Source organism: Streptomyces sp. NPDC055815 (assembly GCF_053616475.1).
Genome location: NZ_JBSHDU010000001.1, coordinates 146,825 through 200,435, shown reverse-complemented (window position 1 = coordinate 200,435; position 53,611 = coordinate 146,825). Strand labels below are relative to the sequence as shown.

General features: G+C 72.1%; 59 protein-coding genes (2 of these 59 cut by a window edge). 31 read left to right on the top strand and 28 right to left on the bottom strand.

The annotated features are described in order from the left end of the window. On the bottom strand, window positions 1-264 hold the 5' portion of the coding sequence (locus ACWGN5_RS01070; protein WP_453510384.1) for an ArsR/SmtB family transcription factor. 81 nt of this gene lie to the left of the window's left edge; the window shows 264 of its 345 coding nt (coding positions 1-264); the start codon lies at window positions 262-264; its stop codon lies off the left edge, out of view. A 134-nt stretch (window positions 265-398) separates the two neighbouring features. Here ACWGN5_RS01070 and ACWGN5_RS01065 point away from each other — a divergent pair, with 134 nt between their 5' ends. Continuing rightward, window positions 399-1,376: a quinone oxidoreductase family protein gene (locus tag ACWGN5_RS01065; RefSeq protein WP_453510382.1), complete on the top strand. Its 978-nt coding sequence runs from the start codon at window positions 399-401 to the stop codon at window positions 1,374-1,376. 92 nt (window positions 1,377-1,468) lie between these two features. Here ACWGN5_RS01065 and ACWGN5_RS01060 read toward each other — a convergent pair whose 3' ends face one another. The 4 genes from ACWGN5_RS01060 to ACWGN5_RS01045 all read right to left on the bottom strand — a co-directional run bounded on the left by ACWGN5_RS01060 (window position 1,469) and on the right by ACWGN5_RS01045 (window position 4,870). Further along, complete coding sequence (locus tag ACWGN5_RS01060) at window positions 1,469-1,939, bottom strand: hypothetical protein (protein ID WP_453510380.1); 471 nt, start codon at window positions 1,937-1,939, stop codon at window positions 1,469-1,471. A 258-nt stretch (window positions 1,940-2,197) separates the two neighbouring features. Then, a complete protein-coding gene (locus ACWGN5_RS01055) occupies window positions 2,198-2,773 on the bottom strand; it encodes an N-acetyltransferase family protein (protein ID WP_453510379.1) in 576 nt (191 codons plus the stop codon). A gap of 10 nt (window positions 2,774-2,783) precedes the next feature. After that, a complete protein-coding gene (locus ACWGN5_RS01050; RefSeq protein WP_453510378.1) occupies window positions 2,784-3,281 on the bottom strand; it encodes a hypothetical protein in 498 nt (165 codons plus the stop codon). A gap of 95 nt (window positions 3,282-3,376) precedes the next feature. Further along, window positions 3,377-4,870: an IMP dehydrogenase gene (locus ACWGN5_RS01045; protein WP_453510376.1), complete on the bottom strand. Its 1,494-nt coding sequence runs from the start codon at window positions 4,868-4,870 to the stop codon at window positions 3,377-3,379. Between the two features lie 347 nt (window positions 4,871-5,217). On the opposite strand from ACWGN5_RS01045, the gene ACWGN5_RS01040 reads away from it, so the two are divergent. The 3 genes from ACWGN5_RS01040 to ACWGN5_RS01030 are packed head-to-tail and all read left to right on the top strand — an operon-like array spanning window position 5,218 to window position 6,329. After that, on the top strand, window positions 5,218-5,346 hold the full coding sequence (locus tag ACWGN5_RS01040) for a hypothetical protein (protein WP_453510375.1): 129 nt from the start codon (window positions 5,218-5,220) through the stop codon (window positions 5,344-5,346). 10 nt (window positions 5,347-5,356) lie between these two features. Beyond that, a complete protein-coding gene (locus tag ACWGN5_RS01035; RefSeq protein WP_453510374.1) occupies window positions 5,357-5,737 on the top strand; it encodes a VOC family protein in 381 nt (126 codons plus the stop codon). Window positions 5,738-5,762: 25 nt separating this feature from the next. After that, window positions 5,763-6,329: a GNAT family N-acetyltransferase gene (locus ACWGN5_RS01030; protein WP_453510372.1), complete on the top strand. Its 567-nt coding sequence runs from the start codon at window positions 5,763-5,765 to the stop codon at window positions 6,327-6,329. 198 nt (window positions 6,330-6,527) lie between these two features. Here the strand turns inward: ACWGN5_RS01030 and ACWGN5_RS01025 are convergent, their stop codons facing one another. Next, entirely contained in the window at window positions 6,528-7,640 is a 1,113-nt protein-coding gene (locus ACWGN5_RS01025; RefSeq protein ID WP_453510622.1) for an ABC transporter substrate-binding protein, read from the bottom strand. A gap of 41 nt (window positions 7,641-7,681) precedes the next feature. Further along, window positions 7,682-8,281 carry a TetR/AcrR family transcriptional regulator gene (locus tag ACWGN5_RS01020; protein WP_453510370.1) on the bottom strand — a complete coding sequence of 200 codons (600 nt, stop codon included), beginning with the start codon at window positions 8,279-8,281 and terminating at the stop codon, window positions 7,682-7,684. A 93-nt stretch (window positions 8,282-8,374) separates the two neighbouring features. Here ACWGN5_RS01020 and ACWGN5_RS01015 point away from each other — a divergent pair, with 93 nt between their 5' ends. The 4 genes from ACWGN5_RS01015 to ACWGN5_RS01000 all read left to right on the top strand — a co-directional run bounded on the left by ACWGN5_RS01015 (window position 8,375) and on the right by ACWGN5_RS01000 (window position 11,169). Further along, window positions 8,375-9,700 (top strand): NADH:flavin oxidoreductase/NADH oxidase family protein, encoded by a 1,326-nt coding sequence (locus ACWGN5_RS01015; protein WP_453510368.1) that lies wholly within the window; start codon window positions 8,375-8,377, stop codon window positions 9,698-9,700. A 105-nt stretch (window positions 9,701-9,805) separates the two neighbouring features. Further along, window positions 9,806-10,333 (top strand): hypothetical protein, encoded by a 528-nt coding sequence (locus ACWGN5_RS01010; RefSeq protein WP_453510366.1) that lies wholly within the window; start codon window positions 9,806-9,808, stop codon window positions 10,331-10,333. 169 nt (window positions 10,334-10,502) lie between these two features. Further along, window positions 10,503-10,670, top strand: a complete 168-nt coding sequence (locus tag ACWGN5_RS01005) for a hypothetical protein (RefSeq protein WP_453510364.1) — start codon at window positions 10,503-10,505, stop codon at window positions 10,668-10,670. Window positions 10,671-10,716: 46 nt separating this feature from the next. Further along, window positions 10,717-11,169 carry a DUF5709 domain-containing protein gene (locus ACWGN5_RS01000; protein ID WP_453510363.1) on the top strand — a complete coding sequence of 151 codons (453 nt, stop codon included), beginning with the start codon at window positions 10,717-10,719 and terminating at the stop codon, window positions 11,167-11,169. A gap of 1 nt (window position 11,170) precedes the next feature. Here the strand turns inward: ACWGN5_RS01000 and ACWGN5_RS00995 are convergent, their stop codons facing one another. Continuing rightward, window positions 11,171-12,337 carry a PucR family transcriptional regulator gene (locus ACWGN5_RS00995; RefSeq protein WP_453510361.1) on the bottom strand — a complete coding sequence of 389 codons (1,167 nt, stop codon included), beginning with the start codon at window positions 12,335-12,337 and terminating at the stop codon, window positions 11,171-11,173. Window positions 12,338-12,482: 145 nt separating this feature from the next. Here ACWGN5_RS00995 and ACWGN5_RS00990 point away from each other — a divergent pair, with 145 nt between their 5' ends. Further along, a complete protein-coding gene (locus ACWGN5_RS00990; RefSeq protein WP_453510359.1) occupies window positions 12,483-13,970 on the top strand; it encodes a long-chain-fatty-acid--CoA ligase in 1,488 nt (495 codons plus the stop codon). A 20-nt stretch (window positions 13,971-13,990) separates the two neighbouring features. Here the strand turns inward: ACWGN5_RS00990 and ACWGN5_RS00985 are convergent, their stop codons facing one another. After that, window positions 13,991-14,416: a tautomerase family protein gene (locus ACWGN5_RS00985; protein ID WP_453510357.1), complete on the bottom strand. Its 426-nt coding sequence runs from the start codon at window positions 14,414-14,416 to the stop codon at window positions 13,991-13,993. Between the two features lie 41 nt (window positions 14,417-14,457). Beyond that, window positions 14,458-15,168, bottom strand: coding sequence for an SDR family oxidoreductase (locus ACWGN5_RS00980; RefSeq protein WP_453510355.1), 711 nt, complete (start codon window positions 15,166-15,168; stop codon window positions 14,458-14,460). Between the two features lie 87 nt (window positions 15,169-15,255). Here ACWGN5_RS00980 and ACWGN5_RS00975 point away from each other — a divergent pair, with 87 nt between their 5' ends. Next, a complete protein-coding gene (locus ACWGN5_RS00975) occupies window positions 15,256-15,738 on the top strand; it encodes a winged helix-turn-helix transcriptional regulator (RefSeq protein ID WP_453510621.1) in 483 nt (160 codons plus the stop codon). A 31-nt stretch (window positions 15,739-15,769) separates the two neighbouring features. Here ACWGN5_RS00975 and ACWGN5_RS00970 read toward each other — a convergent pair whose 3' ends face one another. The 4 genes from ACWGN5_RS00970 to ACWGN5_RS00955 all read right to left on the bottom strand — a co-directional run bounded on the left by ACWGN5_RS00970 (window position 15,770) and on the right by ACWGN5_RS00955 (window position 20,574). After that, the gene (locus ACWGN5_RS00970; RefSeq protein ID WP_453510354.1) at window positions 15,770-16,981 is read right to left on the bottom strand and encodes a PucR family transcriptional regulator; all 1,212 of its coding nucleotides are present in this window, start codon (window positions 16,979-16,981) and stop codon (window positions 15,770-15,772) included. A gap of 216 nt (window positions 16,982-17,197) precedes the next feature. After that, entirely contained in the window at window positions 17,198-18,139 is a 942-nt protein-coding gene (locus tag ACWGN5_RS00965; protein WP_453510352.1) for a hypothetical protein, read from the bottom strand. Window positions 18,140-18,183: 44 nt separating this feature from the next. Continuing rightward, on the bottom strand, window positions 18,184-19,776 hold the full coding sequence (locus tag ACWGN5_RS00960; RefSeq protein WP_453510351.1) for a DUF6801 domain-containing protein: 1,593 nt from the start codon (window positions 19,774-19,776) through the stop codon (window positions 18,184-18,186). A 162-nt stretch (window positions 19,777-19,938) separates the two neighbouring features. After that, window positions 19,939-20,574 (bottom strand): hypothetical protein, encoded by a 636-nt coding sequence (locus tag ACWGN5_RS00955; RefSeq protein ID WP_453510349.1) that lies wholly within the window; start codon window positions 20,572-20,574, stop codon window positions 19,939-19,941. 572 nt (window positions 20,575-21,146) lie between these two features. On the opposite strand from ACWGN5_RS00955, the gene ACWGN5_RS00950 reads away from it, so the two are divergent. From ACWGN5_RS00950 to ACWGN5_RS00890, 13 genes are read left to right on the top strand one after another with little or no spacing between them, the layout of a single operon-like run. Next, window positions 21,147-22,157, top strand: coding sequence for an ABC transporter ATP-binding protein (locus ACWGN5_RS00950; RefSeq protein ID WP_453510347.1), 1,011 nt, complete (start codon window positions 21,147-21,149; stop codon window positions 22,155-22,157). Next, window positions 22,154-22,918: an MlaE family ABC transporter permease gene (locus tag ACWGN5_RS00945; RefSeq protein WP_453510346.1), complete on the top strand. Its 765-nt coding sequence runs from the start codon at window positions 22,154-22,156 to the stop codon at window positions 22,916-22,918. The genes ACWGN5_RS00950 and ACWGN5_RS00945 overlap by 4 nt, the downstream gene beginning before the upstream one ends. A 5-nt stretch (window positions 22,919-22,923) precedes the next feature. After that, complete coding sequence (locus tag ACWGN5_RS00940) at window positions 22,924-23,730, top strand: MlaE family ABC transporter permease (RefSeq protein ID WP_453510344.1); 807 nt, start codon at window positions 22,924-22,926, stop codon at window positions 23,728-23,730. Window position 23,731: 1 nt separating this feature from the next. Further along, a complete protein-coding gene (locus ACWGN5_RS00935) occupies window positions 23,732-24,985 on the top strand; it encodes an MCE family protein (RefSeq protein ID WP_453510343.1) in 1,254 nt (417 codons plus the stop codon). Next, entirely contained in the window at window positions 24,982-26,037 is a 1,056-nt protein-coding gene (locus ACWGN5_RS00930; protein ID WP_453510341.1) for an MCE family protein, read from the top strand. Before ACWGN5_RS00935 ends, ACWGN5_RS00930 begins: the two co-directional genes overlap by 4 nt. Then, window positions 26,034-27,083: an MCE family protein gene (locus ACWGN5_RS00925; protein ID WP_453510340.1), complete on the top strand. Its 1,050-nt coding sequence runs from the start codon at window positions 26,034-26,036 to the stop codon at window positions 27,081-27,083. The genes ACWGN5_RS00930 and ACWGN5_RS00925 overlap by 4 nt, the downstream gene beginning before the upstream one ends. Beyond that, on the top strand, window positions 27,080-28,105 hold the full coding sequence (locus tag ACWGN5_RS00920) for an MCE family protein (RefSeq protein ID WP_453510339.1): 1,026 nt from the start codon (window positions 27,080-27,082) through the stop codon (window positions 28,103-28,105). The genes ACWGN5_RS00925 and ACWGN5_RS00920 overlap by 4 nt, the downstream gene beginning before the upstream one ends. Further along, window positions 28,102-29,313, top strand: a complete 1,212-nt coding sequence (locus tag ACWGN5_RS00915; RefSeq protein WP_453510337.1) for an MCE family protein — start codon at window positions 28,102-28,104, stop codon at window positions 29,311-29,313. The genes ACWGN5_RS00920 and ACWGN5_RS00915 overlap by 4 nt, the downstream gene beginning before the upstream one ends. Next, window positions 29,310-30,584: an MCE family protein gene (locus ACWGN5_RS00910; protein ID WP_453510336.1), complete on the top strand. Its 1,275-nt coding sequence runs from the start codon at window positions 29,310-29,312 to the stop codon at window positions 30,582-30,584. Before ACWGN5_RS00915 ends, ACWGN5_RS00910 begins: the two co-directional genes overlap by 4 nt. Next, entirely contained in the window at window positions 30,581-31,093 is a 513-nt protein-coding gene (locus ACWGN5_RS00905; RefSeq protein ID WP_453510334.1) for a hypothetical protein, read from the top strand. Before ACWGN5_RS00910 ends, ACWGN5_RS00905 begins: the two co-directional genes overlap by 4 nt. Continuing rightward, complete coding sequence (locus ACWGN5_RS00900; protein WP_453510332.1) at window positions 31,090-31,731, top strand: hypothetical protein; 642 nt, start codon at window positions 31,090-31,092, stop codon at window positions 31,729-31,731. Before ACWGN5_RS00905 ends, ACWGN5_RS00900 begins: the two co-directional genes overlap by 4 nt. A 2-nt stretch (window positions 31,732-31,733) precedes the next feature. Beyond that, complete coding sequence (locus ACWGN5_RS00895) at window positions 31,734-32,276, top strand: nuclear transport factor 2 family protein (protein ID WP_453510330.1); 543 nt, start codon at window positions 31,734-31,736, stop codon at window positions 32,274-32,276. 50 nt (window positions 32,277-32,326) lie between these two features. Further along, on the top strand, window positions 32,327-33,040 hold the full coding sequence (locus ACWGN5_RS00890) for a hypothetical protein (RefSeq protein WP_453510329.1): 714 nt from the start codon (window positions 32,327-32,329) through the stop codon (window positions 33,038-33,040). 70 nt (window positions 33,041-33,110) lie between these two features. On the opposite strand, the gene ACWGN5_RS00885 is transcribed toward ACWGN5_RS00890, so the two are convergent. The 3 genes from ACWGN5_RS00885 to ACWGN5_RS00875 form a co-directional block, all read right to left on the bottom strand. Then, window positions 33,111-35,045, bottom strand: coding sequence for an ABC transporter permease (locus ACWGN5_RS00885; protein WP_453510327.1), 1,935 nt, complete (start codon window positions 35,043-35,045; stop codon window positions 33,111-33,113). Window positions 35,046-35,139: 94 nt separating this feature from the next. After that, on the bottom strand, window positions 35,140-35,955 hold the full coding sequence (gene modA / locus ACWGN5_RS00880) for a molybdate ABC transporter substrate-binding protein (protein ID WP_453510326.1): 816 nt from the start codon (window positions 35,953-35,955) through the stop codon (window positions 35,140-35,142). A 92-nt stretch (window positions 35,956-36,047) separates the two neighbouring features. Beyond that, entirely contained in the window at window positions 36,048-36,434 is a 387-nt protein-coding gene (locus ACWGN5_RS00875; protein ID WP_453510325.1) for a TOBE domain-containing protein, read from the bottom strand. Window positions 36,435-36,700: 266 nt separating this feature from the next. Here ACWGN5_RS00875 and ACWGN5_RS00870 point away from each other — a divergent pair, with 266 nt between their 5' ends. Next, window positions 36,701-38,233, top strand: coding sequence for a PucR family transcriptional regulator (locus ACWGN5_RS00870; protein ID WP_453510324.1), 1,533 nt, complete (start codon window positions 36,701-36,703; stop codon window positions 38,231-38,233). An 11-nt stretch (window positions 38,234-38,244) separates the two neighbouring features. Here ACWGN5_RS00870 and ACWGN5_RS00865 read toward each other — a convergent pair whose 3' ends face one another. Continuing rightward, entirely contained in the window at window positions 38,245-38,643 is a 399-nt protein-coding gene (locus ACWGN5_RS00865) for a TOBE domain-containing protein (RefSeq protein WP_453510322.1), read from the bottom strand. A gap of 49 nt (window positions 38,644-38,692) precedes the next feature. Next, the gene (locus ACWGN5_RS00860) at window positions 38,693-39,277 is read right to left on the bottom strand and encodes a hypothetical protein (RefSeq protein ID WP_453510321.1); all 585 of its coding nucleotides are present in this window, start codon (window positions 39,275-39,277) and stop codon (window positions 38,693-38,695) included. 203 nt (window positions 39,278-39,480) lie between these two features. Between ACWGN5_RS00860 and ACWGN5_RS00855 the strand changes: the two genes are divergently transcribed. Next, window positions 39,481-41,811: an LPXTG cell wall anchor domain-containing protein gene (locus ACWGN5_RS00855; protein WP_453510319.1), complete on the top strand. Its 2,331-nt coding sequence runs from the start codon at window positions 39,481-39,483 to the stop codon at window positions 41,809-41,811. Between the two features lie 46 nt (window positions 41,812-41,857). Here ACWGN5_RS00855 and ACWGN5_RS00850 read toward each other — a convergent pair whose 3' ends face one another. Next, on the bottom strand, window positions 41,858-42,577 hold the full coding sequence (locus ACWGN5_RS00850; protein ID WP_453510318.1) for a TetR/AcrR family transcriptional regulator: 720 nt from the start codon (window positions 42,575-42,577) through the stop codon (window positions 41,858-41,860). Window positions 42,578-42,704: 127 nt separating this feature from the next. On the opposite strand from ACWGN5_RS00850, the gene ACWGN5_RS00845 reads away from it, so the two are divergent. After that, a complete protein-coding gene (locus ACWGN5_RS00845) occupies window positions 42,705-43,934 on the top strand; it encodes a saccharopine dehydrogenase family protein (protein WP_453510316.1) in 1,230 nt (409 codons plus the stop codon). A gap of 22 nt (window positions 43,935-43,956) precedes the next feature. Here the strand turns inward: ACWGN5_RS00845 and ACWGN5_RS00840 are convergent, their stop codons facing one another. The 4 genes from ACWGN5_RS00840 to ACWGN5_RS00825 form a co-directional block, all read right to left on the bottom strand. Further along, window positions 43,957-45,849 carry an SMI1/KNR4 family protein gene (locus ACWGN5_RS00840; RefSeq protein WP_453510315.1) on the bottom strand — a complete coding sequence of 631 codons (1,893 nt, stop codon included), beginning with the start codon at window positions 45,847-45,849 and terminating at the stop codon, window positions 43,957-43,959. A 180-nt stretch (window positions 45,850-46,029) separates the two neighbouring features. Next, entirely contained in the window at window positions 46,030-46,290 is a 261-nt protein-coding gene (locus ACWGN5_RS00835) for a DUF1877 family protein (RefSeq protein WP_453510313.1), read from the bottom strand. Between the two features lie 16 nt (window positions 46,291-46,306). Next, entirely contained in the window at window positions 46,307-47,710 is a 1,404-nt protein-coding gene (locus ACWGN5_RS00830; protein ID WP_453510311.1) for a sulfatase family protein, read from the bottom strand. A 68-nt stretch (window positions 47,711-47,778) separates the two neighbouring features. Continuing rightward, entirely contained in the window at window positions 47,779-47,871 is a 93-nt protein-coding gene (locus tag ACWGN5_RS00825) for a putative leader peptide (protein ID WP_391916634.1), read from the bottom strand. A gap of 151 nt (window positions 47,872-48,022) precedes the next feature. Here ACWGN5_RS00825 and ACWGN5_RS00820 point away from each other — a divergent pair, with 151 nt between their 5' ends. Together ACWGN5_RS00820 and ACWGN5_RS00815 are read left to right on the top strand one after the other, a co-directional pair. After that, the gene (locus ACWGN5_RS00820; protein ID WP_376583977.1) at window positions 48,023-48,268 is read left to right on the top strand and encodes a helix-turn-helix transcriptional regulator; all 246 of its coding nucleotides are present in this window, start codon (window positions 48,023-48,025) and stop codon (window positions 48,266-48,268) included. Beyond that, window positions 48,268-48,783: a hypothetical protein gene (locus ACWGN5_RS00815; protein WP_453510309.1), complete on the top strand. Its 516-nt coding sequence runs from the start codon at window positions 48,268-48,270 to the stop codon at window positions 48,781-48,783. Before ACWGN5_RS00820 ends, ACWGN5_RS00815 begins: the two co-directional genes overlap by 1 nt. Window positions 48,784-48,803: 20 nt before the next feature. On the opposite strand, the gene ACWGN5_RS00810 is transcribed toward ACWGN5_RS00815, so the two are convergent. Both ACWGN5_RS00810 and ACWGN5_RS00805 read right to left on the bottom strand, forming a co-directional pair. Further along, window positions 48,804-49,418, bottom strand: a complete 615-nt coding sequence (locus tag ACWGN5_RS00810) for a phosphoribosylanthranilate isomerase (RefSeq protein WP_453510307.1) — start codon at window positions 49,416-49,418, stop codon at window positions 48,804-48,806. A 172-nt stretch (window positions 49,419-49,590) separates the two neighbouring features. After that, window positions 49,591-50,439 (bottom strand): helix-turn-helix transcriptional regulator, encoded by an 849-nt coding sequence (locus tag ACWGN5_RS00805; protein ID WP_453510306.1) that lies wholly within the window; start codon window positions 50,437-50,439, stop codon window positions 49,591-49,593. 140 nt (window positions 50,440-50,579) lie between these two features. Between ACWGN5_RS00805 and ACWGN5_RS00800 the strand changes: the two genes are divergently transcribed. Continuing rightward, window positions 50,580-51,359 carry an NAD(P)H-dependent oxidoreductase gene (locus tag ACWGN5_RS00800; RefSeq protein WP_453510304.1) on the top strand — a complete coding sequence of 260 codons (780 nt, stop codon included), beginning with the start codon at window positions 50,580-50,582 and terminating at the stop codon, window positions 51,357-51,359. 25 nt (window positions 51,360-51,384) lie between these two features. Here ACWGN5_RS00800 and ACWGN5_RS00795 read toward each other — a convergent pair whose 3' ends face one another. Next, complete coding sequence (locus ACWGN5_RS00795; RefSeq protein WP_453510302.1) at window positions 51,385-51,510, bottom strand: hypothetical protein; 126 nt, start codon at window positions 51,508-51,510, stop codon at window positions 51,385-51,387. On the opposite strand from ACWGN5_RS00795, the gene ACWGN5_RS00790 reads away from it, so the two are divergent. Together ACWGN5_RS00790 and ACWGN5_RS00785 are read left to right on the top strand one after the other, a co-directional pair. Next, window positions 51,509-51,973 (top strand): carboxymuconolactone decarboxylase family protein, encoded by a 465-nt coding sequence (locus ACWGN5_RS00790; protein WP_453510300.1) that lies wholly within the window; start codon window positions 51,509-51,511, stop codon window positions 51,971-51,973. The two genes, ACWGN5_RS00795 and ACWGN5_RS00790, sit on opposite strands and share 2 nt — an antisense overlap. 117 nt (window positions 51,974-52,090) lie before the next feature. Beyond that, window positions 52,091-53,218 (top strand): MerR family transcriptional regulator, encoded by a 1,128-nt coding sequence (locus ACWGN5_RS00785; protein WP_453510298.1) that lies wholly within the window; start codon window positions 52,091-52,093, stop codon window positions 53,216-53,218. 57 nt (window positions 53,219-53,275) lie between these two features. Here the strand turns inward: ACWGN5_RS00785 and ACWGN5_RS00780 are convergent, their stop codons facing one another. Then, window positions 53,276-53,611 carry the final stretch of a glycoside hydrolase family 15 protein gene (locus ACWGN5_RS00780; protein ID WP_453510297.1) on the bottom strand. The gene runs 1,482 nt beyond the window's last position, so only the last 336 of its 1,818 coding nucleotides appear in the window; its start codon lies beyond the right edge, outside the window — the gene reads right to left on this strand; the stop codon is at window positions 53,276-53,278.

Here is a 53,611-nt window from a genome sequence, read left to right as displayed (position 1 = left end):
GAGCCGCTTCGGGCCCTGGTCGCGCTGCTCGACGAGACCCGCGCCGCGCAGGACGGTGAAGTGGTGGCTCTTGGCGGCCCGGCCCACGGGGACGTCGAAGTTGCTGCAGCTGAGCGTCCAGTCGGGCTGGGCGGCCAGTTCGCGGATCAGCTGGAGGCGTACGGGGTCCGCGAGCGCGGACAGCGCGGTGAGGAGTTCGACGTCCTCGGGGTGCGTGTGCACGGGTGCCGCACGATGGCCCGCGCCTCCCTCTCGCTCCGGCATCCCGCCTCATCCCTTCGTCGCGACCGCTCGCTTGCCCAATGTTCGATGACCATCATACAGTGCGGGTGTTCGCTTCTCGTTGAACACTCCGTTCGAGCTCTCCGTCCGAGCTCTGCCTGAAGGGTGGTTCGTCCATGCGCGCGATCGAATTCCACGAGTACGGCGGTCCCGAGGTGCTGCGGCTCGTCGAGGCCACGACACCCCGGCCGGGCCCGGGGGAGGTGGCCATCGACGTCGCCTGGGCGGGGGTGAACTTCGCCGACGTCAAGGCGCGCGCCGAGGGATACCGCGTCGAGGAACTGCCCTACCGCCCCGGCCTGGAGGTATCCGGACACGTCCTCGCGGTCGGAGTGGGAGTCGAGGGCCTGGAGGTCGGCCAGGAGGTCGCCGCCCTCGTCGGCGGGGGCGGATACGCCGAAGTGGTCCTCGCCCGGGCCGAGTCCGTCTTCCCGCTCCCCGAGGGCCTCGACCTGAGGACCGCGGCGACGCTCCCCACGGTCCTGCCCACCGCGCACGCCCTGATCCACGAGGTGGGGCGGCTCCGCGCCGGGGAGAGCGTCCTGGTGCACGGCGCGGCGGGCGGCATTGGTACCGCCGTCGGCCAGCTGGCCCGGGCGGCGGGCGCGGGCGCCGTGTACGGCGTGGCGTCCACCGAGGCGAAGGCCGCGTACGCCCTGAAGTACGGCTACGACGAGGTCTTCGGGCCCGACACCTTCGCCGAGGACGTCCGGCGGGCCACCGGCGGCAGGGGAGTCGACCTCGTCCTCGACCCCGTCGGCGGGGACACCCTGCGCCGCGGCCTGAGCGCCCTGTCCCCCTTCGGACGCCTCGTCTCCTTCGGCAACGCCGGCGGCGGCGCGCCGTGGCAGGTCGGTCAGCCCGAGCTGTACGGCCAGGGGCACGCCGTCGCGGGCTTCTCGGTCCTGGCACTCGCGCAGACGGCACCCGCCGCCTCCCGCGCCCTCACCGAGCGAGCCCTGCGCGCGGTCTCGGAGGGGGCGGTGACCCTCCCCGTCACCGCCGAGTTCCCCCTGGCCGAAGCGGCCGAAGCCCATCGGCTCCTGGGCGGCCGCACCTCCACGGGCAAGCTGCTGCTCCGTGTGAAGCACTGAAGGCGCCCGATCGAACGGCGCCCGTTCCGGGCGCGGTTCGGGCCGGCACGTCCTGCTCCGCGCCGGAGGGCGGCAGGTGCGCGCCTGCGGATTCACAGCTGGTGGATCCAGGCGATGACCAGGAGGACGCCGGCAGCCGACGACACCAGGAGGGCGAACACGGGACCCGCCCCCACCCTGCGCCCCCACAGTTGGCCCGCCAGTCGCGAGCGCAGCCGGTCGAGGAGCCAGAGGGCGCCCAGGCCGGCGGCCGCGAACGGCAGGGCGACGAGGAAGTGCGTGATCCAGGCCCCCGCCATGGTCGGGCCGCCCCAGGAATGGTCGTACGGGCCCTGGTCGACGAGCCCGTACAGCACCCCGCGCAGCACGAACAGGACCTCGATGCCGACGGGGATGAGGGCGAGCAGCCCCAGCGGCACGCACACCAGCGCGTGCGCGAGCAGGCGCCCCGCGCCGGGCCGCCGGGACGCGGCGGGCAGTGCCGGATCCGGCGCGTCGACCCGGGCCCACCACGCGCGTGCCCAGTCCGACCGCCCGGCCACGACCGCCCCGACCGTCACCACCGAGGCAGGAAGCAGCGCCGCGGCATACCCCACCCGGCGCGCGAATCGCGCGGTGCGCGCGGGCGAAGCGGAGCCCGAGGACCGCGAGTTGCGAGCGCGCCGTGCGGCAAGGAATGACATGGCCTGTCCCCGTTCTCGTGATCGCCGGCCGCTGCCGACGCCCGGAGAGTAGGGGAAGCCTCCGTCGAGCACGTCACACCACGGTGCCAAGGCGCCGTCGTACCCGAGTAGGGGGTCGGGTGCCGCGGTCGACCCCGCTCAGTCCTGCCGGCGGAAGTCCAGCATGTAGAAGACCTTGTCGTAGCGGCGCTCGCCGACCGCGACGAAGTCGGGCAGCCGGCCGTACTCCGTGAAGCCCAGCGTCCGGTAGAGGTGCAGCGCGTTGGTGTTGTCGCCGCGGGCGTCCAGGGTGAGGACCTCGATCCCCGCCTCCCGGGCGTCGGCGATCAGCGCGACGGTCAGCGCCCGGCCGACGCCGAGGCCCTGGGCGGCGCTGTCCACCGCGAGCTTCTCGAGGTCGGCGTGCGGTCGATGCGTCGGCCGCGCGTAGCGGAGCCAGTATCCGAAACCGACGAGCCGACGGTCGACGTAGGTGGCCCGGAGGGCCCCGTCCCCGGCCCGTACGGCGGCGAGGACATGGTCCAAGAGCTCCGCCACCTCGTCCGGCGAGGGCGGTTCGACCCAGCCCAGCGCGGCCCCGCCACGGACCAGGTCCGCGAGGATCCGGTGGGCCGACTCGACGAACCGTTCCCGCAGACCAGGATCGGAGGTCAGCTCCACCGCGTCGAGGAGGGCGGGCCGGGGGGTCGCGTCGTGGGGCAGGGCGGGCTTCATGATCGACAGCCTAGCCATCCCGGAGGCCGGGCTGACGCCGGCGCTTGCGGTTCGGCCGGTGCGGGTGGACGAGGGTGTCGAGAGCGCCCACGGCAGCCCGGACGTGCGCGGGATCGTGCGGGGTGCGCCCGCCCGCACACCACCAGGACGGCTGCCCGTCCACCTCGTGCAGATGCATGCCGAGCCCGTGCTCTGCGCACAGCGGCCATGCCTGCCAGAGAAGCTCGGTGACGGTGTCCTGCGCGGCGTCGGCGACGGCCGCGAGCGCGTGCACGGGATCGTCCGCCGACTCCGGCTCCAGGAAGTTGCCGTGCCACTCGCCGTTGGCCATGGCCACGTGGACGTTCTCGGCCTCCCCGTACACGGGCGCTTCCAGCAGCCGCAGGGGCTCCTGGTCCGGCAAGGTCGCCGCGAGGTCCCGGTTGACGAGGGCGAGGGCCTCGTCCCAGAGCGGGTACCGGCCGAGCAGGACGGGACGGGGCGTGGACGAATCGAAGAAGGGGCTCACGGAGACCATCCTGCACGGCACGACGCCGACAACGCCCGGCCTTTTCGGCCCTCGTCCACACCGGCCGGGGCGGGTCGCCGCCCCGGCCGGTCGGATCACTCGCCGGAGTCGATGGTCGGCCGGCGCAACTGCACCTCGGCACCGGTCTGCTTGAAGGATTCGGCGGACACCGGAACCAGCACCGCGTCGCGGTGGAAGTCCCGCAGGTTCGTCGAACCGCAGCTGATCATCGTCGACGTGAGCTTCGCCCGGGTCCGCTCCACGTTGTCGTAGAGGCTGCCCGCGTACGGCACATAGCCGTCGACGCCCTCCTCGAAGACCATCTGGCCGCGCTGACCGTAACGAGCCGCGTTCTGCGCGCGCCGCGAGCCCTCGCCCCAGTACTCCTTGTACCACTGGCCGCCGATCTGCATCTTCCGCGACGGGCTCTCGTCGAGGCGGGCGAAGTAGCGGCCGAGCATGATGAAGTCGGCGCCCATCGCCAGGGCCATCGCCATGTGCGAGTCGTTGAGCAGACCGCCGTCGCAGCACAGCGGCACGTACACCCCGGTCTCCTGGGCGTAGGCGTCCCGCGCCTCGACCACGTCGAGCAGCGCGGAGGCCTGGCCGCGGCCGATGCCCTTCTGTGCCCGGGTGGTACAGATGGCACCGCCGCCGATCCCGACCTTCACGAACGCCGCGCCGGCGTCGGCCAGGTACCGGAAGGCCCGCCCGTCCACGACGTTCCCCGCACCCACATGGACGTCGTCGCCGTACGTCTCCCGGGCGAACTCGACGGTCTTCGCCTGGTAGACGGAGTAGCCGTCGGACGAGTCCAGGCACAGCACGTCCGCGCCGGCCTCCACCAGAGCGGGGATGCGGTCCTTGTAGTCACGGGAGTTGATGCCGGCGCCCACGCGCAGCCGCTTCTCGGCGTCCACGCTCGCCCGGTGGTACGTCTTGTGGGCCTGGTAGTCCCGCTTGAGGACGAGGGAGACGACCCGGCCGTCCTCCAGGACGGGCAGGACGTCCAGATGGTGCTGCCAGATCAGCTCGTTGGCCTCGGACAGGGAGACCGTGGCCGGCGCGGTGACCAGGCCGTCGCGGCCCCGCATCCGGTTGCCGGCGGTCTCGGACGCCCCGTGACGCTCCAGATGGAAGTCGTCGAGGCTGATGATCCCGAGGAACTCGCCGTCCACGTCACCGCCGTGCGTGACCACCGCCACGCCCTGCTCGGTGTCGGCCAGCCGCCGGGCGACCTCGCCGAGCGGCGTCGTCGGGGCCACGATGACCTCACAGGTCCGGAAGCCGGCCTTGTGCCGCTTCACCGCCCGCACGTCCGCGGCCTGCTCCTCGACCTGCTGGTTCTGATGGACGAACGACAGCCCGCCGACCTGCGCGAGCGCCACCGCGAGCGTCGGCGACGAGACCGCCTGCATGATGGCGCTCACCATGGGGGTGGCGATCCGGATTCCCGGCTCCTCACCGACCCGGTGACGCACCAGCGGCGCCCCGAGATCCACATTGTCCGGTGTGCAGTCTTCTGTGGTCAGGCCGGGGATGAGGAGGTACTCACTCAGGGTACGAGAGATCTCGGGAAGGATTTTCACATCGTCTCCAGCAAGGAGCCTGCACACCGTTCCACGACGGGACGGCGGGGCTCGTACGGGCAGTGCGGATCGATGCCGGCCGGTAGCGCACTGACGGAAGAAGGCGCTCCGGAATCCCGGAAGCGGGCGCGCCCGGCGAGGGCAGTGCCGACACGTGCGGCCGAATCGACGGCGGAGGCACGACAGACCCGAATCCCGCGGTGAGGCACAGGCGTTGACTTCCATGACGCCATACGTGATCTTAGCGCACCGCCCGTGTGCACCCGTCGGCGCAGGGCGACGAGCACGTCCGCGGACGCGGCGTCGTCGGGGGTGCAGATCTCCAGGCGGTGGCCGGGACTGTCGGTATGCGCGTGGCCGCCGCCGTGGCCGCCGTCCTGCACCTCGTACTCGGCCTGATCGCTCTGCGGTGGCTCCCGCGACCCACCGGGGCGGAGCCGGGCGCCGACGAGCGGGCCAAGACCGCCACGGCATAGGCTCGCACTCATGTTTTCGGTACTGCAGAACGTGGCGATCGACTGTGCGGATCCCTATGAGCTGGCGCGGTTCTGGAGTGCGGTGACGGGCCGTCCGCTGGACCCGGAGGACCGGCCCGGCGCCCGGGAGACGCGGGTGCTCCTCGCGGAGGGCCCGGTGCTGTACTTCAACCAGGTGCCCGAGCCGAAGGCGGTCAAGAACCGGCTCCATCTGTGCCTGCGTCCCTCGACCTCGCGCGATCAGGAGGTGGAGCGACTCCTCGGCCTCGGCGCCACGTTCGTCGGGGACCACCGGAATCCCGACGGCTCGGGCTGGGCGGTCCTCGCCGACCCCGAGGGCAACGAGTTCTGCGTCCTGCGCAGCGACTCCGACCGGGCCGGCACCGGGTGAAGAGGCCGCTGCATATGATCAGTTCATGAATGCCCCCGTCGTCCTTCACGCGGCCGCGACGCCGGCCGCTCCCGCACTCGTCCTCAGGCCCTGGCACCTGGAGGACGTCGCCGCACTCATCGAGGTGAGCCGGGATCCGGGACTGCACCTGTGGGCGAGTTCCGGCGTGGACGACGAAGCCCAGGCGGCACAGTGGGTGCAAACCCAGCGACGGGGCTGGGCGGCGGGCGACCGCCTGGGCTTCGCCGTCCTGGAGGAACCAGCGGGTTCGGTCCGCGGACACCTGGTGGGCAGCGTGGTCCTCAAGGAGGCCGCCCCCGGCAAGGCGGCGGCGGAGGTGGGCTACTGGACCGCGGCGCGCGCCCGTGGGCGCGGAGTGGCCCCCCGCGCCCTGGAGGCCCTCACCGCTTGGGCCTTCGACACCTTCGAAGCCGACGGGCTCGAGCGTCTCGAACTCCTGCACCAGGTGGACAACCCGGCGTCGTGCCGGGTCGCGCAGAAGACCAAGTACGACTTCGACAGCATCCTGCCCGCGTCGCCGCCCGCCTTCCCCCGCGACGGCCACCTGCACCTACGACGCGCGCACGCCTGAGGCCCTCCCGGCCTCCCTCGGCCTGTCACCACTGACAGTGCACGTGGGTGCCGTGGTCCTTGTCGCCGGGGCCGAGGACCAGCTCGGCGCCGAGCTCGCGGCAGGCGTTCATGAACCCGCGGTGGTCGGCTTTACGCTCCGGGGGGCACGGGGAAGCGGCCTGGCATCGCGCACCCGCCAAGCCGGCGAGCGGATTCCTCAGCCGGCGTGGAGGACCCGGAAGCGGTCGGGTTGGGCCGGGTCCCGGTCGACGACCTGGATCGGGGCCCACGTCCACTGCCACACGCCGATGCCCGGCGCGCGGGAGAAGCGGATCGGACCCCGTGTGCCCTCGGCGGTCACGTGCGGCCAGGACGCGGCGACGGCCGCCCGGTCCGTGCCGTGGGTGCGCAGCGCCTCGGCGAGGACGGTGATCGTGTCCCAGCCCTCGAAGGCGACGAAGGAGGGCGCCTCGCCCAAGCGCTCGGCGAGCTCCTTCCCGACGCGCTCGCCCAGCGGTCCGAACCGCTCGGGCAGATAGCGCAGGAACGGGATCCCGGCGCCGTCCTCGCCGAGCGCCGCGGACCATCCCGCGAACTCCGGCTGCCCGGCCGGAGCGCCGACCAGCAGCTCCGCGAGCCGCCGGTCGCCCCGTACGGCCCGGACGATCGGCACCGCGGGCTCCGGGCTGCCGACCAGCAGGAGGAGTGCCGTGGCGCCGTGTTCGACGAGCGCGTCGCACAGGGCCTCGGGGGTCAGCGCCGTGGCGTCGAGTTCGACGACGCTGCCGCCACGGGCCGCCAGGTGGTCCCGCAGGACGCGGGTGCCGGTCGCCCAGTAGACGCTCGGCTGCGTGGCCACGGCGATCCGGGACCGGCCCGAGGCGAGGAGGAAGTCCGCGTAGATCCGCCAGCCGCGCGACTGGGCCGGTGCCAGGCGGGCGACCCACTCCGTCGGCTCCTCGGTGAGCGCGTCGAGCACCGCCGACGAGCAGAGGAAGGGCACGCCGAGCGCGACGGCCCGGGCGGCGGCGGCGCGGGCGACGACGCTGTGGTACTCACCCACCACGGCGGCCACGCCGAGGTCCGCGAGTTCGTCCACGGCCGCGGCGGCCCGCTCGGGGTCGGCCGCGGTGTCCCGGACCACGAGCTCCAGGGGCCTGCCGTCGATCCCGCCCGCGTCGTCGATCTCGCGCACGGCCAGTTCCAGGCCCGCGAGCAGGTGCCGGCCCGCCTCGACCCAGCCGGGCCAGGTGAGCGGGACGAGCGCACCCAGGCGGAGGGGCGAGCCGTGCGTGTGCCGGGCTTCGGACGGAGATGATGGCGTGTTCATGGTGACCATGGGAACCATGTGCGCGGCTCCTGGGCAACCGGTTATCCCTCCGCCGCTCGCAGCGCAGGTGAGGCGGTGAACAGGGCGGACACCGCCGCCTTCACCTGTCCGGCGACCACCTCGGGGGAGGAGGCGTCCAGCTTGCCGTCGAGGTGCAGGAACGCCAGGCCGTGGACGAGCGCCCACACGGTCGTCGGGAGGGGGCCCGTCTCGTCCGCGCCGGGGAACGTGTCGCGGACGATGCCGCGGACGTACTCCGTGATGACGCCGGTCGCGGCGACCCGCTCCTCGCTGGTCGGATCGCAGGGCTCGGCGAACATCGCCCGGAACAGCGCGGGGTGGTCGAGGGCGAACCGTACGTAGACGACGGCGACGGCCGCCAGGTCGTCGGGCGTGGAGGGCGCGGGGTGAGCCGCGGCCAGGTGCTGGGCGAGCTCGCGGTATCCGTCCGCGGCGACCGCGGAGACGAGCGCGTCCCGGTCCGCGTAGTGACGGTAGGGGGCCGTGGCCGACACGCCCGCCCGCCGGGCGACCGCGCGCAGCGAAAGGCCCGCGCTGCCGTCCTCCTCCAGGAGTTCCCGTGCGGCGCGCAGGCAGGCGGCGCGCAGATCGCCGTGGTGATACGTACCGGTTTGCGACATAGGTCACACTCTTTTATGTTTGCGCTGCTTACATCGGGGCTTATGTTTGTGGTGCATACATCGTAGGCGGGGGAGAAGGAAGAGGGAACCGGGATGACCAGCGACCTGTTCGCGCCACTGCCCCTGCGCTCCGGGCAGACACTGAACAACCGCATCGCGAAGGCGGCCATGGAGGAGAACATGGCCGGCGACGGCCAGCTTCCCGACGGGCGGCTGCTGACCCTGTACCGCCGATGGGCCGCCGGCGGCACCGGGCTGCTGATCACCGGCAACGTGATGGTGCACGCCGAGGCGCTGACCGGTCCCGGCGGAGTCGTACTCGACGAGCACGCGCCCCTGGAGCCCTTCGCCCAGTGGGCCGAGGCGGGGAAGTCGGGCGGCGGCGCGATCTGGATGCAGATCAACCACCCCGGCCGCCAGGTCGCCTCCGACATGCCCGGCGTCGTGTGGGGCCCGTCCGACGTCGCCGTCGACCTGGGCAGGCACAGCGGCCGGTTCGGCCGGCCGACCGCCATGACCCCGCAGCAGATCGAGGACACCGTGGCCCGGTTCGCCGTCACGGCCCACCGCGCCGAGCAGGCGGGCTTCGACGGGGTCGAGATCCACGCCGCGCACGGCTACCTGCTGTCACAGTTCCTGTCGCCGCTCGTCAACAAGCGGACCGACCAGTGGGGCGGGTCCCTGGAGAACCGGGCCCGGATGCTCCTCGACGTCGTCCGCGCGGTGCGCGCGGTCGTCTCGCCGTCCTTCGCGGTCGCGGTGAAGCTCAACTCCGCCGACTTCCAGCGCGGCGGCTTCGAGGCCGACGACGCACGCCAGGTGATCGAGCTGCTCGAACCGCTCGGCGTGGACCTGGTCGAACTCTCCGGCGGCAGCTACGAAAGCCCGGCGATGGCCGGCCGACCGGCCGACAGTCAGGGGGAGACCGACCGCCCCGCCGAGAGTCCGGGGAGGACCGGCCGCCCCGCCGAGAGCAAGGGGAGGGCCGGCCGCCCCGCCGACGACCGCACCCGCGCCCGCGAGGCGTACTTCCTGGATCTGGCCGAGGACCTGGTGCGGACCAGTCCGCTTCCGTTGATGCTCACCGGCGGCATCACCCGGCGCGCCACGGCCGAGAAGGTCCTCGACAGCGGCGTGGCCGTCGTCGGGATGGGCACCGCCCTCGCCGTCACCCCGGACCTGCCCGACCGCTGGCGGAACGACCGCGAGGCCGAGCGCCGGCTCGCGCCGGTGACCTGGTCGGACAAGACCCTCGCCTCGGCCGCCGGGATGGCACAGGTCCGCCACCAGATGCGACGCCTCGCCCGCGGCAGCGAGCCCAGGCCGGGTACGCACCCGGCGATCGCTCTCGTCTCCGAGTACCGGAAGCAGCGGGTGGCCCTGCGCGGCTACCGCGCCTGGCTGGCCACCAGCCGATAGCAGGGGAACTTCCCGGCCTTCGCGCGCGTTCCGGAAGGCGACCTGATCGTTTTCTGATGTGCCACGCGGCGGCGGAGCGCTGCCGTCGGGGGAAGTGAGCAAGCCATGGCCATGGTGGGCCTGTTCTGGATCGCCGAGGGCGATGTGTACGTGGGCGCGAAGCCGTCCGGTCTGGCGCCCGGGGTACGCCTGACCCCCGACGGCGTGGTGGCCCTCGGCGAGGAGCAGTCCGGCCTCCACCTCTGGGAGGACGTACACGCCCTGACGGTGGCGGACGTCCCCGTGAAGTCCCTGAAGCGGCAGGTCGGCGTCGTCACGGACGTGGCCCTTGAGGTGGTGATGAACCTCGCCATGACCCTGGGCCCGGGCCTCGGGGGCGAGGTCCCGCCGATGATGACGCTGGGCCTGGAGTCGGAGGACGGCACGCGCGAGCTGAAGGCGTACGTGGCCGCGGCCGTCGGCTACACCCCGACCGAGGTCGAGCTCTCCCGCGCCCTGCTGTCCCGCCTCACGGAGGGCGCCGCGACGATGGCCACGACGCTGGCGGCGATGTCGGAGTGGGGCCGCGCCTGGGAGGGCGGGTCGCCCCGCGCGTCGCAGCGCGAGGAACTGCTGCGGCGGTGGGTGGACTAGGGCCTGTCTCTAGCCACCGCATCGGGTTGCGTTCGCACCCCAGGCGGGGACCATGGAAGGGAGAACAGGGATTCGACGCCCGTCGAATGCGCCCGGCCGGTCCCCGTCCTGACCGCCACGCGTCCGACACGGCAGCCGGTATCGACCGCACTCCCGCTCAGGAGGCGTCATGACCGAACCCGATGACCCACTCGGCCAGTGGACGGGTCGGTTGCTCCGGCTCGGCGTCGGCATCTCGCCCGAGGCCGCTCGGAGTTTCGTGCACGACCTGTACGCACAGGCCCAGTCCGACCTCGACGACGAGCGGGCGGAGGCCGACTTCCAACGGGAGGAGTGAAGCCGGGCGGGAGCCGTCGCGGACCTGGTGAGGAACGGAGTTCCACATGACCGACACGGAAACGTGGGGCGATGACGTCTACCAGCCCGACGGCAGCGAAGTCCAGGACGACGCGGGTGTCCTGGACTACGAGGACACCCTGGAAGGGCCGGCCGGCGACCCGCTCGACGCGGGGTACTCGCCACCGGAGCGTCCCCTCGGCGCCGAGCACGCGGGGGTGACCGCGGCCGAACGGCAGCGCGGCGAGACCCTCGACGAGCGCCTGGCGGAGGAGGAGCCGGAGGTCCCCCTCCTCGACGGCGACGGCCTCGGCGACACGACGGACACCGACGGCGAGCTCCTGGACGACCAGGTCGGCGGCCGGCGCGCGGGCCGCCTGATGACCGAGGACGAGGGGACGGGACCCGTCAGCCACGAACTGAACGCCCGGGACCTCGGCATAGACGGCGGCGCCGCGTCCGCCGAGGAAGCCGCGATGCACATCATCGACGGGGAATGACTCAACCGGTCTTCTGATCGCGGACCGCCAGGAGCGCCGCGCCGATGTCCGCGGCCGCCCGCGGGTCGGAGAGGGAGCGGCCCGTCAGCTCCTCCACGCGCCGCAGACGGTAGCGGACGGTGTTCGGGTGGACGAAGAGGCTCCGGGCCGCGTCGGCGGCCGAGCCGGCGGCGGCGAACCAGTGCTCCAGGGTGCGCAGCAGCCGGGACCGTTCCGCGGCCGGAAGATCGAGCACCGGCCGGAGCACCACCTCCATCAGGTGCGCGGCCTCGGCCGGAGCCGCGGCGACGACCATGGCCAGCGGATTGTCGTCGAAGCGGGCCACACCGGGGCCGCTGCCTTCGAGCCCGGCCAGGGCGAGACGGGCGAAGCGCAGGGCCTGCGGCGTGTCCCGCAGGGACTGGAAACGCGGACTGAACCCCACGCGGGCACGCGTCCGGCGCAGGACGCGCAGACACGTGGCCTCCGCCGCCGCCGTCGGCAGGGCGATCAGGGCGAGCTGCTGGTCCGGCAGGAGCCGCCAGGCGGACGGCAGGTTCGCCTGGCGCAGCGCGGCCTCGGCTCCGGTGAGCGGTTCCTCGCCGGGCGTGCCGGCCTTCGCCGCGGCGACCGCATAGGGCCCGTGCTCGGGAAGCCCCAGTTCCCGGGCGGTCTCCCACAGCGTGCGGTCCGTGACGATCCCGGTGAACAGCGCCTCCACCAGGGCGGACCGTCGTGCCTGGCCCTGGGAGGTGAGTTCCGCGGCCGCCTCCCGGTAGGCCACCGCCACCGACTCGGCGTACAGACCGGACAACGCCCAGAACTCCGTCGACTCCGACAGCAGGAGGCCGTCGGAGATCTCGGGGCGGGCGCGGGCCTCGGCCAGGATCTCCGTCCACAGCAGCTGCGAGCCGATCCGGTACGCGTGCAGCGTGTCCGCCAGCGGTACCCCCTGCTCGGCCCGGAGCCGGCCGGTGTCACGGGCCGAACTCGCGTCCGGGGTGCCGCCGAGGCGGAGGTGCGTGAGGATCAGCTCCGCGTTGGCGGTGCAGGAGCGGCGCAGGGACTCCAGCGGGATCAGTGACTCGTCCTCGTAGGCCTCGACCTCCGCGCGGATGCGCCGTGCCATGCGCTCGCCCAGTTCCGGAAGCCCTGCCTGAAGCGTCGCCGCCACACCCGAAAGGATCATTCGCGCAGCTTAGCGCCGCCGATTTGTGGCCGGGGACAATCAGGAAGGCCATCCGTTGTCGTACCGGCCATAGGCCCGGGCCGCACACGGCTGCAAGATGTCGGCGATGTAAACATTCGACGATTCCGTGTAACGGAGGCGGGTCATGGCCAATCTGGCAGGGTTCCTCGTGGAGACGGCTGCGCGGCAGCCCGAGCGTCCCGCGCTGCGCCTGGGGGAGCAGGTCATCACGTACGCGGAGCTGGACGAGCGCAGTGCCCGCGCCGCCGCCCTGCTCAGGTCCGAAGGGGTCAGGCCCGGAGACCGGGTGGCGCTGATGCTGCCCAACGTCCCCGAGTTCGTCGTGCTGTACTACGGCGTCCTCCGCGCCGGAGCGGTCGTCGTTCCGATGAACCCCCTCCTGAAGACCCGGGAGACGGAGTTCCACCTCGCCGACTCCGGCGCCGTGCGGCTCTTCGAGTGGTACCAGGCTCCGGGCGAAGGCGCGCAGGGGGCGGCCGCCGCGGGAGTGCGGCACACGGCCGTCGAACCCGCCGAGTTCGCCGCCACGCTGGCCCGGCACGAGCCGCTGCCCGAGGTCGCCGACGCCGGTGACGAGGACATGGCCGTCCTGCTGTACACCTCCGGCACCACCGGCCGCCCCAAGGGCGCCGTCCTCTCCCACGCCGGCCTCCGGCACAACACCGAGGTCAACACCGTCCACATCCAGGAGATGACGCCGGAGGACGTGGTGGTGGGCTGCCTGCCGCTGTTCCACATCTTCGGGCAGATCTGCACCATGAGCGCGGCCGTCCGCAGCGGCGCCTCCCTCGTCCTCATCCCGCGCTTCGACCCGGGGGCCGTCCTGGCGGCCGTCGCCCGCGAGCGGGCCACCGTCTTCGAGGGCGTGCCGACCATGTACGCGGCGCTGCTCCAGCACTCCTCGGACGCGGACGTCTCCACTCTGCGGATGTGCATCTCCGGTGGCGCCTCGCTGCCGGTGGAGATCCTGCACGGCTTCGAGCGGCGCTTCGGCTGTCCCGTCCTCGAAGGCTTCGGCATGTCCGAGACCAGCCCGGTGGTCACCTTCAACCACCCCGACCGGCCGCGCAAGGCCGGCTCCATCGGCACCCCCATCCGCGACGTCGAGGTACGGCTCCTCGACGACAAGGGCCAGGACGTGGCCCCAGGTGAGATCGGTGAACTCGCCGTCCGAGGTCCCAACCTGATGAAGGGGTACTGGAACCGCCCGGAGGAGACCGAGGCGGCCATCCCGGACGGCTGGCTCCGGACCGGCGACCTCGCCCGCGCCGACGAGGACGGCTACCTCTACATCGTCGACCGCAAGAAGGACATGATCATCCGCGGCGGCTACAACGTCTACCCGCGGGAGATCGAGGAGGTCCTCCACGAGCACCCGGCCGTCGCCCTCGCCGCCGTCGTGGGCGTCCCGCACGCCGAGCTGGGCGAGGAGGTCGCGGCCGCGGTCGTGCTGCGCCCCGGCGCGGAGGCGACGCCCGAGGACCTGCGGGAGTACGTCAAGGACCGTGTGGCGGCCTACAAGTACCCGCGCCGGGTGTGGCTCGTGGACGCGCTGCCGCTGGGACCGAGCGGCAAGATCCTGAAGCGGGAGATCACCGTTCCGGTCGGGTGATCAGTGGGCGGTCGCCCTGATCAGTAGGCGGTCGCCCTGTTCTCCTCCGCCCAGAGCCGTTCCGTCTCGGAACCGCCGGGCGGAGGGACGAGCCCGTTGATCATCCAGAGCTCCTCGCTGGTCTCGTCGACGTGGAACTCCCAGTGCAGCCCGGCGTGCCGTTCGAGGTGGGGGCGCACCATCTCCCTGATCCAGCGGGCCGTCCGGCGCCTGCTGTCCTCGTCGGGGTTGCGCCGGGCGATGTGGTCGATGGTGATGCGGACCCCGACCGGGGCGGGCTCACCTCCGACGTAGAAGTCCTCCGGCCGGGTCTCCTGGAACAGGGTGACCACGTAGAAGCGGGGCAGGCCGACCTTCTCGTAATGGTCCGCGACGGTCGAGGCGAGGCGGTGCTTCTCTTCGGCGGAGAAGATTCCCGGCGTGTGGTGAACGGTCCACAGGGGCATGGCGGTTCGTGGCTCCTCGGTCAGGGGGGAGGGGGCGGGGGTCAGCCGGCGGCCGTGAAGGTCAGGTGTTCCACGGGCCCGGACAGTGCGGACTTCACGGTGACGCTGACGTCGTCGGCGAGCACCTCGACGGCGCCGGCCTCCAGGCCGTCGACGATCCGTGCGGCCACGTCGGCGGGCTTCGCCTTGCTCCGGTCGAGGGCGGAGACCATGTCCGTGTCGATGAATCCGGCGTGCACACCGACGACCTGTGTGTGCTGCGGCGCCAGTTCGAGCCGGAGCGAGTTCGTGAGGGACCAGGCCGCGGCCTTGGAGGCCCCGTACGCTCCGCTGCCCGCCAGCCAGGACAGCACGGAGTGCATGTTCACCAGCGCTCCGCCGCCGTTCGCGGCGAGGACGGGCGCGAACGCCCGGGCCACCCGCAAGGGCCCGAAGACATTGACGTCGAAGGTCTCGGCCGTCTGCCCGAAGTCGCCCGTGAGCAGCGGCGAGGGCAGCAGGACCCCGGCGTTGTTGAACACGATCTCGGCGTCCGGGGCGAGCTCCGCGAGGGCGGCGACCGACTCGGCCGAACGGACGTCGAGCACGGTGGTCACCACCCGCGGGCGCTCGTCCACGTACGCCGAGCGGGCCGTGGAGTACACCTTGCTCGCCCCGCGCGCCAGCACCTCGTCCACGAGCGCGGCACCGAGCCCCCGCCGCCCGCCGGTCACCACGACCACCTTGCCCATCACCGCGACCACGGCACTCACTCCCCATCTGGATAACGATTGCGTTAGTCAGATGCAAGCACGCCAGGGCTGGGTAACGCAAGCATTAGCTACACTGGGATGGTGGCGATGAGGTTCGAGAAACGATTGAGCGACCGGGACGCCTGGTCGATCGGCGACGGGTGCTCGGCCGGGCGGGTGCTCGACCTGCTCAGCACCCGCACGGTCTTCATGGTCGTACGGGAGTGCTTCTACGGCACGACCCGGTTCGAGGACTTCGTGGCGAGGATCGGCACCTCCGCGCCCTCGGTCTCCCGCGCGCTCAAGCAGCTGGAATCGGCCGGGGTGGTGGCGCGCACCCCCTATCAGGAGCCGGGGAAGCGGGCCCGCGACGAGTACCGGCTCACCGAGGCGGGCGAGGACCTGCTGCCGGTCTTCCTGTCGCTGGTCCGCTGGGGTGACGCCCACCTGCAGGACGGCCGTCCACCGCTGGCCTTCGTCGAAGCCAGCAGCGGCCGCCCGCTCAACGTCCGCGTGACCGCCGACCCGGCGCCGGAGGCGTCGTCCGACGACATCGAGATCCGCCTGCACCCCGACTGGCGCCGCGACTGACGCTCCCGCGGTACGAGGAGGCGTACGAGGCTCAGTCCGCGCCCTTCCGGCCGTGGAGGTGCAGCGAGCGCAGGGCCGCTTCGAGGGCGAACCGGTGGTCGGGGTCGAGGAGCCGGTCGCCGAAGTGGTTGTCGAGGTTCCGCAGCCGGTAGCGGACCGTCTGGGCGTGCACGCCCAGCATCTCGCCGACCTGTTCGGCGGGGGCGCGCGTGGAGATGTGCACCCGCAGGGTCTCGATCAGCCGCTCGCGCCGGGTGCCCGAGAGCTCGTCGAGCGGGGCCAGTTCACGCGCCGCGAGATGTGCGGTGAGGGCCGGGTCGGACAGCAGCCACAACGTTGTCAGGTGCTCCTCGCAGTGCACGAGGGGCGCGTGCGCCACGATGCCGTCGTCGATGAGCTGCAGCACCCGCCGCGCCCAGCGGACGGAGTGCGCGGCCTGCACCGGAGGCACGGTCAGACCGACGACGGCGGGGGTGCCGGCCAGGGCGGATTCGAGCATCGCGAGGCGCTGCGGGGTGAGCGGCCCCGGGATGAGCAGATGCGGCTGGGGGAGGCTGAGGTCGGCCAGGACGTCCCGGTCGAGCCCCGCCTGGACGAGCTCGGCGACCGGAGGACGCAGGGCCACCAGGGTGCACTCGGAGGGGAGCTGCCAGGAGGCCTCCTGGCACAGCTCGGCGATCGTTGCCCGGGGCAGCGGCGGACCCGCGACGACGAGGTGGAGTAACTGTCGCCTCCGCGCCGCCACGTCGGACACGGCACGGGCCTGGGCCATGACGTAGCCCTCGCGGGACAGGGCTTCGAGCTCCTCGACGTACGCGAAGAGGGCGTCCGCGAAGGCCAGGATCAGGGTGGGGGAGAGGTTGTAGGTGCGGCCGATGATTTTGGCCCGGCGCAGCGCGATGCGCGCCCCGAGGCGGTAGGCGCCCTGCAGGCTGTCGAGGTCACGGCCCTCGTAGGCCTCCACGCGGCCGAACTTGCGCAGCAGCTCGTCCCGGAGGGCCGACTTCGTGCCGGGCGTGGCGACCCGTTCCACGAAGGCCGCCAGGGCCTGTTCCACGCCCTGACGGATGGCGTCCGAGTGCGGTCCGTTGAAGAGATGGGCGTACACGGGGTAGGTCCGCTGGACCTCCAGGCCGATCTCCTTGATGAGGCCCGGGATCTCCGGTCTCATCAGGTCGGCGAACTCCCTGGGGAGCGGGTCGAGCGGCTCGCCGATGTTCGGGGACTGTGCGGTTGCGGGCATGGAACCGATCCCTTGCTCTCCTGCGCGACCGGTGGGGAGCGGCGGTGCGGCGCCCTCCGTCGTGGGGTGGGCGCCGCCTCGGCCGTCAGGTGCGTACCAACGGGGACTGCTGAAGCTAAATCAACTGCTGTGTGCTGTACACAACTTGCGCAAGAGTTGGCGGTCCGGAGGCCCGTACGCCGCCTGACTAGACCGGGAATCGCCCCTGGGTGGCCGTTACCTGACGGCCGAGTGCCAGTTCTGGGAGAACACCTTGCCGGCGTCGGGGGCGAGGACGCCGGGCGCGTAGAGGCCGGTCAGGTAGGTCTGGGTGTTGTTCAGGGTGAGGCTGTTCCGGCCGGCCGCGGCGGGCAGCCCCGTCTTGAGGTTGACCGCACCGTTGACCAGGCCGAGCCCGAGACCGCAGCCGCTGGCGCCGGGGACGGCGAAGGTGGTGTCGACCTGGGTGGAGCCGAGGAGGTTGAGACGGCTCATGTCGCCCTCCTCGTTCGGGGTGCCGTCGCCGCTGTAGCGCTCGACGGAGAAGTCCGGCGCGGTCTTGTTGCTCGGGTGCAGGAGGATCGGGTTGGACTTCGTCCCGATGTAGCAGTTGCTGCCGAGGAACGGGTTCTCCAGGTGGATCCGGACCGGGACGGTCACGATCGGCATGTCGGTGAGGACGCCCGCGATCTGGTCGAAGTCCGAGGGCGTGCCGACCGATTCCATGGTGGCGGTGATCTTGTTGAGGTTGGCGTCGGACAGCTGCCGGCAGATGTCGGTGATGAACGGGATGTCGCTCGGACACATCAGGCCGAGCAGGCCGCCGGGGACGGTGGCGGGGTCCGCGATGAGCGCGCCGGCGGGCGGGGGGACGACGGTGTTGGTGCCGTCGGCGTTCTGGATCACGGCGAACTGGAGGTTCGTCCTGCCGGTGACGACCGTCGTGTTGCCGAGCTTGATGGAGCCGCCGGCCGAGGAGGAGGACACGCACTGCGGCGACTTGTCGAGACCGTCGGCGGCGAGCACCGCGGGGGCGTCGACGGGGCACCGGTCGAACGGGGCCCAGTCGCCGTTCAGCTGCGGAGTGGCCGCGGTCGCCGTGCCGACGGAGACGAAGGCGCCGAGCGCGGTCAGTGCGGAGAGGGTGGCGAGTCTCGTACGGGAGGAGACGAGGGACATGGCGGATGCCTTCCGTCGGGGAGATGGGGGACGGCCGGGTCGGTTCAGAGTTCGGGCTTGGGGACCACGTACGGCTGGCGGTCCTCGGTGCACTGGCCCTCGGTGGGCACCTCGACGCCCACGGCGCAGGTCTGGCCCTGGATCTGCTTGATGTAGTTGCCGGGTCCTGAGATGGAGGCGGTGAGGAGCCGGTCGAGGTTCTCGCCGCCGGCGCCGCAGCCCTTGAAGGCCGGGATGGTCACCTCGCCGGTGAGCGGGCCGCCGCCGGTGAGGAGGTAGCCGGTCGCGTCCGTTCCGTTGATCAGCTGCCCCTTGCCCAGGAGCACGAGGTGGTCGCCGGGGTACTTGACGGGGTCGGGCTCGGGGGAGCTGAGCGGCTTCTCGGTGCGGCAGTCGGGCCCGACGTCAAGGCGCGTGCCGTTGACCCGGACGTCGAGCACACGCAGGACGAAGCGCGCGCGGATGTAGGTCTCCGAGAGGTTGTCGGGGAAGACCAGGAGGACGTCCGAGTCGACGGTCATGGTCCCGATCTGCTCCAGGACCATGGTGGCCGTGGCCGGCGCGAAGTCGAACGTCAGGAAGGTGGCCTTGAACGGCGGGGTCTGCTTGCGCCCCTGGTAGGAGAGGTGTCCCGTCGACGGGGTGAGGAGGTGGAAGCTTCCGTCCGGCCGGGGGTCGAAGACCGGCTCGCCCTGCTCGATCAGGACGCAGGACACCGGGATGATGTTGGCGCCGTTCAGCTTCCGTACGTTGGAGTAGCCGGTGATGTACGCCGAAAGGGACGTGGGGGTCGGCTTCTCCGTCACGCAGGGCGGTGCGGCCGGCCGGGCCGCCGGGGTGCCGGGCGCGTCCTCGCCGGTCACCGCCGGGCCCCTGCCCCGGTCCGCCTGCTGCCCGGTCCGCGGGTCCTTCGGGGCGCGGCCGTCCGCCGTTCCCGGCACCGGGACCGTCCGTCCCGGGGGTGAGGACGGCCCGGTGGAGGGGGATGCCGACGGGGCGGACGACGAAAGGGGAGGGGTGCTCGGTTCCCCGGTGCCGGGGCCGGAGCCGACCGGAACGGTGGCGAACAGCGTCCGCCCCTCCGCGTCCTGGCCGGGGACGCAGGTGACGGAGAGGGAGGTTGGGGTGGCAGGGGAGGCGGGGGTGGGGGCTGCGCCGCCGGTGGCGCTCGGGGCGAGGTCGAGGGCGAACCCCCCGGCGGTGAGGGTCAGTTCGCCGGTGGTGTCCGTCGTCAAAGTCGGCACGTCCCCGGTCGTGGTGAGCACGAGCGGCCCCTCGGCGGGGACGTCGACCGACTGTGCCGTACCGCTCCAGGTGGCCTGCGCGCGCCGCTCGTTCTGGGCCACGTCGACCGTGAGCCGGGTCTCCGCCCGTACGGCCGAGCCCAGAGAGGCGGTGACGTCGGCCGCGGCCGGGAGTTCCACCGTCGTGGTGACATCCGTGGGCCTGATCTCCTCGCCGGGGGCCGCCCGGTCGGGGAAGGCCGCCGTGATCCGTACCGTCGCGGGCTGCTGTCCCGAGGGCAGGGTGCAGACGTAGGGCAGCGCGGTGTCGACCTTCAGCGTCCCGACGGCGACGGCGGCCGCCGGGAGCAGCGGGGCGAGCGCCACGAACGCGGCGATCGCCGCGCCGCGCACGCGGATTCGGGAAGATCGAGGGGTGGGCCCGGGGCCTCTCATCAGTTGCTCCGCTCGGGTCGTTCGAGTGCCGACGGGGGAAGGCGGCCGGCGAAGGGCGCTCACAGGCCCGCGCCCGCCCGGCCGGGGTCGCCGGCCGGACGGACGCGGGTTTCTGGGTCCTTACGGGTTGGAGCCGACGATCGTCGGAATGGTGCTGGTGCCCGCCACCTTGAAGAGGTACGTGCCCTTGAAGGTGGGCTTGGCGCCGACCGGGACGGCGGAACCGCAGCCGCTCGACGAGACGACGGTGAGCTCGCCCGAGACGCTGTTGACGGCGAGCGCGCCCGTCGAGTTGGTGTACGTGCTGGACGCCTTGCCCGTCACACGGAACACACAGGCGCCGACGGTCACCGTGGCGTCGACGTTGCCGACGTAGCCCTTGGTGACGCCCGTCGAGGCGGTGTAGTCCTGCGCCACGATCGTCCACGGGGTGGTCGGGACGGTGGTCACGGGGCCGAGGACGCTGGTGCAGGGCGTGCCACTGGCGCCGAAGGCGATGGAGTTGATGGTGCCGACGGTCGCCGGGTTGCCGGTGGTGCTCTGGCCCGAGCCCGAACCGTTCGACTTCGTACACGTCATGGCGATGCCGTTGACGCTGAGGACGATGTTCCCGCTGTTGACCGCGGTGATACTGGCCGGGGAGGGGCTGACGGTCCAGACCGTGGACGCCACCGCCGACGCGGGGCTCACGGACAGGGCGAACGCGGCCGAGGCGGCTCCGGCGACGACGGCGAGCTTTCTGATGGGCTTCTTCATGGCTCTGGGACTCTCCTTGGGGATTGACCGGCAGAGGGTGGCCGCGGTGGGGGTCGAGCGGCCGACGGCCCGACATTTCTCGGCCGCGAAACCAGACGTTACTTGCGGGAAACTTAGCTGAACAATGGCGAAGCCCATGATTCTTTGGAGATGTCGGAATGCCTGTCAAGTGGGTGAGCGATGGCGTGAATCCCCTTGGTTCCCGGGTGCGTATTGTCGACAATTCTGATCGATCGCCGAGATCTCCCACCCCTCTCCCCGGTGATAAGCGCTGAAACAGAACTGTCTCCCGGGTGACAAATGTTTCGCCGTTCGATCCCGTGCCGGGAAAACTCGGAATCGGCTATTGCCGCGAGAGGTTACTCGGCCGTAGCGTTCCCGGGGCGGCACCCCGCCGCAGGTCGGCGCAGCTCCCTGTCTCCACGGAGACAAAGTCGAACCCGGCCTTGTCTCCCCGGTGACAAATACGAGAGCGGATCAAGAAAATCGGTACCCGCCTATTGTCCGGGTGATCCGCACCGCCTTAACGTGCGCCCGCAGCGCACACCCGACGCACGCTTGCTGGAGGTGGGATGGGAATCGAAGTAGTCGTTGAGGGTCTGACCATGTCCTTTGGCAAGCAGAACATCTGGCAGGACGTGTCGCTGACCCTGCCGGCCGGAGAGGTCAGCGTCATGCTCGGCCCTTCCGGGACCGGGAAGACCGTTTTCCTGAAATCGCTCATCGGACTGCTGAAACCCCAGCAGGGCCGTGTCCTCATCAACGGTGTCGACATGGTCAGCAGCCCCGAACGGGACATCTACGAGACCCGGAAGCTCTTCGGCCTCATGTTCCAGGACGGCGCCCTGTTCGGCTCCATGAGCCTCTTCGACAACATCGCCTTCCCGCTGCGCGAGCACACCCGCAAGCGGGAGACCGAGATCCGGCGCATCGTCATGGAACGCATCGAACTCGTCGGCCTCCTCGGCGCGGAGGACAAGCTGCCGGGCGAGATCAGCGGCGGCATGCGCAAACGTGCCGGCCTGGCCCGCGCGCTCGTCCTCGACCCGCAGATCGTGCTGTGCGACGAGCCCGACTCCGGACTCGACCCGGTCCGCACCGCCTACCTGTCCCAGCTGCTCATCGACCTCAACGCCCGGATCGACGCGACGATGCTCATCGTCACCCACAACCTCGACATCGCCGCCACCGTCCCCGACAACATGGGGATGTTCTTCCGGCGCAGGCTCGTCACCTTCGGGCCCCGCGAGGTCCTCCTCACCAGCGACGAACCGGTCGTGACCCAGTTCCTCGCCGGCCGCCGCGAAGGCCCCATCGGCATGTCCGAGGAGAAGGACGCCGCCCTCCTCGCCGCCGAGGCGGACAAGCCGGCCGGCCGGCCGACGGCACCCCGCGCCATCGTCCCGCAGCTGGAACCCTCCCCGGGCCTGCCGCCCCGCGCGGCCGTCACCCGGCGCCGGGAGCGCGTCCTCGGCATGCTCGACCAGCTCCCGCCCGCCGCCCGCGCCGCCATCCGCGACACCTACGCGCGGACCGCCCCGGCGCCCACCCTCACCCTGCCGGCCACCGGGAGCGGCTCGTGATCACCGGCGCACTGCGGCAGACCGGCCGCCTCTTCGCCCTCGCCGCCGAGGTGAGCCGCGCCGCCTTCCGGCGGCCCTTCCAGTTCCGCGAGTTCATCGAGCAGTTCTGGTTCGTCGCGAGCGTCACCATCCTGCCCGCCGCACTCGTCTCCATCCCCTTCGGCGCCGTCATCGCCCTCCAGGTCGGCTCCCTCACCCAGCAGCTCGGAGCCCAGTCGTTCACCGGCGGCGCCAGCGTCCTCGCCGTCATCCAGCAGGCCGGCCCGCTCATCGTGGCCCTCCTGATCGCCGGCGCCGGCGGCTCCGCCATCTGCGCCGACCTCGGCTCCCGCAAGATCCGGGAGGAACTCGACGCGATGGAGGTCATGGGCGTCTCACCCGTCCAGCGACTCGTCGTCCCGCGCGTCCTCGCCACCATGGCGGTCGCCGTGCTCCTCAACGGCATGGTCTCCGTCGTCGGCACCCTGGGCGGCTACTTCTTCAACATCGTCCTCCAGGGCGGCACCCCCGGCGCGTACCTCTCCAGCTTCTCCGCCCTCGCCCAGCTGCCCGACCTCTACATCAGCGAACTCAAGGCCCTGATCTTCGGGTTCATCGCCGGCATCGTCGCCGCCTACCGCGGACTCAACCCCCGCGGCGGACCCAAGGGCGTCGGCGACGCCGTCAACCAGTCCGTCGTCATCACCTTCATGCTGCTGTTCTTCGTGAACATGGTGCTCACGGGCATCTACCTGCAGATCGTCCCGCCGAAGGGAGGCTGAGACCGATGGCCTCCCCGTTCGTGTGGCTCGACCGGTCAGGCGACCAGCTCCTGTTCTACCTCCGGGCCCTGCTCTGGATCCCCCGGACCCTGCGCCGCTACCTCAAGGAGGTGCAACGGCTCCTCGCCGAGGTCGCCTTCGGCTCCGGCGGCCTCGGCGTCATCGGCGGCACCATCGGCGTCATGATCGCGATGACGCTGTTCACCGGAACCGTCGTCGGCCTCCAGGGCTACGCGGCCCTCGACCAGATCGGCACCGCCGCCTTCACCGGATTCGTCTCCGCGTACTTCAACACCCGCGAGATCGCCCCGCTCGTCGCCGGACTCGCCCTCTCCGCCACCGTCGGCGCCGGATTCACCGCCCAGCTCGGCGCCATGCGCATCAACGAAGAGGTCGACGCCCTCGAAGGCATGGGCATCCGCTCCATGCCGTACCTGGTCACCACCCGCATCATCGCCGGCGTCGTCGCCATCGTCCCGCTCTACGCCATCGGCCTGCTCTCCTCCTACCTGGCCTCCCGTTACATCACGGTCCTCTTCAACGGCCAGTCCCAGGGGACCTACGACCACTACTTCAACCTCTTCCTGTCACCGACGGACGTCCTCCTCTCGGTGCTGAAAGTGCTGATCTTCAGCGTGATGGTGATCATCGCCCACTGCTACTACGGCTTCCGCGCCTCCGGCGGCCCCGCCGGCGTCGGCATCGCCGTCGGCCGCTCCGTACGCAACGCCATCGTGCTGATCAGCGTCACCGACTTCTTCCTGTCGCTGGCCCTCTGGGGCGCGACCACGACCGTGAAGGTGGCGGGGTGAGATGAGCGACTCACGTGCCGAGACCGTCCGGCGCCGGTTCGCCGGCGTCGTCTTCCTCCTGGTGCCCGCCCTGCTCGCCTCGCTGGCGGTCGCCGTCTACGACAAACGCTTCACCGACTCCGACCCGATCACCGTCGAGACCGGCAGCGTCGGCAACGAGATGCACCTCGGGGCCGAGGTGAAACTGCGCGGCGTCGTCATCGGCGAGGTCCGCGCCATCGACGCCACCGACGGCGGAGCCCGGCTCACCCTCGCCATGCGGCCCGGCACCCTGCGCCACGTCCCCTCCGACGTCCGCGCGCAGATGCTGCCCACGACCCTCTTCGGCGAACGGTTCGTGGCCCTCGTACCGCCCGCGACCCCCTCCGCGCAGCCGCTCGGCCCCGGAGACGTCATCCCCGAGGACCGGTCGAGCAACGCCGTGGAACTCCAGCAGGTCCTCGACAACGTCCTGCCCCTGCTCACGGCCGTCCAGCCGCAGAAACTGTCGGCGACCCTCTCCGCCGTCTCCCGCGCCCTGGAGGGGCGCGGCGACAAGCTCGGCGAGACCCTCGCCCGACTCGACGCCCACCTGCGCGAGTTCAACCCCCACCTGCCCGCCCTCACCCGCGACCTGAAAGAGCTCGTGAAGGTCAGCCACCTCTACGCGGACGCCGCCCCCGACATCGTCACCGCGCTCACCGACTTCACGAAGACCAGCGGCACCCTGGCCGAGAAGGAGGGCGAGCTCGCCGGCACCTTCGGCGCCACCACCCGGACGGCCCAGGACCTGACCGCCTTCCTGCGGCAGAACAAGAACAACATCATCCGCCTCAGCGCCACCGGCAGGCCCACCCTGGAACTGCTCGCCGAGTACTCCCCGTCCTTCCCCTGCACACTGCGCACCCTCGCCCAGTTCGTGCCCGCCATGGACAAGGCCCTCGGGAAGGGCACCGACCAGCCGGGACTGCACGTCGAGGTGACCACCGTCCCCTCGCGCGGTGCCTACGTCCCGGGCCGTGACACGCCCTCGTACGGCTCCGGCGGCGGCCCCCACTGCTACCCCGTGCCCTACCTGGGCGTCCCGGCCGCACCCGCCGCACGGGCGTCCGCCGCGGCCGACCAGGAGCTCGGGCCCGCCAACTCCCCGCAGGAGAACGACCTCGTCAACGAACTCCTCGCCCCCGCCGCGAAGAAGCGGCCCGGCGACCTGCCCGACTGGTCCAGCCTGCTCGCGGGACCGGCGTTCCGCGGTGCGGAGGTGACCCTCCGATGACGACACGGCCCTCCCACACGCGACGACGCGGCCTGACCGGGACCGTCCTCAAGTCCCTCGCCTTCGTCCTCGTCACGGCCCTCGCCACCACGGTCCTCGGCCTCAGCATCGCCAACACCGGCGTCGGCTCGGCCACCCGCTCGTACAAGGCGCTCTTCACCGACGTCACCGGGCTCGTCGAGGGCGACTCCGTGCGCATCTCCGGAGTGAAGGTGGGCGAGGTGACCGACGTGCGCGTCGTCCAGCGGCGCACCGCCCAGGTCACCTTCACGGTCCGCGAGGACCGCACCCTGCCCCGGTCCGCGACCGCCGCCGTGAAGTACCTCAACATGGTCGGGCAGCGGTACGTCTCCCTCGACCGCGGCACCGGCGACCTGACCGGCACCCTGAACGCCGGCGACACCATCCCGCTCGAACGCACCACCCCCGCACTCGACCTGACCCTGCTCTTCAACGGCTTCAAACCACTCTTCGAGGGACTCTCGCCCGCCGACGTCAACGACCTCGCAGGCTCCCTCGTCCAGGTCCTCCAGGGCGAGAGCGGCACCGTCGACAGCCTCCTGCGGCACATCGGCTCCCTCACCAGGACCGTGGCCGCCAAGGACAAGGTCATCGGCGAGGTCGTCACCCACCTCAACACGGTCCTCACCACCCTCAACAACCGCGAGGCCGCCTTCGGGGACCTCGTCGTCACCCTCCAGAAACTCGTCACCGGCTTCAACACCGACCGCAAACCCCTCGGCGAGGCGGTCAAGGCCATCGGCGACCTCACCACGACGACCGCCGGACTCCTCCAGGAGGGCCGCGCCCCCCTCAAGAAGGACATCCGCGAACTCGGCCGGCTCTCGGGCACCCTCGGCGACCACACCCCCGCCATCGAGACCTTCCTCGCCCACACCCCCGGCAAGATGACGGCCCTCGCCCGGCTCTCCTCGTACGGATCGTGGTTCAACCTCTACCTCTGCGAGGCGCGCGTGAGCGGCGTGGGAACCTCCGACGGCTCCAGGCCGCCGACCGGCATCGCCGTGACCGAGACGAGGTGCCGCGGATGAGCCCGCGCGTCCGGCTCAAGCCGGTCAAGGAGCGCAATCCCGTCGCCGTCGCCCTCGTCGGACTGCTGGTCCTCGCCCTCATGGCGGTCCTGGCGTACAACGTGGAACGGCTGCCCCTCGTCGGCGGCGACACCGCCTACAGCGCCGACTTCACCGAGGCCGCCGGACTCGACGCCGGCGACGAGGTCCGCATCGCCGGGGTCAAGGTCGGCCAGGTCACCGAGGTCGCGCTCGACGGCCCCAAGGTCAAGGTGACCTTCGAGGTCGGCGGCGCCTGGATCGGCGACCGCTCGACCGCCGCCATCGCCATCAAGACCCTCCTCGGCGAGAAGTACCTGGCGCTCGACCCGCTGGGGTCCGCCCCGCAGGCCCCCGGAACCCGCATCCCGCAGTCCCGCACCACGTCCCCGTACGACGTGACGCAGGCCTTCCAGGACCTCGGCGGCACCGTCGACGCCATCGACACCGAGAAGCTCGCCGAGAGCTTCCAGACCATCTCCGACACCTTCAAGAACTCCCCGCCGCACGTACGCAACGCCGCCACCGGCCTCTCCGCACTGTCGAAGTCCGTCTCCACGCGCGACACCGAACTCGCCCGGCTCCTGGAGAACAGCAAGAAGTTCACCAAGACCCTGGAGGACAAGAAGTCCAGCTTCGAGATCCTCATCGAGGACGGCGGTTCGCTGCTCGGGGAGCTCACGAAGCGCCGCGAGGCCATCCGCGCCCTGCTCAAGGGAAGCCGCGACCTGGGCACCGAGCTCAGCGGCCTCGTCGGCGACAACAACCGGCAGCTCGGCCCCACCCTCAAGGCCCTCAGCCGCGTCACCGGCGTCCTGGAGAAGAACAGCGGCCAGCTCGACAAGACGCTCGCGCTGATCGGCCCCTACTACCGGCTCGTCGGCAACACCCTCGGCAGCGGCCGCTGGTTCGACAGCTACCTGTGCGGCGTGGTGCCCCGCACCTATCTGCCCGAGGCCTCGCAGCCCAAGACCGGATGCCAGCCGCCGAAACAGACGGCGACGGCCAAGGGGAGCGGTGAACGATGACCAAGCCCAGAGAGCCCCTCGTCGCCGGGCTCGCCCTCGCGGTGCTCGCGGCCTGCGGCCTCGTCGCCGTCCGCGTCCTCGACGACGACGGCATCCGCGTCACCGCCTCCTTCGACCGGGCGGTCGGCATCTACGCCGGATCCGACCTGCGCGTCCTCGGCGTACGCGTGGGAGAGGTGGAGTCCGTGGAACCGCAAGGCACCCGGGTACGCGTCGCACTCCGCCTCGACGAAGGCGTGCGCGTCCCCGCCGACGCCCGTGCCCTCGTCGTCGCCCCGAGCATCGTCGCCGACCGGTACGTCCAGCTCACCCCCGCCTACAGCACCGGCCCCGCCCTCGCCGACGGCGCCGAGCTGCCCGCCGCCCGCAACCGCACCCCCGTCGAGATCGACCAGCTCTACGACTCGATCACCGAACTGAGCAAGGCGCTCGGCCCCGACGGCGCCAACTCCGCCGGCGCCCTCTCCGAACTCCTGGACACCGGAGCGAAGAACCTCAAGGGCAACGGCACCGCCATCGGCACCTCCATCGAACAGTTCGGCAAAGCCGCCAAGACCCTGGACGGCAGCAGCGAGAACCTGTTCGCCACCCTCGGGCAGCTCCAGACCTTCACCACCCTGCTCAAGAAGAAGGACGGCGACGTCCGCACCGCACAGGAACGCCTGGACGAGGTCGTCGGCTACTTCGCCGAGAACAAGGACGACCTCGCCGGCGCCCTCAAGGAACTCGGCAAGGCCCTCGCCCAGGTCAAGACCTTCATCAAGGACAACCGCGGCGAACTGAAGAAGAACGTCGACCGGCTCGTCCCCCTCACCCAGACCCTCGTCGACCAGCGGGCCTCCCTCGCGGAGGCGCTCGACGTCGCCCCGCTCGCCGCCGGAAACGTCGTCAACGCGTACAACCCGGCCACCCGCACCCTCGACGGCCGCGCCAACCTCAACGAGATCAGCATGGGCGGCCCCCTGCTGCCGCTGCCGGTCACCGGAGCGTCGTCGGCGAGCACCGGAGGGGGGAAGCGGTGAACGCGGACTCCCTGCCCTCCCGCAAGGCCCTCGGCGCCGGAGCCGTCGGAGCCGTCGCCCTCGGCCTCGGGCTCGCCGTCGTCCTCGGCGCGGTCCCCTCGCACCCCGTCCGGTTCGACGGCATCGAGGACCTCCCGCTGCCCGGCGGCGCCGACCTCGGCCCCCACCCGTACACCGTCACCGCCGAACTCGACGACGTCCTCAGCCTCGTCCCGCAGTCCGCGGTCAAGGTCAACGACGTCGCCGTCGGCCGCGTCACCGCCATCGAACTCGGCACCGGCACCTGGTCCGCCCGCGTCACACTGAAGATCAACGGCGACGTCCGCCTCCCCGCCGACGCCGGCGCCCGCCTGGAGCAGTCCAGCCTCCTCGGCGAGAAGTACATCCAGCTCGTCGCCCCGCGGAAGGACTCCGGCGCACGCCTCACCGACGGCAGCGTCATCCCCCTCGCGCGCACCAGCCGCAACACCGAGGTCGAGGAGGTGTTCGGCGCCCTGTCCCTGCTCCTCAACGGCGGCGGCGTCAACCAGCTCAAGACCATCACCCGCGAACTCGACGCGGCGCTCGGCGGCCGCGAACCCGAGGTCCGCTCGATGCTGAACCGCGTGAACACCCTGGTCACGAACCTCGACGCGCACCGCGGCGACATCACCCGTGCCCTCGACGGCGTCAACCGGCTCTCCGCGACCCTCGCCGGCCGCAAGAAGGACGTCGACACCGTCCTCACCGGCCTCTCGCCCGGCCTGAAGACGCTGGAGAAACAGCGGGGCTCCCTGCTGACCATGCTGCGCGCCCTGGACACCCTCTCCGGCGTCGCCGTCTCCACCGTCGACGCGAGCAAGAAGGACATGGTCGCCGACCTCAAGGCCCTGGCCCCGACCCTGACGGCCCTCGCGGACGCCGGAGCCGACCTGCCCGCCTCGCTCCAGGTGCTCCTCACGTATCCGTTCACCGACGAAGTGATGCGCGGCATCAAGGGCGACTACCTCAACACCTATCTCCACCTCGCCGCCGCCCCCGGCACCGAGGTCATCCCGCCCCTCATCCCCAAGGCAGAACCCACCCCGACCCCCACCCCCTCGGCCCCCGAGCCGACCTCCCGGCGGCGAGCGGGGACCGACGGAACCGCGCCGAGCCCGCGATCGGCGCTGCCCCTGCCCCCGGTCACGACCGGCACCACACCCCCGGCCGGAGGCGACAACCGGTGATCACCCGAACCGTCCGACTGAAGAACCTCGCGTTCCTCGTCATCGCCGTACTCGTCCTCGGCTTCGTCGGCGTCCGCTACGCCGACCTCGGCCGCTACGCAGGCGTCGCCGACCACTACACCGTCCGCGTCCATCTCGCCCGTACGGGAGGCCTGTTCACCCACTCCGACGTCACCTACCGGGGCGTCTCCGTCGGCCGCGTCGGAGCCATCGACCTCACCGCCGACGGAGTCGTCGCCGAACTGCGCATCAAGAACTCGGCCCCCCGGATCCCCGCCGACGCGCGCGCCGTGGTCGCCGGACTCTCCGCCGTCGGCGAGCAGTACATCGACCTCCGCCCCGAGAGCGACGGCGGACCCTTCCTCGCCGACGGCGCCCGCATCGAACAGTCCGACACCGAAGTCCCGGCGCCCGTCACCGACGTGCTCGCGAGCATGAACGACCTCACCCGCTCCGTACCCCTGGACTCCCTGCGCACGGTCGTCGACGAACTCGGCAAGGCCTTCGAGGGCCACGGCGACGACCTCCAGGTCCTCCTCGACAGCGGCAGCCGGTTCGTCCAGGCCGCCGACCGTTCCCTGCCGGCCACCACCCGGCTCATCGACGACGGCGAGGTCGTCCTGCGCACCCAGGCCGACGAGAGCCGCGCCATCCGGGACTTCGCCACCGGCGCCCGCGACCTCGCCGCCACCCTCAAGGGCTCCGACACCGACCTGCGCCGCCTCCTTGCCGTCACCCCCGACGCGACCGGCCAGGTCAGCGGCCTCCTGCGCGATCTCGACCCGAGCCTCGGCGTCGTCCTCGCCAACCTCCTCACCACCTCGGAGATCGCCGTCACCCGGCAGCGCGGCACGGAGGAACTCCTCGTGAAGTTCCCGGCGGCCGTCTCGGCGGGAGCCACCACCGTCGACGGAGGACACGTGAACTTCGGCATGGCCGTCACCTTCTTCAAGCCGCTGCCCTGCACCTCCGGATACGGCGGCACGCGCTACCGCAACGGACTCGACCTGGGGACCGCGCCCGCCCTCAACACCCGCGCCTCCTGCACGTCCCCGTCCTCCACCGGCGTCAACGTCCGCGGCTCGGCCCACGCACCGAAGAGCGGCGGCGTCCCCACCCCGGCCCGGCCCGGCTCCCTGCCCTCCGGCAGCGCACGCACCACGGCCGGCACGCAGCAGGCGCTGCCCGGCGCGCTCGCCCTTCCCGGCGACACCGGCGGACCGACGGACATGGCCGGCCTCCTCGGCCTCACCGGCGGGAGCACCCGATGAAGCGCGCCCAGGCCCTGGGCACCGCCGCCCTCGTCGTCGCCCTCGGCTTCTGCGGGACCGGAGCCTGGGCCTACGCCCAGGCCCGTACCGACGAGGAACTCGCCTTCGGCCGCGAACGCGACACCGCCCTCGCCGAGGGACGCAGCCGCATCACCGTCCTGAACACCCTCGACGCCTCGACCCGCGAACGCGCCGCGGCGGGCATCCGTGCCTGGCGCGACGCCTCCACCGGACCCCTCCGCACCGAACTCGGCCGCACCGAACCCACGGTCGGCGCCTCGGCACGCGCCACCGTCACCGAAGCCGCGCTCACCGCCCTCGACACCAGGGCCGGTACGGCGAAACTCATCGCGACCGTACGCGTCGACGTCACCCCGCGCGGAGCCACGACCGCCACCACCGACCGCAAACGCCTGGAGGCCGTCCTGACCCGCACGGGCGCGCACACATGGAGAGTCGCGGCCCTGAGCGCGGTGCCGGTCGCCGGAGCGGAGGGCGGGGACCGATGACACGACTGCTGCGCAGGACGACAGCCGGGGACGCGGAGACCGACGGGGGAGAGGCAGCCCTCGGCGATGACCGGCCGGAGCCGACTCCGGCCACGGACGGGGACGCGACGGCACCCACCGGCACAGCCGGACGCCGCTCCGCCACCGCCTGGCGCAAAGCCGCCCTCGCCGCCGCCCTCACCGCCCTCCTCCTCGGCGGGAGCGGCTTCTTCCACGCCGCCCACCACCTCCGCTCCACCCCGTCGGCCCGCAACCACGCGCTCACCGACACCGAGGCGACCACCCGCGTGAGCGGCGACGTGGCCGAAGGACTCGCCCGGGTGTTCTCCTACACGGCGAACACCGACGCCGCCGAACGGTCCGCCCGCACCGTCCTCGCGGGGCGCGCCGCCCGCGAGTACAGCGACCTGCTCGCCCAGGTCCGCGCCAGTCTCGTCGACCAGCGCATCACCCTCTCCACCCAGGCCGTCCGCACCGGGGTGATCGCACTCGACGGGGACAGCGCGCGCCTCCTCGTCTTCCTCGACCAGACCTCGCGGCGCGACAAGGCCGCCGCCACCTCCGCGGCGGCCCAGCTCACCGTCACCGCGAAGTACCAGGGGGACCGGTGGCTGATCGTCGACATCAAGGCCCGCTGACGATGAGCGGGAGACGGGAGAACCCCATGACACACCGGCCGGCCCTGGCCGCCGCCCTGGTGCTCACGCTGGCCGCGGGCGGCTTCGCGGCCTGGGAGGGCCGGAGCTGGTACGCCGCGGCCCACGACGACTCCGCGGCGTACGCCGTGCAGCGCGACCGGGCGCTCGCGGCCGGAGAACAGGCCGTGCAGAACCTCAACACCCTCGACCACCGGCGCGTGGACCAGGGCCTCGACCTCTGGGAGACCTCGACGACCGGCGAGCTCCATCAGCAACTGGTCGACGGCCGGGCCGAGTTCACCAGCCAGGTCAAGACGGCGAGGACGGTGACCACGGCCCGGGTGCTGTCCGGCGCCGTCACCGAACTCGACGACAGGGCGGGGCGCGCCCGGCTGCTCGTCGCGCTGCGCATCACCGTCACGACCCCCGACAGCAAGAGCACGGAGAAGGACAGCCGCATGCTGGGCGAACTGACCCGCACCGACGGCCGGTGGAAGCTCAGTGCCCTGGGGCAGGCCCCCGTGGGCGGCACCGCGACCGGTTGACCGGACCGTCCCGTACGCGAGAGCCGCACGCACCCGAAAGGACCCGCACGATGCCGACGCCCCGCCACCACCTCAACCGCCGGCGCCGCCGCCAGGCCCTCGCCGACCAGTCGCCCCCCGCGTCCAGGACCCACGCGCCGGTCGCCCTCCTGCCGGAACCCCAGCCACAGCCCGAGCGGGAACCGGAGCCCGACCCGGGCACCCCGGAGCCGGCCCGAGGCGGGACACGGAAGCGCCGCGTCTCCCCCCTGGTCCTCCTCTGCGTCCTGACCCTGCTCCTCGGAGGCTTCGCGGGCTGGGCACACAGCAGGGCGGGCGAGCTCCGGGAGGACCCGGCGCGCGGCAACACGGCCCTCACCGACCTCGCCCGGACCAGCGAGATCAAGGGGCAGACCGTCGCCGCGGTCGCCGCCCTCTTCTCGTACGACCACGCCGACACGGGGCCCTTCGAGCGGGCGGGGAAGACCCTCCTCACCGGCAAGGCGGTGGCCCAGCACAAGACGCTGTTCAGCGGGGTGCTCGCCCAGGCCGCGAAGCAGAAGACGGTGATCACCACGACCGTCACCGACAGCGCGGTCGAGCGGATCGACGCCGACCGCGCCCGGGTGCTGGTCTACGCCGACCAGAGCAGCGTGAGCACGGCGGGAAGCGGCAAGGCGAAGACCGATGACCGGGGTGTCTACGCGGGAGCCATGTTCGCCCTGGACGTCGTGCGCCGCGACGGCCGCTGGCTGGTCGAGAACATCGACACCTTCGGCCGCTGACCCGGCCCCGGCGGAGGTGACACCGGCGCGACCGGGATCTCCCCGCCGGCGCCTGGTCCCACGACGGTCGTCAGAGCGGTACGACCGTCGTCTCCGTCGCCTTGACGCTGGTCCAGACGGACACCCCGTCGGCGAGCCCGAGTTCGGCGGCGGCCTGCGGGGTGATCTCCGCGACCAGGTCGGGGACGCCGTCGGAGCTGACGAGCACCCGCAGCCGGCTGCCGCTGGCGGTGATCTCGCGTACGGTGCCGGGCCAGACGTTACGGGGGCTGCCGGCGGGCTTCTCGCGGTGGACGGACACCGCCTCGGGCGCCACGATCGCGAGCGCCGGGGTGCCGACGGCCGGTGGGTCGGCCGCCACGAGGCTGCCGCCCTCCGCCAGCGCGAGGCCTTCGGCGGTGGCGGTGCCGGGCCAGGCGTTGCGGCCGAGCATGCGGGCGACCCAGGGGGAGCGGGGGTGCCGGGTGACCTCGGCGGGGCTGGCGTCCTGGAGCGCCCGGCCGTCGTCGAGGACGAGGACGCGGTCGGCGAGGGAGACGGCCTCGACGGGGTCGTGGGTGACGATGAGGCAGACGCCGCCGAAGCGCGCGAGGTGGGTGCGCAGGGTGTGGCGGACGTGCGCGCGGGTGGTCTGGTCGAGGGCGGCCAGCGGCTCGTCGAGGACGAGGAGCCGGGGACGGGCGGCGAGCGCCCGGGCCAGAGCGACCCGCTGGGCCTGGCCGCCGGAGAGCTGGCCGGGGCGCCGGTGGGCGAGGTGGCCGACGCCGAGCCGGTCGAGCCAGCGCCGGGCCGCGCGACGGGCCTCGGCGCGGGCGACGCCCTGGGCGCGCAGGCCGTAGGCGGTGTTGGCGAGTGCCGACATGTGCGGGAAGAGGGCGCCGTCCTGCGGCACCCAGGCGACCCGCCGCCGGTGCGGGGGCAGCGCGGTGACGTCGGTGCCGCCGAGGGTGAGGTCCGCGTGGGCCCGGGGGGTGAGGCCCAGGAGGGCCCGGAGCAGGGTGGTCTTGCCGGCGCCGTTGGGGCCGACGACGGCGATGGTGGTGCCCGGTTCGGCGTCCAGGGTGAGACGGGTGAAGCCGGTGACCTCGGCGTGCAGCGACCAGCGTTCCCCGGACGGCTCCGCCTCGGCGGTGTCGGGAGCGGCGGTCCCGGGGTCGGGGTCCTCCACGGGCTCGGGGGCGGGCCGGGGCCTGCGGTCGGCCGGGGTGCCGGTCCACCGTCCCCGCAGGGCGATGAGCACGCCCATCGCGATGGCGAGCAGGAGCAGGGAGACGGAGGTGGCCGCCTCCGGCTCGTCCTGGAGCAGCAGATAGACCTGGAGGGGGAGCGTCTGGGTGGTGCCCGGCAGATTGCCGGCGAAGGTGATGGTCGCCCCGAACTCGCCGAGCGCCCGCGCCCAGGTGAGGGCGGCGCCGGCGACGACGCCCGGCGCCACCATGGGCAGCGTGACGGTGAAGAAGACCCGGACCGGTGAGGCGCCGAGGGAGGCCGCCGTCTCCTCGTACCGCGGCCGCAGTCCACCGAGCGCGCCCTCCAGGCTGATGACCAGGAACGGCATCGCGACGAAGGTGGCCGCGAGGACGGCGCCCGAGGTGTGGAAGGGGAGCGTGATCCCGAACGTCGACTCCAGCCATGGCCCGAGCAGTCCGCGACGCCCGAACGCGAGGAGCAGCGCCACACCGCCGACGGTGGGCGGCAGGACCATCGGCAGCAGCACCAGCGAGCGGACGAGCGCCTTGCCGGGGAACCGCACCCGGGCGAGCAGCCACGCCAGCGGCACGCCGAGCAGCAGCGAGAGCCCGAGCGCCCAGAAGGAGACGAGCAGCGAGAGCTTCAGCGCCGTGACCGTGCCCGGCGCGCTCAGATGCCCGGCCAGCTCGTCCCACTCGGTCCGCGCGAGGATCCCGATCAGGGGCAGCGTCAGGAACGCCACGGCAAGCAGCGCGGGCACGGCCAGCGTCAGCGGCGGACGGGTGCCGGACCTACGTGTGCCGGTGTGTTTCATGGAGTGACCCCGCAGAGATGACGACATGAGGACGAGGGGCTGTCTGCTCCCCCGAGCCGGACAGCCCCTCACGATCCGAACGACCCCGGATCCGCTACGGCTTCTGGAAGCCGGCGTCCAGAAGGATCTTCTGCCCCTCGGGCGAGGAAAGCCAGGCGACGAACGCGGCCGCGGCCTCGGCGTTCTTCGAGTCCTTCAGCGCGGCGGCCGGGTACTGCGCGATGGCGTTCTGCGCGTCGGGGATCTCGACGGCGTCGACCTTGTCCTCGGCGCTCGCGGCGTCCGTCTTGTACACGAGGCCGGCGTCGGCCTCGCCGAGCTCGACCTTGCTGAGCACCGCGCGCACGTTCGGCTCCTGGGAGACCGGCTTCACGGTGATCTTCTGCGCGTCGAGGACCTTCTTGCTGTACTTGCCGGCCGGCACCTCGGGCGCGGCGAGGACCACCTTGAGCTTGGTGTCCGCGAGGTCCTTGAGCTCGTCGACCTTGAAGGGGTTGCCCTTGCCGGTGGCGATGACGAGCCGGTTCTTCGCGATGACCGTCGGGGTGCCGGTCTCGGCCTTCACCTTGTCCATGCTCTTGGTGTCGGCGGTGACCAGGACGTCGGCGGGGGAGCCCTGCGAGACCTGGGCGACGAGCTCCTGCGAGCCGGCGAAGGAGAAGGTGAGCTTCGTACCCGGGTGGGACTTCTCGTAGGCGGCGCCTGCCGTCTTGAAGACGTCCGTGAGGGAGGCCGCCGCGAGCACCGTGAGGTCCGCCTTCGGCGCGGAGCTCGCGGAGCCGGAGGCCGGGGAGCCGTCGGTGTCCTTCGTGCCGTCCTCGCTCGAACAGGCCGCGAGCGGGACGAGCAGGGCGGCGGTCAGGACGGCGGCGGCCGTACGGCGTCTCACGGGGGTGAGGGTGAGGGACATGAGGCTCTGGACTCCTTGGGACGAACGGAAGCTGCGGTGGGAGGCCGGCCGCGCCGACGGCCGCTGGTGGTGCGGTACTGCGTGAGGGGTGGTCAGGTGCGGTCGATGTGCACGCTGGTCGACTTCACGCGGGCGGTGGCCTGCATGCCGACTTCAAGTCCCAGCTCTTCCACTGCCTCGCGGGTGAGGAGGGAGACCAGGCGGTGCGGTCCGGCCTGGATGGTGACCTGGGCCGCGATGTCGCCGAGCTTGATCCCCGTGACGATGCCCGGGAAGGCGTTGCGCGCCGAGGTGTACGACGCGTCGTCGTCGCCCTGGGCGATCTCCGTGGAGAACGCGGCGAGCGACGTGCCGTCGATGACGCGCCGACCGCTCTCGGCGCGGTGCGTCGCGACCCGGCCCGCGTCCGCCCAGCGCCGAGCGGTGTCGGGACTCACGCCCAGCAACCGTGCGGCCTGCCCGATCGTGTAGGACTGCATGTGCGACACCGTAGGGCGCCTGGGCTCTCATCTGCAACAAGCCCGTAGGACCCTCCATCGCGAATGCGAGAAGGCCTGGAGAAAGGTACGAGGGGGGTGCGGTGCCCGCGCGCCGCTGCTGGCGATCCTCCACCCCCGAGCGGCTTCCCCGGGGAACGTCCGACAGGTATGTCGCCCCATTCGCTTGGCATCTACGATGATCCAACTCGCATTCGCCTGGTGAATGTGAAGTGCGGACCCGTCCGCGAACACCCAAGGAGTTCCGCATGCAGGTCGATCACCTTCTCCGCCTCGACCGCCTCGACCTCTCCCTGGTCTGGGGGGACGAGGCGCTCCTCGGCCAGGAGATCGGCGGCGTGACGGCGACCGACCTCGAGGATCCGGCGAGGTTCCTCCAGCCGGGCGAGATCGTCCTCAGCGGCCTCGAGTGGTGGGCTCGCGACGGTGACCCGGTCACGACCGACCGCTTCGTCTCCGCCCTGCGCGAGGCCGGCGCGGTGGCGCTGCTCGCCGGGGAGGAGACGCACGGCGAGGTGCCCGCGGAGCTGGCGGACGCCTGCCGGAGCCACCGGATCGCCCTGCTCGCGGTGCCGGCGCACACCACTTTCCGCGCGATCACCGAGGCCGTCCACCTCCGGCAGTGGGGGGAGCTCAGCCGCCGCCCCACGGATCACTACGCGCTCCCCGAGAACGTCCGCGTCGACCTCGACCGGGCGCTGGAGCGAGGCGCGTCACCGGGCGAACTCCTCGACCTCTCCTTCGCCCACCTCGGCACCCCCGCCTGCCACCTGCTCACCGGCAGCGGCCGCACGGTCGCCCGGACGGCGACGGCGCCCGCGATCCCGGCGCAGCGCGCGGTCGAGGCGCTGCGCGGCCGCGACGGCACGACCGTGCGCGTCGAGGCCGACGACACCGTCTTCGACGCCTGGTACCTGCACCTGCCGGAGGACGGCCACGTCCCGCCCCGGATCCTGCACGAGATCGGCGCACTCGTCGGCCGACACCGCCGCCTGCAGGACCGGCGGGCCGCACCCCGCAGGCAGGCGCACCAGGACCTCGTGACCCGGGTGGGCGCGGCCTACGAGGAACCGAACGGTCTGGACGAGACCCTGCGCGCCTGCGGGCTCACCGACGCCGCCGCGTACACCGTGGTCGTCGCGGCCTCGGACAACACGGAGGACCCCGGCGACGCCGCGGCCGCCCTCACGGAGGCGCTGCGGCACCGGTGGCCGGGCGCGTCCGCCGTCGCCGGACGCCCGGAGGGGGAGGCCGTCGCCGTGCTGGCCCACGAGCAGGACCGGGAGGGCGAGGAGGTGTCGGTACGGCTCCGCGAGGTGTGGCCGCTGCTCCACGCCTGCCGCCCCGGAGCGGCCCTCCACGCCGGGGTCAGCGACCCCGTGCGCAGGCCCGCCGACCTCGGGAGCGCCCTCGCCCAGGCCCGCTACGCCCTCGGCGGCGCCCGCTCGACGGCGCCGGCGGCCGCGCGCGTGGCGCGGCTCGCCGACCTCGCCGACCTCAGGACGCTCCTCGCCGGCATCCCCGCCGACGTGCGGGCCGTGTACCGGGACACCGTCCTCGGCCCGCTGCTGCGCGCCGGCAAGGGCGCGCACGCGCCCCTCCTGGAGACCCTGGAGGTCTTCCTGGCGCACAACTGCTCCTGGGCCAGGACCGCGGAGGCCCTGCACCTGCACGTGAACACCGTCCACTACCGCGTCGACCGCATCCAGGTCCTCACCGGCCGGGACCTGTCCCGCCTGGACCACAAGCTCGACCTGAGGGCCGCCCTGCTCTGCCGCTGACCGGGCGCGGCTCAGGGAAGGTCGATGTGCACGCTGGTCGACTTCACCCGCGCGGTCACCGTCACGCCGACCTCCAGGGCCAGCTCCTCGACGGCCTCGCGGGTCACCAGCGACACCAGGCGGTGCGGCCCCGACTGGACCTCGACCAGTGCGGCGACGTCGTCGACCCGTACCGCGGTCACGATCCCGACGAACGAGTTCCGCACGGAGGTCGGCACGTCGTCCTCCGGCACGGCGTACGGCCCCGCCCCGCGCTCCGCCGCGAAACGGGCCAGCGCCACCCCGTCGACGACCCGCCTGCCGGACCCGTCGCGCTCCGCGCCCAGCTTGCCCCCGTCCGCCCACCGGCGAACGGTCTCCGAACTCACTCCGAGCAGCCGCGCGGCCTGCCCCATGCTGTACGACGGCACACCGGCACTCTAGCCCCACGGGCTGTAGCCGCTCCGGGCGCCGGGGCGGCTATCCCTCCTTCTGGTCGTCCTGGTCGTCCTGGTCGGAGGCGCCGGGCTCGTAGTCGGCCAGTTCGCCACGCAGCGAGCCCAGGGCGGCCGTGGGGCCCTCGCGGAGGACGGTGAGGAAGCTGCTGAGCGGGTGGTGCCGGGGGCGGGCGTCGTAGTCGATGCCTTCCGGGTCCCGGTACTCGTCCAGGCGCGCGAACGGCACGATCACATAGGGCCGCCCGGACCACGGGTGACTGTCGGCGGGCTCCGGGTCCATGCGCCACTCCGTGCCCCGGGTGCGGTTGTGGACCTCGCCGACGTACCAGCAGGCGACCTGCACCAACGGGGTGTGCTCCTGGGCGAACAGGTCGTCCACGGACGTGAGGTGCTCACGGACGAGGGCTTCCACCCGGTCGAGGGAGCGCTCGCCGAAGTCCCAGCCACCGCCGTGGCCGCGGCTCCAGTCCTCGAAGCCGCGCTCCTGCAGGCCCAGCCACGCCGCGAGGCGGGGATTGCCGGCGTGCTCCTTGTCGATGCGCTCGGCGACGGCGTGCTCGTCCTCGCCCTCGTCGCCGTCCTCGGCGTCCCAGATTTCATTGCTCACGGCAGCTAACCCTAGCTCTTCGTGTGCGCGTAAGGTTCGTGAATCTGCACGGAGTTAACACACGCCACGCCACCGAAACGACGTTGCGCCGGCAAAGTGTCGCCCTAGGATCGGACCGCTCGTGCGGCGCCCACATGAGCATCGGGGGCCCTGGCGCCACACGGCCGGACTCTGACCCGTGGGGGCTCCCGGGGGAAAGCACTGTGAAGCCAGCACGAATAGCAAGCCGCTGGCGCGCGCTCAGGAACAGCCTGCTCGCGCTCGCCTGCGCCACCGTCATCACCGTCACCGGCCAGCCCGTCACGGGAGTCGGCGTCGCCGAAGCCGCGCCGACGCCCGCGCTGAAGCCCGGCAAACGGTGCGACGAGATGTACGGGGTGAAGAACGTACCCACCGGCGGTCTTCCCCAGGGCGACGCCTCCCGCGCGGTGGACCGCTGGGACACGTACGAGTACACCAACCCCGGTCTCCAGTTCGACGGCCTCAACCCGACCCAGGCCGAACTCGACGCCGCGGGCACCGACTACAAGAAGTTCGACCACAGCGACCCGAGGCGCATCTACGCCCGCTTCAACGCGCAGACGCGGTGGAAGAACTTCGGCGACTACCTGTCGAAGGTCTACATCCCGAACCAGGGCTACGACGCCCGCGGCAAGGCCTTCATGGGCAAGGTCGTGCGCGAGATGGGTCTGACCGGCCCGGACTGGATCTGCGAGAAGGAGTTCTGGTTCAAGGACCCGGACACCGGCGAGCGCTACAAGCGCCGGCTCGACGCCTACAACAAGCGCACCCGGGAGATCGTCGAGGCCAAGTCCAACGGCAGCCCCGACGGCCGGGAGAAGCCCGCGGACCGCGCCTGGGCCAAGAACCAGGGCTGGCGCTCGTACAAGTACACGTACGTCTTCGCCGAGAACCAGACCCGCGACGCCAAGAACTTCATGAAGGAGCTGAAGGACAGCGCGGGCAAGGACGCGCTCGGCCGCGACCGGGTCCGCACCTACGACTACCAGGCCCACCACAAGGGCCTGCCCCCCAAGGGCACCGAGAACGGACCGTACCGCGCGAACGGCACGACGATGTCGCCCGGCAACGGCACCTCCACCGGGTCCCGCGGCTCCGGCAACCAGGTCATCAAACAGTCGCCGCCGAACCCGCAGACCCTCAAGGAACAGCTCGACCGACTGGGCAGGACCGGGCAGCGGTCCCTGATGAACCGCGGCCTCGGCGGCATCGACTTCACCACCCTCGACCTGCGGTACATCGGCAAGGGCAAGGGCGGCAAGGGCCTCGACTACGCCTTCTCCGCCAAGTCGGTGGAGGACGAGTACGCGGCCGGCTGGGGCGGCCAGGAGAAGGGCAACCTCATCTCCGACGCGTTCTTCACCTGGCTCGCCCTCGACCCGTCCACGTTCTGGGTGAACCTCAACCCGGACGAGCCGAACCGCATCATCGACGCCGGCTTCGGCAAGACCGACGCCGGCCGGGTGCTCCTCGAAGCCGACCTGGAACTGAAGCACGACATCTTCAAGGCCATGGACCCGGAGACCGAGGCCGGCCGCGACTTCATGAACGCCCTGCCCAAGCGCAACGGCTTCCCCTGCTGGGCCGGCTTCCGCTACTGGATCGAGCCGGAGACCGCGGTCGTGCGCGAGCAGGACGGCGGCATCCACATCCTCGACACCCCGCTCAAGCTCTCCACCGTGCCGCAGGAGACCCAGACCCAGCCGCCCGGCGGAAAGGGCTGCGACCTGACCGAGGCGGAGACGCAGCAGTCCGACCGCGTCCTCGACCGCTACATCACGCCCCTGGTCGCGGAGAAGGTCAACAACGGCGACTACTACGCCGATCTGCGCCGCGTCTACACCGCCCGCGTCGCCGCCGAATGGGTGCGGCAGAACGCCGCCGACATGCCCGCCGAGTACCGCAGGATCATCAACAGCAACGACGTGAGGCGCTGGCCGCTGCGGGCTCCGCACCAGGACTGGACCGGCAAGCAGGTCTGGGAGCGCTACTACAAGGCCTTCACCGAAGGCACCTTCAAGTACAAGTGGGACAACGGCGAGGACGTCTACGTCTACACCGTCGGCGGGGTCGACTTCTCCAAGCAGCCCAAGCGCAACATGAACCCGGTGCTCTTCCGCACCGAGCAGCGCTACAAGCCCCGCACCGTCGGCTTCGCGGTCGACACCATCGCCGACGACCCGAACAAGCAGGGCTACCTGATGTTCGGCGGCAACAGCGCCGGACACTCCGAGGCCGGCACTCCCACCCCCACCCCCACGCCGACCGGCACCGGCGAGCCGACCCCGAGCCCGACCGGCACGGGGAAGCCCACCCCGTCCCCGACCGGCAGCCAGTCCCCGGGCGGCCCCGGCGCCACCACCCCGCCCGGCCCGACGGACCCCGACGGTGACCTCGCCGACACCGGCAGCAGTGCCCCCGTCGGCCTGATCGTCGGCATCGCCGCCGCCGCGATCGCCGCGGGCGGCGCACTCGTCTGGTGGCGCCGCCGCCGGGCGAACACCGACAGCTGACCCGCACGACAGAAGGGCCCCTTCCCGTACGGGGGAGGGGCCCCTCTCATGTACGGGGAGGGCGCCCCGTCGCGGCCAGCTGCGCCTCCGCCCGGGCCAGGAGCGTGTCCAGGACGACGGGATAAGCGCTGTCGTTCATCCGCTCCGCGAGCAGATGCGCGGTCGCGGCGATGTGCGGATGGGTCTCGGCCGGCAGCCGCGCGTACGTGGTGGTCCACATCTCCTCGTCCGCCTCCCGCACCTCGTCCTTGATGGCCAGCGCGCCCGCGTCCAGGGCGGCGAAGGCCAGCGCCAGGTCGATGAAGGCGTGGTACACACCGACGGCGTCCGCGTCGCGGAAGCCCGCGCCGCGCAGGATCCCGAGGATCGTCTCGTCCACCTCGATCTCCCGCGGACGGCCGGTGACCCGGCTCGCGGTCAGCAGCGCGGCCTCCGGATGGGCCAGGTAGGAGGCGTGCACGGCCAGGCCGAGCGCGCGCAGGTCGGCACGCCAGTTCCCGGTGGCGGTCCAGCTGTCCAGGGCCCGCCCCATCAGCTCCTCGCCGATGGCCCGGGTCAGGCCGTCCAGGCCGGCGAAGTACCGGTACACGGTGCTCGGGTCGGCGCCGAGGGCCGCCCCGAGCCGGCGTGCGGTCAGGCCTGCGCTCCCGTGCTCGCGCAGCATCCGCAGCGCCGTCCGCACGATCAGCTTCTCCGACAGTACGGTGCCCTGCCGGGTCGGCCGCCGCCTGCGCCGTTCCGCCTCGGGAACCACCTTCTTCGGCATCGCGCCACCACCCCGTCGCTTCTCCCGCTCCTTATGCCAACGCCGTAGACCTTAACCGGCGGGATCGTGTTCCATCGGCTCGTCCCCGGGCGATCGCCTGGACGGACTCGACGAAAAGGTGTGTGACATGCGTGTACTTCTCGTGGGTGCGGGCGGCGTCGGAACCGCCGTCACCCGAATCGCGGCCCGCCGTGACTTCCTGACCCACATGGTCGTCGCCGACTACGACCCCGCCCGCGCGGAGGCCGCCGTCGCCGCGCTCGGCGAGGGGGAGGACCGGTTCAGCGCCCACCGCCTGGACGCCTCCGACGAGGAAGCGGTCCGCCGTCTCCTCGCCGAGGAGAACTGCGACGTGCTCCTCAACGCGACCGACCCCCGGTTCGTGATGCCGCTGTTCCAGGCGGCGCTCGCCGCCGGCACGCACTACGTCGACATGGCGATGTCGCTGTCCGTGCCGCACCCGACCGCCCCCCACGAGCAGTGCGGGGTCAAGCTCGGCGACGAGCAGTTCGCCCTGGCCGAGGCCTGGGAGAAGGCCGACCGCCTCGCCCTGGTCGGCATGGGCGTCGAGCCCGGCCTGTCGGACGTGTTCGCGCGCTACGCGGCGGACGAGCTCTTCGACGAGATCGAGGAGCTCGGCGTCCGCGACGGCGCGAACCTCACCGTCGAGGGCTACGACTTCGCCCCCTCCTTCAGCATCTGGACCACCATCGAGGAGTGCCTCAACCCGCCCGTGGTGTACGAGAAGGACCGCGGCTGGTTCACCACGGCCCCCTTCAGCGAGCCCGAGGTCTTCGACTTCCCCGAGGGCATCGGCCCCGTGGAGTGCGTGAACGTCGAGCACGAGGAGGTGCTCCTCATGCCCCGCTGGGTGGACGCGCGCCGGGTCACGTTCAAGTACGGCCTCGGGGACGACTTCATCGCCAAGCTGAAGACCCTCCACGAGCTGGGCCTCGACTCCACGGCCAAGGTCACCGTCCCCGGCGCGGACGGCCCGGTCGAGGTCTCGCCGCGCGACGTGGTCGCCGCCTGCCTGCCCGACCCGGCCGGCCTCGGCGACCGCATGAAGGGCAAGACCTGCGCGGGCACCTGGGTCAAGGGAACCAAGGACGGCGCGCCGCGCGAGACGTACCTGTACCACGTCGTCGACAACGAGTGGACGATGCGCGAGTACGGTTCCCAGGCCGTGGTCTGGCAGACCGCCCTCAACCCCGTGATCGCCCTGGAACTGATCGCCGACGGCACGTGGAAGGGGAGCGGGGTCCTCGGCCCCGAGGCCCTGCCGCCGCGCCCGTTCCTCGACCTGCTGGGCGCGTACGGCGCTCCGTGGGGGCTGCGCGAGGAGCTTCAGCGCTGACGCCGCGCGCGCCCACTCGGGATCAGGGGCGGTGCCGCACGAAGCTGAGGTAGGCGAAACCCTCGCCCTCGCGCGGCGCCCGGGTCCAGGACCGGGTGGTGAACGTGCGCAGCCTGCCCTGGGCCAGGGCGAAGCGGGGCAGCGAAAGGCCGAGCACGGTGTGCAGGGCCTCCAGGACCCGCCGTTCGTTGTCGACCGCGCTGTCCTCCGGACGGAAGAGCAGGGTCGGGTCCAGCTCCTCGGGGAGGGTGCCGGAGCGCTGGATGTCCGTACCCCGGACGGTGAAGGCGTAGAGCTCCCGGCCGTGTTCGGCCACCGACAGGTGGAACGTGACCGGATCGTCGGCCGAGGACGGGCGCCTGGGGTCGCACCACAGGACCACCGCGCGGCCGGACGCGGAGGCGGCGGCCGCGGGGGAGTGGAACAACGCGTGCAGGTGGCGGTGGGAGTAGCCGTCGAAAGCGAAGGCCCATGCCCCGGCACTGCGGCCGACGGCGACCACCGCCCGGTCCTCCCAGAGCTCCACGCCGTCGCGCTCGTGCGGCTTGGGCGCCCGCCAGGAAGCCCCGCGCGGATCCACGGGTGGGCCGAGTTCGGCCCCTTCCTCCCCGATCAGGGCCGGAAGACGCGCGGGGTCGACCCCCTCGACCCATGCGCAGCGGTAGCCGTCGAACCGCTGCCGGTTGCCGGCCGGCTCGGTCAGCCACGCGAGGCCCGGCGGGTCGAGATCCGGCACCGGCGCGGGCGCGGGCCCCGTCTCGCCCGACCTCGGTGTCCCGAGGAGCTCCCGGCCGCGCTCGGGGGTGACCAGCGACCCCAGGACCGGATCGGCGAGCAGACCGACGGGGGCGATCAGCAGGGGGCCCGGCGCCTCCCACAGGGGCAACGCCTCCCGCAGCATCCGCCAGGCCTCGTCGGTCTGTCCCCAGCGGGCCGCTTCCCGTGCCTCCGCGACGGCCAGGCCCCACGGCCCGGGCGGCGCGTAGCGGTAGGTGCCGTCCCGCATCGCGGCATGGACGGTCTCGGCGGTCTCCTGGTCGATCCCGCGCGCGGTCATCGTCCTGACCCAGTGCTCGGCCCCGCCGGGCCGCCACTCGTTCCGGGCCGCCGCCATGGCCTGCACCGGGAGGAGCTCGGGCAGATAGCGCGGGTCGGCCACCAGGAGGTGGCCGTAGTCCCGGGCGCCGCCGGGAGCCAGCAGATGCCGTATCTGGTCCAGCAGGACGGCGCTCCGGGGCCGGCCGAAGGACCGCGCCTCCTCGAGCAGGGGCACGGCCTCCTCGTACCGTCCGCGCAGGGCGAGCAGCCGGGCCGCGTCCACGTGGCCGTCCTGCACGCGCGTGGTCGCGTTCACGAAGTCGGGGCTTCCCGCGCGATCGGCGTGGAATCCCCGGTATATCGCCTCCATGTACGCGCGGAACGACGGGTAGCGGTCGGGCAGTTCGCCGCTCCAGCCCTTGTAGACGTAGAGCGCCCACTCGCCGTCCTCATCGCTGTCGTCCGGGTCGAGCAGCGCGTGCGACATGTCGGAGTCCGTCTCCAGCCGCAGCGCCCGCCGCCACATCCCGGCCAGTAGGACGTCCTCCTCGCGGGGATTCTCGCCCAGGTTCTCCTCGTACAGCGGGGTCATGTCGTAGGGGTCCCGGAACCATCCGATGTCCGCGACGCCCCCCAACTGGTAGACCCCGGCGGTCTGTTCCACATACCAGCCGTCACTCACGGCCAGGAACTCCCGGTACGAGGGCGGCAGCCGCCGGCCCAGCCGCTCCTCCGCCGCGGAGAGGGCGCTCTCGTCCGCCCCGGGCACGCCCAGGGGAGCGACGGCGGCCTCCTCGTCGTCCCCGTCGGCGGGCGGCACCCACTCCTCCTGCCAACGCCGAAGGAACCCATGCCAGTCGAAGGACGCATCGCTCATGGACCGGATGGTGTCATCCGGCACTGACAACGAGCCCCGGGGACCAGCCTGGCCGGAACGGGCCGTCACAGAAGGCGAGGGCCGAAGGACGCGCCCGGGTCCGTGCGGTGCTCCACGGACAGCGACCCACTGGCCCGCTCCCACGGGCGCCGCCACGGCCATCATGGTTCCGACGAGGTCTCAGGCCCAGACGACCTTGACCACGGCCTGGCCCGCCGCGGCGGCCTGTCTGTAGAACGCCAGGAGCACCTCGTGATGGCGGAGGTACTCCTGGCGGACCAGCGCATCGTGCTCGCCGTGTCCCCCGAACCGGGCACCGGCGCCCTTCCACAACGCGTCGAAGGAGACCGACGCGAGGAAGTCGGCGGCCTGGGACACGCCCGGCGGGTCCAGGAGCATCATCGGCGGGTTGCCCGGATCGGCGCCGGCGCTGTGCCCCACGGGACCGAGCCGGACCTCAGTAGCGGAGCAGCCCCGCGTCGATCCGCTCCCAGGCGGCCCGCAGTTCGCCGAGGCGGGCCTGCTCGAACGGCGCCCGGTCCGCCTGTTCACGGGAGTCCTCGGACAGGTGGAAGAGCTGGTCGCGGCCGGACTTGCCCCGGTAGTACTTCCAGTCGCCGCGGCGCAGCGCCCGCTCGCCCCGCACCCGCCAGAAGAGGTCCCGCTCGGGCACCTCGGCGCCGCGCAGCAGGTGCCCGGCGAGGCTGGTGCCGTCGAGGGGGTACGCGGGGTGGGGCCGGGCGCCGGCCAGTTCGAGCAGCGTCGCCGTCCAGTCGGGCGTGAACACCGGCAGGTCGCTGACCTGACCGCCGTCGATCCGCGCGGGCCAGCGCAGGATCGAGGGAACGCGGATGCCGCCCTCCTGGAGCGAGCCCTTGTTGCCGGCGAGCGGCCAGTTGTAGGAGAAGCGCTCGCCGCCGTTGTCGCTGGCGAAGAAGACGAGGGTGTCCTGCTCCTGGCCGGAGCGTCGCAGCGCCTTGAGGACCTGCCCGATCGAGCGGTCGAGGTCCTCGACCATCTCCTTGTACTTCTCGACGGAGCCGCCGTCCTGGTGCCACAGGGCGGAGCGGTCGCCGGCCTTGATGCGGCGGACGATCTCGTCGCTCGCCTCCGTGTCGCCGTCGGCGATCCAGGGCCAGTGCGGAGTGGTGAAGTTCAGGTTGAGCAGCCAGGGCTTCTCGTGGTCGCGGCCGACGTACTCGCTCGCCCGCTCGGTGAGGATCCGGGTGTAGTAGCGCAGGTCCTTGTACTCGGCGTCGCCCTCGTAGAGGTCGTACTCGCCGCCGAGGCCGAGCTTCGAGTAGTACTCGAGGGCCCCGCCGAAGTTGCCGAAGAACTCGTCCCAGCCGGACTTGGTGGGGGAGTAGTCGGGCAGATAGCCGCAGTGCCACTTGCCGATGAGGGCGGTGGCGTATCCGGAGTCCCGGAGCAGCGAGGCGAGCGTCGGATGGGTGGGCTCGAGACCGACGGACTTGTCGGCGATCGGCTCGGCGAGCCCGCCCTTCGTACGACCCGGGTAGCGGCCGGTGTAGAGGCTGAAGCGGGTCGGCGAGCAGGTCGCGGACCCGGAGTAGGCGTCGGTGAAGCGGACGCCCTCGCGGGCGAGGCGGTCCAGGTGCGGGGTGCGGATGTGCGGGGAGCCGTACGAGGAGAGGTCGGCCCAGCCGAGGTCGTCGCCCAGGATGAAGAGGATGTTGGGCCGCCGGGAGTGGCGGCGCGGTTGCGCGGCGCGGAACGGACGCTCCTGCGCGTCGGAACCGGAGGTCGCCTGCGCGGCGGGCGCGGCGGCGCCGAGGGCGGCCGCGGCGGCGGCACCGGCGGCGACCCCGCCGAGGGCACGGCGGGACAGGGGCGTGGACATACGGGTCTCCAGAAGAGCGTGCGGGCGTACGGGCATGCCTCCGGGACGGACGGAGGAGCGTGGGGGTGTCAGGCGCAGCGACAGACAGCGCTCGCGACACGGACGAGGTCCACGTGCCGGCGCTGGACGAGGGTGACCGAGCGGTCACGCGAGGGCTGCATGAGGCAGGAGTCAATCCGGGCCGGAAGGGTGCGTCAATGGCGTACGGCCTGGTTGACGCGCGTAGTTCGCATGATCGACATCCCGTCGCAACAGCCGACGCGCCGGCGCGCGAGGTTGTGCTCCTGCGATCGAATGTAGTACTTCTTATACATGAGCGAGCAGGTGCACAACAGGCTGGCCGTTGTCAGGGCAGAGCGGAAAGTGTCGCGCCAGGCACTGGCCGAGGCAGTGGGCGTCCACTACCAGACCATCGGCTACATCGAACGCGGCCAGTACAACCCCAGCCTCGACCTGGCCCTGAAAGTGGCCCGGTACTTCGGACTTCCGGTGGAGGCGCTGTTCTCCCTGGAGCCGTTCCAGCCGCTCACCGACGAGGTCTACGGGAGGAAACAGTGATGACCACGACGCGCTACGACCGACGGATGTACGCCGTGATGAACGACCGGCGGGCCGCCGCGGTCTATGCCACCGGGCCCCGGCGCCGGCTCCTGGTGGGGGCGCACATCGCCCTCACCGTCACGGGAGTGGGCGCCTGGATCGCCACGGTCTTCGGGCCCGGTTACGGACCGGGCGTCGTGGTCGCCGTCGTGATGCTGCCCTGGATCCTGCTCACCGGCATGCTCAACGGCTCCACGCGCGGCCTCCTCGAACTGCGCGGCCGGATGCTCGACGAGCGCCAGCTGGTCGAACGCGACCGGGTGCGGGCCCTGGCCCACCGCATCACGCTGTGGCTGCTCGTGGCCACGGCGCTCGGCAGCGGCACCTACGGCGCCCTGACGGACGCACCCCTGCGGGCGGCCGTCACCCCGCTGCTCGTCGGCGTGCTCGCCGCGCACTGGATGATGCCCCTGTGGGTGGCGGGGCTGCGGGTCCAGGACGAACCGGGCGACGAGGTCGGCGACGCGTCCTGAACCCTGCGCGCGCCTGTGACCTACCTGGCCACGGCCTGCTTGGCGACGGCGACGAAGGTACGGATCAGGTCGTGGTCCTTGACGCCGGGGGCGGACTCGACGCCGCTGGACACGTCGACGCCCCAGGGCCGGGCGCGGTCGATCGCCTCACCGACGTTGCCCGGGTTCAGCCCACCGGCGAGCAGCCAGGTGCCCTCGGGGCGGGCCGTCTCGAGCAGCGACAGGTCCCACGGCTCACCGGAGCCGGCGCGGGGCGAGTCGAGGAGGAGGACCTCCTCGCCGTAGGCGCCGACGCGGGTGTCGGGCCGGTCGCTCAGCGACGTGGCCCGCCACAGCCGGGGAAAGATCCCCGCCGCGGCCGCGAAGTCCTGCTCCTGATAGGCGGTGCCGTGCAGCTGCAGCGCACCGACGCCGAGCTCACCGGCCAGGCGGGCGGCCTCGGGCGCGGGCGTGTCGTTGACGACGAGAACCGACAGGACACCCGGCGGCACATGGGCGGCGAGCCGCACCGCCCGCTCACGGTCGAGCCCACGCACACTGGTCCCGCTGCTCACCAGGCCGACGGCGTCGGCCCCGGCCGCGACCGCCACATCGATGTCGGCGGCCGTCCCGAGCCCGCACACCTTCACGAACACGACTCTCTCCTCTGCTGACACGACGCGGCCCGCCGAGCCTAGCCGAGGCCCGGGGCCCTTCAGCACGCGCTCGTGGGAGTGACGGTGACAGGGCGCGGCGCCTGAGGTCCGGCGTGGGGCAGGGTGAGGAGGAAGCACTGCTCGACCGTCCGGGCCGACGCCGGCGGGGCGCCTACTCGTGGACCCGGGCATGCGGCGGATCCTGCCTGGCATCGGTGTCCGCGCCCAGGCCGGTCAGGAGGCGGAGGCCGTCTTCGGCGGGGCTGCCGGGGGCCGCGGAGAGCACGATCAGTTCCATGCTCGATTCCTCGGGCAGCGCGAAGTTCTCCTGGTGCAGTTCCAACAGGCCGACCAGCGGATGCCGGTACGCCTTGCGTCCATGAGTACGGGCGCGGACGTCCGCGCGGGCCCACAGGCGGCGGAAGCGCTCGCTGCCCATCGCCAGCTCGCCGATCAGCGAGGCCAGGCGGGGGTCGTCGGGGTGCTTCCCGGCCGCCAGGCGCAGATGCCCGACGACGTCGAGCGTGCACGCGTCCCAGTCCGCGTAGAGACCGCGCTCGGCCTCCTCGAGGAAGATGTGCCGGGCGGTGTTCAGGCCGAGGATCGGACGGCCGTAGAGAAGTCCGGCGAGGCGGTTCCCGGCGAGGACGTCCAGGCGGTGGTTCATGATCAGCGCGGGCGCGTCGGCGACGTGGTCCAGGACCCGCAGCAGCTCCGGCCGGACGCGCCCGCCCGGCGCCTTCGCGGGCCGGCGGCGCTGCCGCGCGAGCCGGTAGAGGTGCCCGCGTTCCGTCTCGTCGAGGCCGAGGACGCGGGCGAGCGCGTCGAGGACCTGCTCGGACGGCTGCGTCGCGCGGCCCTGCTCCAGGCGGACGTAGTAGTCGACGCTCACTCCCGACAGATGCGCGACCTCTTCGCGCCGCAGCCCTTCGACGCGGCGCCGACTGTCGGTGGGGATGCCGACCGCCGCCGGATCCACCCGGGAACGCCGGGTCCTCAGGAAACCCGCAAGATCGTCCATGCGCCCAGTATGGCCGCGGCGACGCCCGCGAGGGTGGCCCTGTCAGTACCAGGAACGCCGGTCCGACGGAAGGCGCGCCCCTGAACAGCGGGCGCCCCGGCGTTCAGGATCAGAAGGCATCCGATCCGAAGGAGTCCCCCGTGAAGACGCTGATCGTCCACGCCCACCCGGAGCCGAAGTCGCTCAACAGCTCGCTGAAGGACCTCGCCGTGTCCACGCTGGAGGCCGCCGGGCACGACGTACGGGTGAGCGACCTGTACGCGATGAAGTGGAAGGCCGTCGTGGACGCCGACGACTACGGCCCCGCCGCGTCCAGCCCGCTGAAGGTGGCAGTGGACTCGGGCCGGGCCTTCGACACCGGGACGCTCACCCCGGACGTCCTGGCCGAGCAGGAGAAGCTGCTGTGGGCCGACACGATCATCTTCCAGTTCCCGCTGTGGTGGTACACGATGCCCGCGATCCTCAAGGGCTGGGTCGACCGCGTCTTCACGTACCGCTTCGCGTACGGCGTCGGCGAGCACAGCGACACCAAGTACGGCGAGCGCTTCGGCGAGGGCACCCTCGCGGGCCGGCGGGCCCTGCTGTCGGTGACCGCCGGCGGCCCGGAGTCGCACTACGCGGCCCGCGGGATCAACGGCCCCGTCGACGACCTCCTGTTCCCGATCCACCACGGCATCCTCTACTACCCCGGCATCGAGGTCCTGCCGCCGTTCGTGCTGTACGGCGTCGACCGGATGACCGACGAGGACTACGCCGACGTCGCCAAGGCCTGGGAACAGCGCCTGCTCACCCTGGAGTCGACGGAGCCGATCGCGTTCCGGCGGCAGAACTTCGGCGACTACGAGATCCCCTCGCTGCACCTCAAGGAGGGCCTGGAGCCGACGGGCCGCACGGGCTTCGGGCTGCACGTCCGCGGCTGACCGCCCACGAATTTCCCGTCGCCCGTCACACTCCCGTCCGCTGCTCCGTCAGTGCTGTGCAGACGCCGGCGAGCCCGCCGGTGAGACCCACGAACCGGAACACGGAGAGCCCCACCATGGCGAACAACGCTTCTTCTTCGATCTCTCGCATGCCGAACCCGGGCGAGTTCGTGCCCGAGCTGGCCGATGTCAGTGCCGCGTTGTTCCGGGCCACGGGCAACCGCTCCGTTCCGCGTACGACGATCAGCCTGGTGCATCTGCGGGCGGGGCAGATCGTGCACAACACGTATCTGACGATCCTGAACACGAGCTTCCTGCGGAAGGCGGGGGAGTCGGCGGAGCGGATCACCGCCGTCGCCTCCTGGCAGGACGCCCCCTGCTTCACTCCCGCCGAGCGGGCCGCTCTCGCGCTGGTGGAGGCGACCCTGCAGCCCGCGCCGCACGGCCGTGAGCGCGTCACCGACGAGGTGTACGCGGAGGCGGCGCGGCACTACGACGAGAAGGCGCTGGCCACCCTGACCATCGCCATCGGCCAGATCAACTTCTTCATCGCCCTCGCCGTGATCGGCAAGCCCCAGCCGGTCGAGTCCCTCGCCGACCAGCAGTGGGACTGACGACCGGAGATCCTCGCCCGCCCCCACCGGAGCCACCCCCGCCGACCCCCGGCGGGGGTGGCTCCGCGTGCCGCTCCCGGACCGGACGCGCTTGACCCTCACGTGGCGTCATGCCGCATGGTCGGGGGCGTGGAAGAACACCTGACCGTGGGACGCGTGGCCGAGCTGGCCGGCGTGAGCGTCCGCACCCTGCATCACTACGACGAGATCGGCCTCGTGCAGCCGTCCGCGCGGACCCCGGCCGGATACCGGGCCTACGCGGCGGCCGACGTCGAACGCCTGCGGGAGGTGCTCGGCTACAGACGGCTCGGTTTCGGGCTGCGCGAGATCGCGGATCTCGTCGACGACCCGACCACCGACGCCGTCGCGCACCTGCACCGGCTGCGCGGACTGCTGGTCGACCAGCGCGACCGCGCCGCCGCCATGGTGACGGCCATAGACAGGGAACTGGAGGCATGCGCAATGGGGATCACGACGAACCCGGAGGAACAACTGAAGGTGTTCGGAGCGCAGTTGTACGAGGCCATCGGCTCCGCGTACCCGGCGACGCGACGTACCGAGCCACGGATCGCCGCGAAGGTCTGGGAGGCGCTCGGGGACGCGCGGACGGTACTGAACGTCGGCGCCGGCACCGGCTCCTACGAACCCCCGGACCGCGACGTGACCGCGGTGGAGCCGTCGGCGGTCATGCGGGCGCAGCGACCGGCGGGCGCGGCTCCGTGCGTGGCGGCCGCCGCGGAGAGCCTGCCGTTCGAGGACCAGTCCTTCGACGCGGCGATGGCGTTCAGCACCGTGCATCACTGGCAGGACCCGATCGCCGGACTGCGCGAGTTGCGGCGAGTCGCCCGGCGCGTGGTGGTGTTCACGCACGACGCCAGCGAGACCGGCTGGCGGGACCGGTTCTGGCTGACCCGCGACTATCTGCCGGAGGTCGCGAACCTGGTCGCCGGCCGGCCATCGGTGGACCAGTTGGCGGGCGCGATCGGGGCCCGCATGGAGCCGGTGCTCATTCCGTGGGACTGCGCGGACGGCTTCTTCGAGGCGTACTGGCGGCGGCCCGAGGCGTACCTGGAGGAGCATGTGCGCCGCGCGGTGTCCGTATGGACCAGGGTCGGGCCGCAGGCCGAGCGGCGGGCGGTGGACAGGCTCCGCGAGGACCTGTCCTCGGGCCGCTGGGCCGAGCGCAATCCCGACCTCGTCGGCCTCGACGCGGCCGAACTCGGCCTCCGCCTCCTCGTCGCCTGAACCACCCCGCCCGGGAACCCCGCCGCGACGGCCTGCGACGGGACCCGGGGGAGGGGCTCAGCGGTCCAGGGCCCTGTCCAGGGTCATCGCCGCGGTGATGAGCGCGAGATGGGTGAAGGCCTGGGGGAAGTTGCCCAGTTGCTCGCCCGTCGGGCCGATCTCCTCGGCGAAGAGCCCGACGTGGTTCGCGTACGTGAGCATCTTGTCGAAGGCGTAACGGGCCTGGTCGACGCGGCCCGCCCGCGCGAGCGCGTCCACGTACAGGAAGCTGCACAGGGAGAAGGTGCCCTCCGAGCCGCGCAGCCCGTCGGGGGAGGCGGCCGGGTCGTACCGGTAGACCAGACTGTCGGAGACCAGCTCGCTGTCCATCGCGTCCAGCGTGGACAGCCAGCG

Excerpts from the sequence above, each read along its gene's own strand:
- ACWGN5_RS01065 (WP_453510382.1), top strand. The coding sequence starts at position 399 with ATGCGCGCGATCGAATTCCACGAGTACGGCGGTCCCGAGGTGCTGCGG.
- ACWGN5_RS01055 (WP_453510379.1), bottom strand. The coding sequence starts at position 2,773 with ATGAAGCCCGCCCTGCCCCACGACGCGACCCCCCGGCCCGCCCTCCTC.
- ACWGN5_RS01040 (WP_453510375.1), top strand. The coding sequence starts at position 5,218 with ATGCGCGTGGCCGCCGCCGTGGCCGCCGTCCTGCACCTCGTACTCGGC.
- ACWGN5_RS01035 (WP_453510374.1), top strand. The coding sequence starts at position 5,357 with ATGTTTTCGGTACTGCAGAACGTGGCGATCGACTGTGCGGATCCCTAT.
- ACWGN5_RS01030 (WP_453510372.1), top strand. The coding sequence starts at position 5,763 with ATGAATGCCCCCGTCGTCCTTCACGCGGCCGCGACGCCGGCCGCTCCC.
- ACWGN5_RS01025 (WP_453510622.1), bottom strand. The coding sequence starts at position 7,640 with ATGAACACGCCATCATCTCCGTCCGAAGCCCGGCACACGCACGGCTCG.
- ACWGN5_RS01020 (WP_453510370.1), bottom strand. The coding sequence starts at position 8,281 with ATGTCGCAAACCGGTACGTATCACCACGGCGATCTGCGCGCCGCCTGC.
- ACWGN5_RS01015 (WP_453510368.1), top strand. The coding sequence starts at position 8,375 with ATGACCAGCGACCTGTTCGCGCCACTGCCCCTGCGCTCCGGGCAGACA.
- ACWGN5_RS01010 (WP_453510366.1), top strand. The coding sequence starts at position 9,806 with ATGGCCATGGTGGGCCTGTTCTGGATCGCCGAGGGCGATGTGTACGTG.
- ACWGN5_RS01005 (WP_453510364.1), top strand. The coding sequence starts at position 10,503 with ATGACCGAACCCGATGACCCACTCGGCCAGTGGACGGGTCGGTTGCTC.
- ACWGN5_RS01000 (WP_453510363.1), top strand. The coding sequence starts at position 10,717 with ATGACCGACACGGAAACGTGGGGCGATGACGTCTACCAGCCCGACGGC.
- ACWGN5_RS00995 (WP_453510361.1), bottom strand. The coding sequence starts at position 12,337 with ATGATCCTTTCGGGTGTGGCGGCGACGCTTCAGGCAGGGCTTCCGGAA.
- ACWGN5_RS00990 (WP_453510359.1), top strand. The coding sequence starts at position 12,483 with ATGGCCAATCTGGCAGGGTTCCTCGTGGAGACGGCTGCGCGGCAGCCC.
- ACWGN5_RS00985 (WP_453510357.1), bottom strand. The coding sequence starts at position 14,416 with ATGCCCCTGTGGACCGTTCACCACACGCCGGGAATCTTCTCCGCCGAA.
- ACWGN5_RS00975 (WP_453510621.1), top strand. The coding sequence starts at position 15,256 with ATGAGGTTCGAGAAACGATTGAGCGACCGGGACGCCTGGTCGATCGGC.
- ACWGN5_RS00970 (WP_453510354.1), bottom strand. The coding sequence starts at position 16,981 with ATGCCCGCAACCGCACAGTCCCCGAACATCGGCGAGCCGCTCGACCCG.
- ACWGN5_RS00965 (WP_453510352.1), bottom strand. The coding sequence starts at position 18,139 with ATGTCCCTCGTCTCCTCCCGTACGAGACTCGCCACCCTCTCCGCACTG.
- ACWGN5_RS00955 (WP_453510349.1), bottom strand. The coding sequence starts at position 20,574 with ATGAAGAAGCCCATCAGAAAGCTCGCCGTCGTCGCCGGAGCCGCCTCG.
- ACWGN5_RS00950 (WP_453510347.1), top strand. The coding sequence starts at position 21,147 with ATGGGAATCGAAGTAGTCGTTGAGGGTCTGACCATGTCCTTTGGCAAG.
- ACWGN5_RS00940 (WP_453510344.1), top strand. The coding sequence starts at position 22,924 with ATGGCCTCCCCGTTCGTGTGGCTCGACCGGTCAGGCGACCAGCTCCTG.
- ACWGN5_RS00935 (WP_453510343.1), top strand. The coding sequence starts at position 23,732 with ATGAGCGACTCACGTGCCGAGACCGTCCGGCGCCGGTTCGCCGGCGTC.
- ACWGN5_RS00930 (WP_453510341.1), top strand. The coding sequence starts at position 24,982 with ATGACGACACGGCCCTCCCACACGCGACGACGCGGCCTGACCGGGACC.
- ACWGN5_RS00925 (WP_453510340.1), top strand. The coding sequence starts at position 26,034 with ATGAGCCCGCGCGTCCGGCTCAAGCCGGTCAAGGAGCGCAATCCCGTC.
- ACWGN5_RS00920 (WP_453510339.1), top strand. The coding sequence starts at position 27,080 with ATGACCAAGCCCAGAGAGCCCCTCGTCGCCGGGCTCGCCCTCGCGGTG.
- ACWGN5_RS00905 (WP_453510334.1), top strand. The coding sequence starts at position 30,581 with ATGAAGCGCGCCCAGGCCCTGGGCACCGCCGCCCTCGTCGTCGCCCTC.
- ACWGN5_RS00900 (WP_453510332.1), top strand. The coding sequence starts at position 31,090 with ATGACACGACTGCTGCGCAGGACGACAGCCGGGGACGCGGAGACCGAC.
- ACWGN5_RS00895 (WP_453510330.1), top strand. The coding sequence starts at position 31,734 with ATGAGCGGGAGACGGGAGAACCCCATGACACACCGGCCGGCCCTGGCC.
- ACWGN5_RS00890 (WP_453510329.1), top strand. The coding sequence starts at position 32,327 with ATGCCGACGCCCCGCCACCACCTCAACCGCCGGCGCCGCCGCCAGGCC.
- ACWGN5_RS00885 (WP_453510327.1), bottom strand. The coding sequence starts at position 35,045 with ATGAAACACACCGGCACACGTAGGTCCGGCACCCGTCCGCCGCTGACG.
- modA (WP_453510326.1), bottom strand. The coding sequence starts at position 35,955 with ATGTCCCTCACCCTCACCCCCGTGAGACGCCGTACGGCCGCCGCCGTC.
- ACWGN5_RS00875 (WP_453510325.1), bottom strand. The coding sequence starts at position 36,434 with ATGCAGTCCTACACGATCGGGCAGGCCGCACGGTTGCTGGGCGTGAGT.
- ACWGN5_RS00870 (WP_453510324.1), top strand. The coding sequence starts at position 36,701 with ATGCAGGTCGATCACCTTCTCCGCCTCGACCGCCTCGACCTCTCCCTG.
- ACWGN5_RS00850 (WP_453510318.1), bottom strand. The coding sequence starts at position 42,577 with ATGCCGAAGAAGGTGGTTCCCGAGGCGGAACGGCGCAGGCGGCGGCCG.
- ACWGN5_RS00845 (WP_453510316.1), top strand. The coding sequence starts at position 42,705 with ATGCGTGTACTTCTCGTGGGTGCGGGCGGCGTCGGAACCGCCGTCACC.
- ACWGN5_RS00840 (WP_453510315.1), bottom strand. The coding sequence starts at position 45,849 with ATGAGCGATGCGTCCTTCGACTGGCATGGGTTCCTTCGGCGTTGGCAG.
- ACWGN5_RS00830 (WP_453510311.1), bottom strand. The coding sequence starts at position 47,710 with ATGTCCACGCCCCTGTCCCGCCGTGCCCTCGGCGGGGTCGCCGCCGGT.
- ACWGN5_RS00825 (WP_391916634.1), bottom strand. The coding sequence starts at position 47,871 with ATGCAGCCCTCGCGTGACCGCTCGGTCACCCTCGTCCAGCGCCGGCAC.
- ACWGN5_RS00820 (WP_376583977.1), top strand. The coding sequence starts at position 48,023 with ATGAGCGAGCAGGTGCACAACAGGCTGGCCGTTGTCAGGGCAGAGCGG.
- ACWGN5_RS00815 (WP_453510309.1), top strand. The coding sequence starts at position 48,268 with ATGACCACGACGCGCTACGACCGACGGATGTACGCCGTGATGAACGAC.
- ACWGN5_RS00805 (WP_453510306.1), bottom strand. The coding sequence starts at position 50,439 with ATGGACGATCTTGCGGGTTTCCTGAGGACCCGGCGTTCCCGGGTGGAT.
- ACWGN5_RS00790 (WP_453510300.1), top strand. The coding sequence starts at position 51,509 with ATGCCGAACCCGGGCGAGTTCGTGCCCGAGCTGGCCGATGTCAGTGCC.
- ACWGN5_RS00795 (WP_453510302.1), bottom strand. The coding sequence starts at position 51,510 with ATGCGAGAGATCGAAGAAGAAGCGTTGTTCGCCATGGTGGGGCTCTCC.
- ACWGN5_RS00785 (WP_453510298.1), top strand. The coding sequence starts at position 52,091 with ATGGTCGGGGGCGTGGAAGAACACCTGACCGTGGGACGCGTGGCCGAG.